Source organism: Streptomyces xiaopingdaonensis (assembly GCF_000262345.1).
Taxonomy (GTDB): domain Bacteria; phylum Actinomycetota; class Actinomycetes; order Streptomycetales; family Streptomycetaceae; genus Streptomyces; species Streptomyces xiaopingdaonensis.
The window spans coordinates 1-41,850 of sequence record NZ_AJTQ01000238.1; the positions used below are offsets into that span (position 1 = coordinate 1).

Consider the following 41,850-nt stretch of genomic DNA (forward strand, 5'->3'; position numbering starts at 1 on the left):
CGGTGCCTCAGCCCCCGTGCGCGCCGCGCCCGCTCGCGGACGAGGAGCCTCCTGCCGCACCGGACTCGGCGGGCCGGCCGCCCGCGTCGCCCCCGGCCTGCCGGCCGACGGGGGCGGGCTGGGGCGCCTGCTGCGGCGCGGCCTGGGCCTGGCGCTTGCGGGCTTCGGCTGCCGCGTCGTGCTTGAAGAACCACTCCATCTTCGGCTCGATGAGCCACTTGAAGCACTTCACCACGGGCGGTGTGCACAGCACCGTCATCATCACGGCGGCCATCACCGTGATCGCCACCCGGCTCAGCGGGTGGTCGACCCAGGCCATGTCGTACCAGTCGAACTGGCGCGAGAGCTGGATCGGGAAGATGTGCAGCAGGTACGCGTAGAGGGTGCCGGCGCCGAGCGCGGTGAACCAGGTGTGCCGCTGCGGCACCAGGGCGAGGAAGCAGACCGTGAGGACGAGGGCACAGCCGAAGAGTGCGAGATACATCACGGCGCCGACCCAGGAGGGGACGCCCATGTCTGCGGCTGCCTTGTTGTGGAGGAACCAGGTCTTCGACATCCGCGGCACGGCCCAGTAGGCGAAGACCAGGACGCAGGCCCAGATCGGCAGCGCCGCGAGCCGCAGCGACCGGCGCTTCACCAACTCGAAGTGCTCCGGCTTGAGCTGGAGGCCGAGCACGAAGAACGGCAGGTACTGGAAGACCCGCATCAGGTTGAGGTCGTTGCCGATCGACGGCGTGGCCGAGGCGGCGACGGCGATCGCCAGCGCGACCGGGAGCGGCCACCGCAGGTTGTTCCAGATCGGCGTCGTGATCCGCCAGACGAAGAGCGCCATCAGGAACCAGAGCGCGAACCCCGGCTCCTGGAGGTGGAATTCGCGGTCCGGGTTGGATCCGGCCCAGCGCTGGAAGTAGGTGTAGATGACCTGGATGGCGAGGTACGGCACCGCGACGCCCGTGATGAGGCGCTTGATGTGCCGTGCCGAGCCGTTGAAGCTCCGCGAGAGGTAGCCGGAGACGATGATGAACGCCGGCATGTGGAAGGCGTAGAGCACGAAGTAGAGGCCCTCGGCCGCACGGCTGTCGGCACGCAGCGGTTCCCAGATGTGCCCGATACCGACGAGCACGATCGTGAGGTACTTGGCGTTGTCGAGGAAGGGGTCCCGCTGCTTGGCAGCTGGCTTCTTCTTCGTCGCAGGCACCTCGGCCGACGCGGGGGGCGTCGTCGACGACGAGTCCTGCCGGACCGGGGGGAGCGGCGCCCGCTCATAACCAGCGTGCAACATCTGCCGCACCATAGCGCTCAAACCTGGGGCACGTAAATTCTCGTCCCCGGGCTCCTGCCCGCCTCTGCGCCGGGTATTCCCCCTCTTAACCGAGTCGTAAGCGATCATGACATTCCTCTGCGGAGGGCGCTCCCGAGCGCTCCACGGAGGGAAGGTACCGCCTCAAATCACGTGGAAGTGCAGGGTGTTGACGGGGTGCGCCCCGTCCGTCCCGGCGCGCGCGTCGGGCAACCGCTGTCCGTCGGTACGGATTTGGCGGCGCCGCGGGCCCGGCCGGATGAGAACTTCATTAAAGGCACCGGGTGTCGGCGAGATGCATTCGGTGCACGGACGGTGTGATGACCGCGTGTGGGACAGGTGAGAGAGGAGAGGGACAGGAGGGGCGTGCTTTCCGCGGTGCGGTCCGACCGGAACGATCAAGCCGAATCCCGTGCGTGTTCGAGGAGTTGCGTTGCGTGCGGACGCCGGTGCGCGGGCCGACTACGCGGCGTGCGCGGTCGGGGGTGGCGCGTGGTGCACACGAGCCGCTCGGTGTCCAGGGGGCCGTGCGTCGGCTTGAGTGGCTGTCACCCGGCTGCTGTACGCAGCGGGTTGGTGGCACGATGGGGGCCGCGGGGGTGTGGCGGCGCAGGCGGACCCCCGGGCCGGAGAAGTGTTTCGGACATGAGCCGACCATGAGGGTGTGAGCAATTGTGGCCATTTCACTGTCTGTAGTGGTGTTGTTGGCGGTAGTCCTGGTCGTGCTGATCCGGGGGAAATCGATCAAGCCGGGGCCGGCGATCGTGGCGATACTCTTCGGCTTCTTCCTCGCCTCGACGGGGATGGCCCCGTCGATCAACCGCTTCCTCAACTCCATTGCGGAGACCATCAATCAGATCTCCTTCTGATGGTCGGTCGCCGGTGCGCACGGACAACACGTGCTGCGCGCACCGGTGTCCGGGCCGAGCGCCGCCCTGACCCCCACGTACGACGAAGGCCCCGACCGCGGACGGTCGGGGCCTTGCGAGAGCGGGCGACGGGAATCGAACCCGCGTAGCTGGTTTGGAAGACCAGGGCTCTACCATTGAGCTACGCCCGCAGGTACGGCAGTTGTCGGTGACGCCCCTCGGGACTGCTCACCGACGTGGTGCGTGTGCCGTGTGCAACAGCCGGAAGACTACCGGATCTTCAGGGACCGGTGCGGGTGGCCCCCGCGGCGGCCCGGGAGGTCAACCGGTGCTGCCGACTGCTGCCACAGGACGTCGACGGCGCCGTGCGCCCGATGGTCCCGCCGGATACGACACGGACTGCATCGTACGGCATGTACTCTACGTGTCGCACCAACGGGGTGTGGCGCAGCTTGGTAGCGCGTCCGCTTTGGGAGCGGAAGGTCGTCGGTTCGAATCCGGCCACCCCGACCACGTACTATGGGCTACGCGCATGCCTGTGATGTGTCCGCGGCTCCCGGGCCCGCTCCCGGAACTGTGGGGGCGCCCCGCATACGGGCCCCGTGCACACGGAGCAGTCGAATCCCCCGTGCACACGGGGAGGAACGACGTCGCCCCGGGCACACGGGGCAACATCAAGATCAATCCCAGAAGTCAGCCCCAAGGAGACCGACCGTGAAGAGCGCCGTGGAGACCCTGAACCCGACCCGGGTTCGGCTCACTGTCGAGGTGCCCTTCGAGGAGCTCAAGGACAGCCTCGACGCGGCGTACAAGAAGATCAACCAGCAGGTCACGGTGCCTGGCTTCCGCAAGGGCAAGATCCCTGCGCGCCTCATCGACCAGCGGTTCGGTCGCGGCGCCGTCCTCGAAGAGGCGGTCAACGAGGCGCTCCCGAAGCTCTACCAGGACGCCGTCGAGGAGGGCGAGCTCAACGTACTGGGCCAGCCCGAGGTCGACATCACCGACCTGAAGGACAACGAGCAGCTCACCTTCACCGCCGAGGTGGACGTCCGCCCCGAGATCGAGATCCCGGACTACTCGGCCGTCGAGGTCGAGGTGGACGCCGTCGAGGTCTCCGACGAGGACGTCGACCAGGCTGTCGAGCAGCTCCGTGAGCGCTTCGCCTCCACCACCGTCGTGGAGCGGGCCGCCGGCGAGGGCGACGTCGTCAAGGTCGACCTCACGGCGAAGGTCGACGGCGAGACCCTGGAGGACGGCGTCGCCAACGGCGTCGACTACACCATCGGCTCCGGCGAGCTGCTCGACGGCATCGACGACGCCGTCACGGGCCTGAGCGCGGGCGAGACCGCCACCTTCACCTCCGAGCTCAAGGGCGGTTCGGCCGCCGGGCGCGAGGCGGAGATCGAGGTCCGGGTCGAGACCGTCTCCGAGCGCGAACTCCCCGAGCTCGACGACGAGTTCGCTCAGATGGCGAGCGAGTTCGACACGCTGGACGAGGTCCGCGAGGACAGCCGCAAGCGCCTGGAGCAGCAGAAGAAGTACGACCAGGCCACCGCGGCGCAGGAGAAGGTCCTCGACGCGCTGCTGGAGCTCGTCGAGGTGCCGATCCCGGAGAAGCTGCTCGCCGACGAGATCGAGTCGCGCAAGCACCAGCTCGTCAACCACCAGCTCGGACAGCTCGGTCTGGACCTCGAGGGCTACCTCAAGATGCAGGACAAGTCCGAGGAGGAGTTCGAGGAAGAGCTCAAGGAGCAGGCGGAGAAGGGCATCCGGACCCAGTTCGTCCTCGACCAGCTCGTCAGCACCGAGAAGCTCAACGTCAGCCAGGAGGAGCTCACCGAGCACCTCATGCGCCGCGCGCAGTCCTCCGGCATGAGTCCCGACCAGTTCGCGCAGGCGGTCGTCGAGGGCGGCCAGGTGCCGATGCTCGTCGGCGAGGTCGCCCGCGGCAAGGCGCTCGCGTCGGTCGTCGAGGGCGTCACGGTCAAGGACACCAACGGCGAGGTCGTCGACCTCAGCGACGACGAGGACGAGACCGCCGAGACGGTCGCCGCCGAGACGACCGAGGCGGAGACCCCGGTCGAGGCCGCCGAGGACGCCAAGTCCGAGGGCGAGCAGGCCGAGAAGAAGTCCGAGTGACCCGGGCGCCCTCGCGGAGGGCGCCGCGCAGGCAGACCGCCGGCGAGCGTACGTGCGCTCCCGGCGGTCTGCCGCATCGCGACCCTGCGTCGCCGGCGGCCCTGTCCGCCGTGCGCTGCGAGAGCGCAGGGCGAGCGGGTGCGGAGCGCTGCGGCCGCACCGCCCGCCGCCCCCTATGACCTGCGCTCACAGCGAACAGTTCGCGGACCGGGATGGCGCTGCCCGACCGGCGCGTTAGGGTCCCAAGTAGACGAAGACCCCAGTGACGGACCGCTGTCGGCGGCCGTCCGGACACGAGCAGGTGGACACGTGACGCTTCCGATGCCTTCCGCCGCCGCTGAGCCCAACTTCGGTGGTGGCCTCGGCGACCAGGTCTACAACCGACTGCTCAACGAGCGGATCATCTTCCTCGGTCAGCCGGTCGACGATGAGATCGCCAACCGGATCACCGCGCAGCTTCTGCTGCTCGCCGCCGACCCGGACAAGGACATCTTCCTTTACATCAACAGCCCCGGCGGCTCGATCCAGGCCGGCATGGCGATCTACGACACCATGCAGTACATCAAGAACGACGTGGTGACCATCGCGATGGGCCTCGCCGCCTCGATGGGCCAGTTCCTGCTGACGGCCGGCACCCCGGGCAAGCGCTTCGCGCTCCCGAACGCCGACATCCTGATCCACCAGCCGTCGGCCGGACTCGCGGGCTCGGCCACGGACATCAAGATCCACGCCGAGCAACTGCTGCGCACCAAGCGGAAGATGGCCGAGCTCTCCGCCCAGCACTCCGGCCAGACCATGGAGCAGTGGACGCGCGACGCCGACCGGGACCGCTGGTTCACGGCGCAGGAGGCCAAGGAGTACGGCCTCATCGATGAGGTCTACGGTTCGGCCGCCCAGCTGCCCGGTGGCGGCGGCACGGGCGCCTGAGCCCGTCGAACCGATCGGCCCCGTTCGAAGACCGCAGCCACCTCATCACCAGGAGAACGCCCCGATGACCAACACCTCCGGCCCGTCGCCCGCCGGCTTCCCGGGCTCCGGCCTCTACACCCGGCCCTCAGGCGAGTTCGAGGGCATCGCCCCCGAGTCCCGCTACATCGTCCCGCGCTTCGTCGAGCGCACCTCGCAGGGCGTGCGCGAGTACGACCCGTACGCGAAGCTCTTCGAGGAGCGCGTGATCTTCCTCGGCGTGCAGATCGACGACGCCTCGGCGAACGACGTCATGGCGCAACTCCTCTGCCTCGAGTCGATCGACCCCGACCGGGACATCTCGATCTACATCAACAGCCCCGGCGGCTCGTTCACCGCGCTCACCGCGATCTACGACACCATGCAGTTCGTGAAGCCGGACATCCAGACGGTGTGCATGGGCCAGGCGGCCTCGGCCGCCGCGGTGCTGCTCGCGGCCGGCGCCCCCGGCAAGCGGATGGCGCTGCCCAACGCCCGCATCCTGATCCACCAGCCGTACAGCGAGACCGGCCGCGGCCAGGTCTCCGACCTGGAGATCGCGGCGAAGGAGATCCAGCGGATGCGCGAGCAGTTGGAGGAGATGCTGGCACAGCACTCCACCAAGGACATCGAGACGATCAGGGACGACATCGAGCGGGACAAGATCCTCACCGCCGAGGAGGCCCTGGAGTACGGGCTGGTGGATCAGATCACCTCCAGTCGCAAGTCCTCGGTGGGCGTCTGAGACAGCAGTCGGGTCCGCCCCGCGGCGGCCCCGGTTCGGCCCAGGCGGCTTTCGATCCGGTCTCGATACCCTGCGTATCGCGCCGATTCGAGCGGTTTGAACCGGACCGAGGTCGCCAAGGGGGGCCCATGACGGCGGTGCGGCAAGGTACCGTCGAAGAGCATGTACCTCGGTCCGTCTGCGACGGATTACAGGCGAAGGGGAAGCTCCTCGTGGCACGCATCGGTGACGGCGGCGATCTGCTCAAGTGCTCGTTCTGCGGAAAGAGCCAGAAGCAGGTGAAGAAGCTCATCGCGGGACCAGGTGTGTACATCTGCGACGAGTGCATCGATCTCTGCAACGAGATCATCGAGGAGGAGCTCGCCGAGTCCTCCGAGTCGGGTTGGGACGAACTCCCCAAGCCCCGTGAGATCTCCGAGTTCCTCGAGGGCTACGTCGTCGGTCAGGAGGCGGCGAAGAAGGCGCTGTCGGTCGCCGTCTACAACCACTACAAGCGCGTGCAGGCCGGAGAGAACGGCGGCCCGCAGGGCAAGGACGACGGCATCGAACTCGCCAAGTCCAACATCCTGCTCCTCGGCCCCACCGGCTCGGGCAAGACCCTCCTCGCGCAGACGCTCGCGCGGATGCTCAACGTCCCGTTCGCCATCGCCGACGCGACCGCCCTCACCGAGGCCGGATACGTCGGCGAGGACGTCGAGAACATCCTGCTCAAGCTGATCCAGGCCGCCGACTACGACGTCAAGAAGGCCGAGACGGGGATCATCTACATCGACGAGATCGACAAGGTCGCGCGGAAGAGCGAGAACCCGTCGATCACGCGTGACGTCTCGGGCGAGGGCGTCCAGCAGGCCCTGCTGAAGATCCTGGAGGGGACCACCGCCTCGGTGCCGCCCCAGGGCGGGCGGAAGCACCCGCACCAGGAGTTCATCCAGATCGACACCACCAACGTCCTGTTCATCGTGGGCGGGGCGTTCGCCGGTCTGGAGAAGATCATCGAGTCGCGCGCGGGCGCGAAGGGCATCGGCTTCGGTGCCGACATCCGCTCGAAGCGCGAGCTCCAGGACACCAACCAGTTCGAGGAGGTCATGCCGGAGGACCTGGTGAAGTTCGGCATGATCCCGGAGTTCATCGGCCGCCTCCCGGTCCTCACCAGCGTCCACAACCTCGACCGCGAGGCGCTCCTCCAGATCCTTCTGGAGCCGCGGAACGCGCTCGTCAAGCAGTACCAGCGCCTCTTCGAACTCGACGGAGTGGAGCTGGACTTCGACAGGCCCGCACTGGAGGCCATCGCCGACCAGGCGATCCTCCGCGGCACCGGCGCCCGCGGCCTCCGGGCGATCCTGGAGGAGGTCCTCCAGTCGGTGATGTACGAGGTCCCCTCGCGCAAGGACGTCGAGCGCGTGGTGATCACCGAAGAGGTCGTCCACTCCAACGTCAACCCGACGCTCGTCCCCCGGGCGCGCGGCGGTGAGCAGCAGCGGCACGAGAAGAGCGCCTGAACGGCGCCGAGTTCGGCCCGCGAGGCCCGGTCCCGGTCGCGGGGCCGGGCCTTCGTCGTCCCCGGCGCGGCACACCGGACCCCTGCTTCGACGGCAGCCGGGCGCGGTCAACTCCAGCTGCGCGGACGTGAAGCCGGCCCCCCGTCAGCCGGTCCGCGCCGTCCACACGAGGGTGCTGCCGCCGCCCTCCGGCCGTCCCAGCTCCAGGGAGCCGCCCAGCTTCCGGGCCCGAGCCGCCAGGTTCTCCAACCCGCTGCGCCGGCCGTCCTCCGGTATCCCCACGCCGTCGTCGCTGACCGTGAGCACCACACGGCCGGCGGCTGCCTGGAGGGCCACCTCCACCCGGCCCGCCTTCGCGTGGCGTGCCGCGTTGCTCAACGCCTCGCCGAGCGCGGCGAGTACGTGCTGCGCCACGTCGGCCGGCACGTCGGTGTCGAGGAGGCCCTCCATGCTGAGCCGCGGCGGGAAGCCGAGCACGGCGGCGCTCTCCTCGACGGCGCGGACCACACGCGAGCGCAGGCCAGGGCCCGCCTCCTGCTCGGCGGCGCGGAGCCCGAAGATCGTGGACCGGATGATCTTGATGGTCTCGTCGAGGTCCCCGACGGCCCGCAGGACGCGTTCGGCGGCTGCGGGCTCCTCGATCGTGCGCGAGGCACCCTGGAGGGTCATGCCCGTGGCGAAGAGGCGCTGGATCGCGAGGTCGTGGAGGTCCCGCGCGATCCGGTCGCGGTCCTCGAGAAGCGCCAACTGCTCGGCGTCCCTGCGGCGTTCGGCGAGTTCCAGGGCGAGCGCCGCCTGCCCGGCGAAGCCGCCGAGCGGGCTCGTCTCCTCCCGCGTGAGCGCGGGCGCGCCCGAGCGGCGTGCGAGGAGCAGCACTCCCTTGACCGACCCGGGCGTCTCGCCCGACTCGATGCCGAGCGGCACGGCGACGGCGGGCCCGAACCCCTCGGCGGCGTACGGGGTCGCGTCACGCGCGAGGTCGACGCAGGTCGAAGGCTCGCCCGTGCGGTAGGCGTGCCCGGGGAGCGTCCCGTCGAGCGGGACGGCGCTCCCGTGCCGCTCGTCGGCGCCCGCGCCCGTGGCGAGTTCGACGACGAGTTCCTCGCGCTCCGGTACCCGGACGGAGACGTCGGCGAGGTCGGCGCCGAGGATCTCCCGTGCCCGGTCCGCGATGAGTTCGAGGACCTGGGCACGGGTGCTGCCGGAGAGCAGGCTGCGGGTGATCTCGGCGCTCGCCTGTGTCCACCGCTGCTGGCGCTGGGACGCCTCGTAGAGGCGGGCGTTGTCGACGGCGACGCCGGCGGCGACGGAGAGCGTCGTGAGGACCGCCTCGTCGTCCTCGTCGAAGTCGGCGCCCTCCTTTTTGTCGGTGAGGTAGAGGTTGCCGAAGACCTCGTCGCGCACCCTGATCGGGACGCCGAGGAAGGTGTGCATCGGCGGGTGGTCGGGCGGGAAGCCGTAGCTCGACGGGTGGTCGCCCAGCTCGGTGAGGCGCAACGGCTCGGGGTGGCGGATGAGTTCGCCGAGGATGCCGTGGCCCTCCGGGGGGTGGCCGATCCGCGCCGTCTGCTCGTCGTCGAGGCCGAAGGTGAGGAACTGGGAGAGCCTCTCGCCGTCCGGGCCTATCACGCCGAGGGCCGCGTACCGCGCGTCGACGAGGTGCGCGGCGGCCTCGGTGATCTCGCGCAGCACCTGCGCGAGATCGAGTTGGCGGCCGACGCTCAGCACCGCCTCCAACAGGCTGTGGACCCGGTCACGGGTGCCGCGCGCCGAGTCGATGCGCGTCTGGAGTTCGTCGAGGAGCTGGTCCATGCGTAGCTGCCGCAGGTGCGGCGCCTGCAATCGAGGCTCCTCCCCGCCGACCGTCGTCACCCGTCCTCCTCCGTCCGCCGGGGCGCTGCACCGGGCTCCGAGAGCCACCGGCATCACCGTAGCGGGCGCGTCGACCGGGGTACGGAGGGGCCCCGGCGGGGGAGGGCGCGGGTCAGCCGGCGAGGCGCCGTCCGGTGACGGCGGAGCCGACGTCGGCGCGTACGGCCTCGGCGCCCTCCCGGTCCGCGGCGTCGAGGGTGGTGAGGGCGGCGGGAGAGAGACCGTCCTGCCGTTGAGGGCGTGCTCGCGGGGCAGCGCGCGAGTACGCGGCGGGGCCGACCCGGGTCCGTGCGGGTGCCGTTACGTGCCTCGTCGCGCACGGCCTCGATCCGCCGGTGCTCGCCGACGAGCCCGTCGACGTGCTCGGGAAACGCGACGTGCAGCGCGGGGAAGAGGCCGCTGCGCCTGCCCGGCCACCATCCGGGCCGACGGCGTCGAAGCGGCACTCGCGCACTCCGGCACCGTCCCCCGGCCTCTGCGTCTGCGGGTCTCCGGTGCTCGTCACGGCCGTCGAGGGAGCCGTGGCCGAACCGCCTCCGCGCGCCCGGGTGTTCGCGGAACGGTTGCTGCCCGACTGAGGGGCTGCCGGCGGGTCCTGGGCAGCGGTGCCTTGGTCGGGTGCGTGGCTGGGACGGTGCGTCGGCCGTCGTGCCCGGGCAACTCGTGGGCCGGTGGGCGTGGTTGGTCAGCTGCGTCGAGATCCGGGGCCGTGAGGGTGCGTGCCGGTGACGGAGCTGTCCGTGCGGTGGCCATGGTGCGTTCCGTGCCCGGGCGCAGGCGCCGGGCCGTCCGCGGAAGGCGATTAGGCCGACGGGGGCGCCGGCGCCGGGAGGACGGATGCCCTGGTGGAGGGGTGCGTCTCCCGTTCCGTGGCACTGGTCGGGCGCGTGCTTGTGGGGCGGTGCGTCGGCTCGGGGGCAACGCGCGGGGTGCGAGGGGCGGTTGGCCGGAGGGCCGGGAAGGTGCGGGCTCTTCGCGGACGGAGCCGTTCTCACGAATGTCGGGTGTACGTCCACGGCTGCGGCGCCTTTCCGTCCCTGCGCCTGGCCGCGTGGCGCTGGACGCGTGCGTCGGATTGCGGGACCGGTCGGCCGACGGGTGAACCGGCAGAGGTGGCTCAGCCGTTGGGCCGCGAGGGCTCGGCCATGCGGCGCCACGCCTGTGGCGGGGGAGGCGGGCGCATCAGCCGAGGAAACGGGCCGGGAGGCCCAACGTCCGGGCTGCCGAAGCGGGTTACGGTCGTGCGCGTCGAGACGGGGGCCGGGCGCGTACGGACGCCGTCCGGGAGCGAGGAAGCGGAGGGAGACCGATGAGTGCGAGTGAGGTCCTGGTGCGGCCGTACCTGGTCTCGCGCAGGTGTGCGGCCCGTGCCGTCGCCCGGATCGCCCGTGCCGAACGGCCCGGCACGCCGTCCCCCGCCACCGCCGGGGCCGGCGCACCGGCGTCGGGCAGGCGTCCGCGGGGCCGCTGAACTCCGTCGGCCGATGCCCGTGGAACGGTGATGCGGCCCCGGTTGGGTACCGTCGCCTCCGGGCCGCCCCTCCGGGCCCAACGGCCCTTTCGCACGGCTTTCCGTGGCCTGTACTCGACACGGCCCGGGGACGGAGGCGCTCGCGTGGCGGTACGAGGAGGCGCAGGGTGATCGGTGTCGTCGGGCACACGGACCTCACCGCGCGGACGCTGCGGCGGCTCGCGCGGGAGCTGCCGGTGCTGCTCAGGGAATCGGCGGGGGAGTGCGCGGGGGCCGTCGTGCGGGCGGGTGCGGGGTTGCCGCTGCTCGCGGCGCGGGCGGCGCGGCGGGTGGGGCTGCCCGTCGTCGTCGCGCTGCCGTGGCTCGGCGGCCGTCCGGCGGGGCTCGCCGGCCAGGACGCCGTCGCCGCCGGCGAGTTGCTGATGCTCGCGGCCTTCGCCCGTCCCCTCTCCTACGACCCGCACGACCGCGCCGAGTGCATCGCGGCCGACGAGGGCCTCGTCCGCAACTGCGCCCGGCTCGTGGCCGTCTGGGACGGCTCCCACAGCGACGGGCGGGACGCCACGGCGCACCTCGTCGCCTACGCACGGGCGCACAGGGTGCGCGTCGACGTCCACTGGCCGCGGTACGCACGCCGCGCGGTTTCGCTTCCCGGGGTACGCGACTGAGACGGCGGTCCGGGTTCGCGGCTGAGACGGCTTTCCTTGCGCCGTGACTGAGGCGGTTCCTCCGGGCTCGTGGCTCAGGCGGCTTCCCCGGTTCGCGATTGCGGCGACTCTCCCGAACCCGGACCGGGACCGTCCCCCGAGTCCGCGACCGAGACGGCCCACGCCGCGAGCCCCCGTGCTCCACCCGTCCGCCGGCCCGGCGGCACGTCCCCGGCGCGTGCGGCGTCGGGAGGACGTCGGCTCGGGACCTTGGGCCCTGGCCGCACCACGGCGCCCGGCATTGACTGGAGGGAGGACGACCGCCGGGCAGGCGCCGTGGCGCCGCCACCGCCCTCGCACGGCCTCCGGGCCCGCCGTACCGAAGGTCCGCGTCCTGCGCACCTGCCACGCGAGCGGCCGCACGCAGCGGCGTCGATGGGGAGTGAGACCGATGACCGAGACCACCGGCCGGTGGAAAGCCCCGCAGTCCGGCCTCGTACGGAAGCCGTCCCCCAGCGAGCTGCCCCGGCCCGAGGCCCTCGCGCTGCTGGACAGCGTGCCGATCGGGCGCGTCCTCTTCAGCCACCAGGCCCTGCCCGCCGTCCGGTTGGTGAACCACGTCGTCGTCGACGAGGACGTGGTGATCCGCACCCACGCCGGCGCCGCGCTCCTCGGCTCGGCACAGGACGGCGCGGTCGTCGCCTACCAGGCCGACGAGGTCGACCTGGTGCGTCGCCGCGGCTGGAGCGTGACGGTCACGGGCGTCGCGAAGCTGGTGGGGGACCGCGCGGCGCAGCGGCGCTACCGCGAGATGCTGCACCCGTGGGTCGGCGGCCGGATGGACCAGGTCGTCCGCATCAGCATCGACTACCTCACCGGGCTCCGCTTCGGCTGACCTGCCACCCGGCCTCCTCGACCGGGCCCAACGGCCCTGTCGACCTCCGGAACGCGCGAGGAGAATGGCGGTACGCACTCGACGTACCAGGCAGGAGGCCAGCGATGTCGGCCCAGCACGAGCAGCCCCGGCAGCGGCCGGACGGGGAAGGGTCCGTCGGCGTCTTCCTCCTCGACGACCACGAGGTGGTGCGCCGCGGCGTCCGCGACCTGCTGGAGGCCGAGGACGGACTCACCGTCGTCGGTGAGGCGGCCACTGCCGACGAGGCCCTCGTCCGCGTCCCCGCGCTCCGCCCCGACGTCGCCGTCCTCGACGTGCGGCTGCCCGACGGCGACGGCGTCCAGGTCTGCCGTCAACTCCGTTCGCGCTGCCCCCAGTTGGCCTGTCTGATGCTCACCTCGTTCGACGAGGAGGAGGCGCTCCTCGACGCCATCATGGCCGGCGCATCCGGCTACGTGCTCAAGCAGATCAGCGGCACCGACCTCGTCACCGCCGTCCGCACGCTCGCCTCGGGGCAGTCGATGCTCGACCCGGGGGCGACGACGCGGCTGATGGAGCGGCTCAGGGGCGGCGGGACCGCCGAGGAGGAGACGCTGCCCGGACTCACCGAGCGCGAGCGGGAGATCCTCCAGCTCATCGGCGACGGTCTCACCAACCGGGAGATAGGCGCCCGCCTCTACCTGGCGGAGAAGACGGTCAAGAACCACATCTCGCGGCTCCTCGCCAAGCTCGGCGTGGAGCGCCGGGTGCAGGCCGCGGTGATCGCCACGCAGGCGCTCCCGGCCAAGGACGTCCCGCGGACCGAGCGCCGTCCGGGCGCCCGGGCCGGCGGCTGACCGGCGCCCGCTTCCTCGCGGCGGAGCGGCCCGCCGCGACCTCCCCACCCCGGAAGGCGGTTCGGTCGCGGCGGACCGCTCCTGCTGCGCGTCACTTCTCGACGCGCGACTCCTGCCACGCCTTGGCGGCGAGGTCGGCCATCTCGTCCTCGGAGAGCGCGTCGGCGGACATGCCCTTCTGCTCCGTGTACAAGACCGTTCCGATGGTGCTGGAGTCGGCCCAGGCGCACACGGACATCTGCATCCTGCCGCTCGCACCGGTGAACTTGGTGCACTTGAGGAGATCCCCGTCGAAACCGGAGGGGCTCTTCTCCTTCCACTCCGAGTCCTCGGGCTTGACGCCGAGCTTGGAGACGGACTTCGTCTGCTCCTCGATGAGGAAGTCGAGGGACGTCTCCGGGTCGGAGAGCGCGCCGAACGCGCCGGCGAGCTGCACCTTCTTCTGCCCCGAGGAGTACTGCGCCGAGACGTCGCCGTCCGCGTCGAGGTCGGGGATCTTCTTGGTCTTGCCGCTGCCGCTCTTCAACTCGCCCGTCTCGCCGCGCTTCACGTCGCCCTGGCGGTCGTACTCGCCGGCGAGCTTCTGCGGCGGCTCCAGCTTGTACGAGGCGCCGTCGCCGCCGACGACACCGGTGGCGAAGAGCCCGCCCACGACCGCGGCGACGACGACCACGGCGCCGACGACGATGCCGATCGTCTTCCCCTTGCCGCCCCCGCCCTGCGGCGGGACGGGCATCCCCGGCTGCTGCGGCGGGCCGTACGGCGGCTGTCCGGGCGGCTGTTGACCGTAGGGACCGGGCTGTCCCTGCTGACCGTAGGGACCGGGCTGGCCCGGCTGCCCGTAGGGACCCGGCTGCCCGGGCTGACCCTGCTCCCCGTAATGCCCCGGCTGCCCGGGCTGCCCCGGCTGCTGCGGGTATCCGTACCCCTGCTGGGGCGGCACTCCGCCCGGTTGCCCCGGCTGCTGCGGGTATCCGTATCCGGGCTGCTGCGGCTGGCCGCCGTACGGGCCGGGCTGGTTGGTGCTCATGATCGGGTGCTCCCCCTTGCAGGCGTGTACGTGAACAGGCGGGGCCATCCTGGCGGACCGGCTCCCGACCGCACCCCCGAGCACCGACTCCGTTCCCGGACGGAGACACTCCGCTGACAAAGCTGCTGCCTGCGGTCCGAGCCGCCCTCTCGCTCGAAAGCCGAGATCCCCCGGGGGCGTTCGGGCAGTACACCCGAAGTGAGCCGCGTACCGCAACACTTGGCGGAGCCGTCAGCACTCGTGCGCACACCGCCCGCGGGCGGCGGCCCGCCCCCCCCGGAACGCTGTCCCTTTGTCCTGGGCCAGGACAACTCACGCCACGCGCCCGCAGGTCGGCCGGTCAGCCCACCTCGACGCGGGTGTCCTTGCGCACCTTCGCGGCCGTCTCCGCCGCCTCGTCGAGCGGCGTCGCCTGGCCGGTGAGCGCGGCAGCCGGATCGATGGTGGTGACGAGCGCGACGGTGCTGTGGTCGGCCCACATGCAGAGCGGAACGCTTACGCTGTCCACCTTGGCGCCGGCGCCCTCGGGCGCGGTGACCTTGATGCTCTGGCACTGCATCACCGCGTCGTCACCGAGGCTTTCGGGCTGCTGCTTCTCCGGTTCGCCCTCCAGGTCGACCTTGGCGTCGCCCCCCGCACGGTCCGCCTGCTTCGCCGACTCCTGCGCCATCAGCCCGAAGGCGAGGTCGAGCACCCGCTGCGGGTCTTCGATCTCGCCCCAGACGCCGCCGAACTGGAGCTGCGTCGCGGTCTGTTCCGTGCCGGTCGCGTACTCGGCGCCGACCGACTCCGGGTCCTTGACGCCGAACTCCTCGAACTTGTCGGCGTCCTTCGGCTTCACGCCGCCGTCGCCCGAGGAGTTGGGGCTCCGCTGGTAGTCGTCCGCGACGGTCTGCGGTGTCGTGAGCTTGTACTGCTTGCCGTCGTCCGCGATTTCGTCCCCGTCGCCCGTGCCCCCGTTGACGACGAGGAACCCGGCGACCACCGCACCGACGACGGCGAGCGCGCCGACGACGATCGCGATCATCTTCCCCTTCTTCTTCCCGCCCTGCGGCGGGACGGGCATCCCCGGCTGCTGCGGCGGACCGTACGGCGGCTGGCCGGGCGGCTGCTGCCCGTACGGACCCGGCTGCCCCGGATACCCGTATCCCTGCTGGGGCGGCACCCCGGGCCGGCCCGGCGGCTGCGGAGGCTGCTGGCCGTAACCGGGCTGGACCGAACCGTCGCCCTGCGCATAGGGGTTGGGCCCCGGCTGCGGCTGGCCGTACGGTCCCGGCTGGTACGGCCCCTGGCCGCCGGGCTGTCCCGGCTGCTGCCCGTAGGGACCGGGCTGGTTGCTGCTCATACGGCGCTTCCCCTCCGCTTGGCTCGCCTCGAACGCGCTGGAGAACATCTTCTACGACGGCACTGACAAGTGCTTCCCCGGGAGGGAAACCGATTCGAGACTGCGACATCCCCGCCCGTACACTGGCGCCCGTGACCGAGAACACCCAGCAGGCCCCGGAGCACCGCGGCCCCCACTCAGCAGCCCCTGCAGACCTGCCGACGCAGTACGTGCCGGCCGAGGTAGAGGAGGAGCTGTACGAGCGCTGGGTAGAGCGGGGCTACTTCGAGGCCCACGCCAAGAGCGAGAAGCCTCCCTACACGATCGTCATCCCCCCGCCGAACGTCACGGGCTCCCTCCACCTGGGCCACGCCTTCCAGCACACGCTCATGGACGCCCTCACCCGCCGCAAGCGCATGCAGGGGTACGAGTCGCTCTGGCTCCCCGGCATGGACCACGCGGGTATCGCCACCCAGAACAAGGTCGAGCAGCAGCTCGCCGAGGAGGGCAAGTCCCGCCAGGACCTGGGGCGTGAGGAGTTCGTCGACCGCGTCTGGCAGTGGAAGGAGGAGTACGGCGGCAAGATCCTCGGCCAGATGCGCCGCCTCGGCGACGGCGTCGACTGGTCCCGCGAGCGCTTCACCATGGACGAGGGCCTCTCGCGCGCCGTGCAGACCGTCTTCAAGCGGATGTACGACGACGGCCTCATCTACCGCGCCGAGCGCATCATCAACTGGTGCCCGCGCTGCCTCACCGCCATCTCCGACATCGAGGTCGAGTACCAGGACGACGACGGCGAACTCGTCTCCGTCCGCTACGGCGAGGGCGAGGAGTCGGTCGTCGTCGCCACCACCCGTGCCGAGACGATGCTCGGCGACACCGCCATCGCCGTCCATCCCGAGGACGAGCGGTACGCGCACCTCGTCGGCCGCGAGATCAAGCTGCCGCTCACCGACCGCTCCATCCCCGTCGTCGCCGACGAGCACGTCGACCCGGAGTTCGGCACCGGCGCCGTCAAGGTCACCCCCGCGCACGACCCGAACGACTTCGAGATCGGCCGCCGCCACGACCTCCCCGCGCTCCAGATGATGGACGAGCGCGGCACCCTCACGGTCCACGGTCCCTTCGAGGGCCTCGACCGCTTCGAGGCGCGTTCCGCCATCGTCGCCGCCCTGCGCGAACAGGGTCGGATCGTCTCGGAGAAGCGGCCCTACGTCCACAGCGTCGGGCACTGCTCGCGGTGCAAGACCACGATCGAGCCGCGGCTCTCCATGCAGTGGTGGGTCAAGGTCGGCCCGCTGGCGCAGGCTTCGGGCGACGCGGTGCGCGACGGCCGGGTCGCCATCCACCCGCCCGAGCTGTCCTCGCGGTACTTCGACTGGGTCGACAACATGCACGACTGGTGCATCTCGCGCCAGCTCTGGTGGGGCCACCGCATCCCCGTCTGGTACGGCCCGGACGGCGAGACCCGCTGCCTCGGCCCCGACGAGGAGCCCCCGAGCGGCGAAGGCTGGCACCAGGACCCGGACGTCCTCGACACCTGGTTCTCCTCCGGCCTGTGGCCCTTCTCCACCCTCGGCTGGCCCGAGGAGACCCCGGACCTCGAGAAGTTCTACTCCACCGACGTCCTGCTCACCGGCTACGACATCATCTTCTTCTGGGTGGCGAGGATGATGATGTTCGGCCTCTATGCCAGGGACGGCGTCCCGCCGTTCCGCACCGTCGTCCTCACCGGCCTCGTCCGGGACGAGCACGGCAAGAAGATGTCGAAGTCCTTCGGCAACGTCGTCGACCCGCTCGACTGGATGGACGCCTACGGTTCCGACGCCCTCCGCTTCACCCTCGCCAGCGGCGCCAACCCCGGCACCGACGTCCCGATCGGCGAGGACTGGGTCAAGGCGTCCCGGAACTTCGCCAACAAGATCTGGAACGCCACCCGCTTCGCGCTTCTCAACGGCGCCACCGTGGAGGGGCCGCTCCCCGAGTCCGCCGAGATGTCGGCGGCCGACCGCTGGATTCTCTCCCGCCTCGGCGCCGTCGTCGCCGAAGTCGACGCGCACTACGACGGCTTCGAGTTCGCGCGCCTCTCGGACACCCTGCGCCACTTCGCCTGGGACGAGGTCTTCGACTGGTACGTCGAGCTCTCGAAGTCCACCTTCGCCGCGGGCGGACGTCCGGCCGAGGTCTCGCGCCGCGTCCTCGGCGAGGTCCTCGACACCACCCTGCGGCTGCTCCATCCCGTGGTCCCCTTCGTCACCGAGGCGCTCTGGACGACGCTCACCGGCGGCGAGTCCCTCGTCGTCGCGGAGTGGCCGAAGGACCCCGGCTTCCGGGACGCCGCGGCGGAGGCGGAGATCGCCGCGGTCCAGCGGGCGGTCACCGAGGTCCGCCGCTTCCGCGCCGACCAGGGGCTCCAGCCGGGCCAGCGGGTCCCGGCCCGGCTCGTACCGGACGCCGAGGGCTCCCCGCTCGCCGCGCACGAGGAGGCGATCCGCCAACTCCTGCGCCTCCAGCGGCCCGACGACGGCTTCCGCGAGACGGCGTCGCTCCCGGTCGAGGGCGCGGTCGTCGCCCTCGACCTCTCGGGCGCGATCGACGTCGAGGCCGAGCGCAAGCGGCTTGCCAAGGACCTCGCCGCGGCCGAGAAGGAGCTCCAGCAGACGACGGGCAAGCTCGGCAACGACGCCTTCCTCGCCAAGGCACCCGAGCCGGTCGTGGAGAAGATCCGCGTGCGCAAGGCGAAGGCCGAGGAGGACATCGCGCGCCTCAAGGAGCAGCTCGACCGCCTCCCTTCGGCCTGACCTGCGGGCGTCCGGGGCGGCCCCTTCCCACGGGCCGCCCGGACGTCCGCACGTCCGGCCCCCGCCCGCGGCACCGGTCCGCGGCGGCTTCCGTAGACTGGGCGCCGTGAGTGACGAGCGCCCCGACCCGGACCCGGACGAGCCGGACGAGCGGAACACCCGCCCCGACGAACTCCTGCCCCCGACCGACCCCGACGAGGCCGGCGAGTCAGGCGAGGAGACTGCGCCGCCCGAGCCGGGCTCCTTCGAGGAGATCGTCGGCGAGGCCGCCGACCGTGATCCCGACCTCGCCGTGATCGAGGCCGGCAGCCGCACCCTGCGGGCCCAGGCCGGCCAGCAGAGCGCGGAGGTTCCGGCCCGCCCCGAGGACCCCGAGGTGGACCGGCAGCTCCAGGAGGTGGAGGCCGAACTCGCCACCCGCTGGGGCGAGACCAAGCTCGACCCGTCGGTCACGCGCATCCAGGCACTGATGGACGTCCTCGGCGACCCCCAGCGCGCCTTCCCATCGATCCACGTGACGGGCACCAACGGCAAGACGAGCACGGCACGCATGATCGAGGCGCTCCTCCTCGCCTTCGACCTCCGCCCGGGCCGCTACAGCTCCCCGCACGTCCAGTCGATCACCGAGCGGATCAGCGTGGACGGCGCGCCGCTGAGCGCCGAGCGGTTCATCGAGACCTACCGCGACGTCCAGCCGTACGTCGACCTCGTGGACGCGCGCGGCGAGTACCGCCTCTCCTTCTTCGAGGTGCTGACGGCGATGGCGTACGCCGCCTTCGCCGACGCCCCCGTCGACGTCGGGGTCGTCGAGGTGGGCATGGGCGGCACCTGGGACGCCACCAACGTCATCGACGCGGACGTCGCCGTCGTCACGCCGATAGCGCTCGACCACACCGACCGCCTCGGCGGCACCACGGCCGAGATCGCGGGGGAGAAGTCCGGCATCGTCAAGCAGGACGCCACGGTGGTCCTCGCCCAGCAGCCGGTCGACGCGGCGAGCGTGGTCCTCAAGCGCGCCGTCGAGGTCGATGCGACGGTCGCCAGGGAGGGCATGGAGTTCGGCGTGGTTTCCCGTGAACTCGCCGTCGGCGGGCAGCTTTTGACGCTGCGCGGCCTCGGCGGCGAGTACGCGGACGTCTTCCTGCCGCTGCACGGCGCGCACATGGCGCACAACGCGTCGGTCGCGCTCGCCGCCGTGGAGGCGTTCTTCGGGATCGGCGCCGGCGGCGCGGGCCAGGAAGCACGCACGCTCGATGTCGAGGCCGTCAAGCAGGCGTTCGCCGGTGTGACCTCACCGGGGCGCCTCGAACTCGTCAGATCGAGCCCCTCGGTGGTGCTCGACGCGGCGCACAACCCCGCGGGCGCGCGTGCCACCGCGGAGGCGGTGAGCGAGGCGTTCGGGTTCAGCAAGCTCGTCGGCGTCGTGGCGCCCAGCGGGGACAAGGACGTGCGCGGCCTCCTCGAAGCCTTCGAGCCGATCTTCGCCGAGGTCGTCCTCACCCGGAACTCCACGCCGCGCTCGATGGACGTGGACGCGCTCGCCGCGCTCGCCGTCGAGGTCTTCGGCGAGGAGCGGGTGCAGGTGGAGCCGCAGTTGGACAGCGCCCTGGAGGAAGCGATCACCCTCGCCGAGTCCGAGGACGAGTACGCGGGCGCCGGGGTGCTCGTCACCGGCTCGGTGATCACGGTCGGTGAGGCGAGACTCCTGCTCGGTGGAAGGAGCCGCTGATGCGCACCCTGTGTGCCTCGACCCTGATCGGTGAGTTCTTCGTCATCGGCTTCGCCGGGCTCGTGGCGATGCAGCTCGGCGCTGCCTCGACGGGCACGGTCTGGCTCGTCTCCGGGGTCGCCATGGCGTTCTGCGTCGTGCTCTGCGGCATGCTCGGGCGGCCGGCTGCGGTCCCCGCGGGCTGGGTGCTCCAAGCCGTGCTCGTGGCCGGCGGCTTCGTCCTCCCGACGATGTTCTTCCTCGGTGCGTGCTTCGCGGGGCTCTGGTGGGCGTCCGTCCACTTCGGGCAGAAGATCGACGAGGCGAAGGCGCGGTTCGCGGCGGAACCTGACGCGGCGTAGCCGCCGGCCGGCAGGCGTCCGGCCGTGCGCCGGCGGCGACTTGGCGTGGTTCGGGCGAGGTACGGCGTGCGAGGGGCGCGGACGCGCCCCGGCGTACGGGGCGTGCGCCGCGTGGTGGCGGGAGCCAGGTGCTGCGTGAAGCCGCCGCGCCCGCGCCGTGTAGCCTCTCTCCAACCCCCCTTGCGTACCGCCTGCACGGGCCGCGGTCCGCTGTCCGGCCGCGCCCGGGTGCGGACGCCCCCTCGCCTTCCCCGGTAGCCGGCGTCTCGCGGAGCGGGCCAAGCGGGGCCCGTAGCCCCTCGCGCGGCGGGCCGGTGCCACTCGCCGGACGTCGGCGTCAGCCAAGGAAGCCAAGGAGTCCACTGTGAGCCAGCCGAGCCAGCGAACCCTCGTCCTGCTCAAGCCCGACACCGTCCGCCGCGGCCTCGTCGGTGAGGTCATCGGCCGTATCGAGGCGAAGGCCGGCTGGCGGATCGTCGAGATGGACCTGCGCACCATCGAACGCCCCGTGCTGGAGCAGCACTACGCGGAGCACGAGGGCCGTCCGTTCTACGAGCCGCTCGTGGAGTTCATGGCCTCCGGCCCTTCCGTCGCGATGATCGTCGAGGGGGAACGGGTGATCGAGGGCGTCCGTGCGCTCGCCGGACCGACCGACCCGATCGCCGCCGCCCCCGGCTCGATCCGCGGTGACCATGCCACCATCGTCAGGGAGAACCTCATCCACGCTTCGGACTCCGAGGAGTCGGCCGAGCGGGAGATCAAGCTCTTCTTTCCCGAGGTGAGTTGAGCCGTCGGCCTGCCGCTCCCGCGGCCTGCGGCACGCCAACTGGCCGAGCGCCCGCGGTGGAACCCGTCTCGCCGACACGACGTCCTCATTACGAGGGACGCTCGCGGTTCCACTCACAATGACGGAGGAACCGTCTCTACGCGTTCGGGAAACCGCGTCTACGATGGAATCCTTGCGCAGCGCGACGCCAAGCGGGCGCTTTCACTCCCTGCCGTCGTCCCACACACAACCCTCCACTTCCGGAAGGCCAGACGCATCCTATGGCGAACAACATGTCGTTCATCGGCCGTGATATGGCTGTCGACCTCGGGACCGCCAACACGCTGGTGTACGTCAGGGGTCGCGGGATCGTCCTCAACGAGCCGTCCGTCGTCGCCATCAACACCAACACCGGTGGCATCCTCGCGGTCGGAGCCGAGGCGAAGAAGATGATCGGCCGGACCCCCGGCAACATCGTGGCCGTCAGGCCGCTGAAGGACGGCGTCATCGCCGACTTCGAGATCACGGAGCGGATGCTCCGCTACTTCATCCTCAAGATCCACAAGCGCCGCTACCTGGCCAGGCCGCGCGTGGTGGTCTGCGTGCCCTCGGGTATCACGGGGGTCGAACGCCGCGCCGTCATCGAGGCGTCGACGCAGGCGGGCGCGCGCCAGGTGCACATCATCGAGGAGCCGATGGCGGCGGCGATCGGCTCGGGGCTGCCGGTCCACGAGGCCACGGGCAACATGGTCGTCGACATCGGCGGCGGCACCACGGAGGTCGCCGTGATCTCCCTCGGCGGGATCGTGACGGCGCAGTCGATCCGCGTCGCGGGCGACGAGTTGGACAACGCGATCATTCAGCACATCAAGAAGGAGTACAACCTCCTCCTTGGTGAGCGCACCGCCGAGAGCATCAAGATCACCATCGGCTCCGCGCACCACCTGGAGAAGGACGAGCACACCGAGATCCGCGGCCGCGACCTCGTCAGCGGCCTCCCCAAGACGGTCGTCATCTCGGCGGGTGAAGTGCGCAGAGCGATCGAGGAGCCGGTCAACGCCATCGTCGACGCGGTCAAGACCACCCTCGACAAGTGCCCGCCCGAGCTCTCGGGCGACGTCATGGACCGCGGCATCGTCCTCACCGGCGGCGGCGCCCTGCTCCGCGGCCTCGACGAGCGCCTCAGAAGCGAGACGGGCATGCCCATCCACATCGCGGAGGACCCGCTCGACTCGGTCGCGCTCGGCTCCGGCAAGTGCGTCGAGGAGTTCGAGGCGCTCCAGCAGGTGCTCGACGCCCAGCCGAGGCGCTGACCCGGCCACGGACCGGCCCGCAGCGCGGGGACGATCCGCCGCACGGACGAGGAACCAACCGCGCGGCGGATCGTTGCAGTTGGGGCGGGCGCCGCCGAACTGCCCGTCGGAGAAACGGTCTTCGACAGCCAAATGAACATAGCTGAGTACGACCCGAGCATGTCCTGAAACAGCACGACCAAAAGAAGACCCGGTCCGACTGAGAAAGGCACGGCCGCCGCACGTGAGGGATTCCCGAGAAAGCCGGCTGCTGCTCGTCCTGCTGGTCGCCATCGCGTTCGCGCTGATCACGGTGGACCTCAGAGGCGGCGAGCAGTCTCCGCTCGACGGCGCAAGGGGGGCGGCCGCGTCAGCGCTCGGCCCGGTGGAGAAGGGGGTGGCCTCCGCAGTCGACCCGGTCGGCAACGCCATCGGAGCGGTACGCGACTCCGGGGCCCGGCACGACCGGATCAGCCGGCTGGAGCAGGAGAACGCCGCGCTGCGCCAGAAGCTCGGTTCCGACGACCGCAACCGCTCCCGCGCCCGCGAACTCGACAGGCTCCTCAAGACGGCGGGCGCCGGCAGCTACGGCGTCAAGGGTGCCCAGGTCATCGCGATCGGCCCGGCCCAGGGCTTCTCCTGGACGGTCACGATCGACGCAGGCAGCAAGGACGGCCTCGCCAAGGACATGACGGTGCTCAACGGCGACGGGCTGGTCGGCCGCATCACCACGGTCGGCTCCTCCACCTCGACCGTGCTCCTCGCCAACGACCCCGACTTCACCGTCGGCACCCGCATGGAGAAGAGCAGCGAACTCGGCTTCGCGACCGGGGGCGGGGACCGCGCCCTCAGCGTCCAGCTCCTCAACGGCAAGGCGAAGGTGAAGAAGGGCGACCGACTCGTCACCTTCGGCTCCAACGCCGACAAGCCCTTCGTGCCCGGCGTCCCCGTCGGCGAGGTCACCAAGGTGGACCGGCACAGGGGCGACCTGACGCGGGCCGTCAGCGTCCGCCCGTACGTCGGCTTCAGCAAGCTCGACATCGTCGGCGTCGTCGTCAAGCCACCGCGCAGCGACCCGCGCGATGCCGTCCTGGAGGCGAAGAAGCCGGAGAAGCCGACGCCCACCGTCACCGTCACGGCGACCCCCGGCGCACCGGAGGAGGGCGAGGAGGACGCGGGCGAGGCGCCCGAGTCCGGCAGCCCGCCGGGCGACGCCGCACCGCCCGCCGAGGAGCCAGGCACGACGCCCCCACCGGAAGGCCAGTGACGATGTACGTGAACCGAGTCCTCCTGTCGGCCTTCCTCGTGGTGGTCGCCCTCATCGTCCAGGTCAGCGTCCTCGCCCGACTCCAACTCCCGGGCGCCGTACCCGACTTGCTCCTCCTCACCGTCCTCGGCCTCGCCATGGTCTACGGTCACACGGCCGGCGCCGCGATCGGCTTCTTCGCCGGCCTCCTCGCCGACCTGGCGCCCCCCGCCGACCACGCCGTCGGGCGGTACGCCCTCGTCCTCTGCCTCATCGGCTACGCCGCCGGGCTCACCCGCCCCGAGAAGGGCGGCCACCGCTCGGCGACGGTGCCCATGCTCGTCGTGGCGTGCACGGCGGCCGCCTCGACGCTCCTCTACGCGGGCGTCGGCGCGCTCGTCGGCGACACCGCGGCACGCTCGGCCGGGCTCGGCGCGCTGGTGCTCACCGCGACCGTCTACGACCTGCTCCTCGCGCCGTTCACCGTTCCGTGGATCATGTGGCTCGCCCGGCGCACCGAGAAGAAGGACCCCATGGCGGAGACGTCGGGCCTGAGCGACCGGCTCTTCGGTCTCTCCGGGGGTACGGGGCTCGGGCTCGGCGGAGGGACGGGCCTGCTCGGCAGAGGGCGGTCCGGCAGGTCGGGCGTGGGCGGCGGCAAGAGCGTCATCCGGCGGTCCTCGCGCGGCAAGGTCGGAAAGATCAAGGGGGTCAAGAAGCTGTGAGCGACGCCTCGGTCGGCCAGCAGGCCCGCAAGCGCCACGGCAGGGGGTAGGCAGTGTCCAACATTCCGGAGACGGGGCGCACTTCGCGCGTCACCGTCCGGCTCATCGCCATCCAGATCCTCGTGCTCTCGCTGCTGCTCACGCTCGGCGGGCGGCTGTGGTACCTCCAGGTGCGCAACGGCGACGAGTACGAGAAGGAGGCGGCGGGCAACCACGTCCAGCAGGTCGTCGACCCGGCCGTCCGCGGCTCCATCCTCGACTCGCGCGGGGTGCCGATCGCCGACAACGAGACGCGGCTCGTCGTCTCCGTCTCGCGCACCGAGCTGATGAAGATGGACGACGAGGGCAAGTCGGTACTCGACCGGCTCGCCAAGGTGCTCGGCACCAGCTCGAAGGAGCTCGCCCAGAAAGTACGCCTCTGCGACGCCGAGACCCCGCAACCCTGCTGGAACGGCTCCCCGTACCAGCCCATCCCCGTCTCCGACGAGGCGACGTCCCAGCAGGTCCTCCAGATCCGCGAGCGCGGCGAGGACTTCCCCGGCGTGACCGCCGAACCCACCGCCGTACGCCGCTACCCCGCCCCCAACGACGCCAACACGTCGCAGGTCCTCGGCTACCTCTCGCCCGTCACCGACGAGGAGATCGAGGAGGCGAAGGACAGCGACTCGCCCTTCCTCCCCGCCGACGAGATCGGACGCTCGGGCCTGGAGCGTGCCTACGACAGCAAGCTGCGCGGCAGCGCGGGCGTCACGCGCTACGAGGTCGACAACCTCGGCCGGGTGATGGGGCGTGCGGAGAGCGACGCGTCCACCCCCGGGGCCAACCTCGTCACCAGCATCGACTCGCGCGTACAGGCAGTCGCGGAGAAGGAGCTGGAGCGCGCGATGAAGGATGCGCGCACCGAGTTCGACAAGAACACGGGGCGCAACTACGAGGCCGACGCCGGCTCGGTCATCGTCATGGAGAACGACACGGGCCGCGTCGTCTCGATGGTCTCCAACCCCGAGTACGACCCCAACTCCTGGGTCGGCGGCATCTCGGGGAAGGAGTACAAGTCCCTGACGAGCAAGAAGTCCAACTATCCGCTGCTCAACCGGGGAATCCAGGCGCTCGCGGCACCCGGATCCATCTTCAAGGTCATCCCGACCACGGCGGCCGTCAACGCCGGCTACCCGTTCGACGGCAACTACGACTGCCCCGGCTCGTACAGCATCGGCGGCCAGACCTTCACCAACATGGAGTCGGAGAGCTACGGCACCATCGACCTCGGACGCGCGCTCGAGGTCTCCTGCGACACCGTCTTCTACGACCTCGCCTACAAGCAGTGGCGCAAGGACGGCGGCCACACGCCGAAGAAGAACGCGAAGGACTGGTTCTACAAGACGGCCCACCAGTTCGGCCTCGGTGACAAGACCGGTATCGACCTCCCCAACGAGGTCGAGGGCCGCGTCCCCGACCGCCAGTGGAAGAAGGACTACTACGAGGCCAACAAGGACGTCTGGTGCCAGCAGGGCGACGACCCGCAGAGCTACGCCGACAAGATCGCCAAGGAGAACTGCGTCTCCGGCATGAAGATGCGCGCCGGTGACAGCGTCAACTACTCGATCGGCCAGGGCGACACCCTCGTCACGCCGATCCAGATGGCGACCGCCTACGCCGCGCTCGGCAACGGCGGCACCCTCTACGACCCCACCCTCGGCAAGGCGATCGTCAGCGCCGACGGGAAGCACGTCAAGGAGATCAAGCCGAAGTCGCACGGCAAACTCCCCGCCAAGAAGGCCACGTTGAAGGACATCGACGGTGCCCTCCAGGGCGTCGCCACCCGCGGTACGGCCGCGACCAACTTCGGCTCCGGTTGGCCCCAGGAGAAGATCCCGATGCGCGCCAAGACCGGCACGGCCGAGGTCGCGGGGAAGCAGACCACCTCCTGGTTCGCCACCTACACCGACGAGTACACGGTCGTGATGACGATCTCCCAGGGCGGTACCGGCTCCGGCGCCTCGGGGCCCGCGGTCCGCCGGATCTACGACGCCCTCTACGGCGTCGGCCAGAAGGCGCTCCTCCCCAAGCCGGAGAAGGCCCTCCCCAAGATCTCCAAGGACGGCAGCATCCAGGCCCGGCGCGACAAGGAGGAGGACGAGCCGAAGAAGGACGCCGACGCCCCGCCGCCCGGCAGCGAGACGGACCAGTCCGGTGAGCAGCCCCAGCCTCCGCAGCAGCAGACGGGCCAGACCGAAGAGCAGCCCGCGAGGGAACCGGAAACCGGCGGAACGGGCGGTGACCAGCGATGAGCACCCGTTCCTACCCCCTCACGGGCTACGGCCCGAGGCCCCGGACGACGTGGGCGAAGCTCACCGCACGCGACTCCGCGCTCTGGCGCCTCGACTGGATCATGCTCCTCGCGGCGCTCGCCCTCTCCGTCGTCGGCACGCTGCTCGTGTACTCCGCGACCCGCAGCCACAGCGACCTCAACCAGGGCGACCCGTACTATTTCGTCGTCCGCCAGGTCATCGGCATCCTCGTCGGGCTCGCGCTCATGGTCGGCATCGTCTGGCTCGGCCACCGCAAGCTGCGCGGCGCGGTGCCGATCCTCTACGGCATCACCGTCTTCCTCGCGGTGCTCGTCCTCACGCCGCTCGGCGCGACCATCAACGGCTCCCGCGCCTGGCTCAACCTCGGCGGGGGATTCACCGTCCAGCCGGCGGAGTTCATCAAGATCACCATGATCCTCGGCATGGCGATGCTCCTCGCCGCCAAGGTCGACGCCGGCGACCACGCCCACCCCGACCACCGCACGGTGCTCCACGCGCTCGGCGTCGCGGCGCTGCCGATCCTGGTGATCATGATGATGCCGGACCTCGGCTCGGCGATGGTCCTCGTGGTGATCGTGCTCGGGGTGCTCCTCGCCTCGGGAGCCTCGAACCGGTGGATCATCGGGCTCGGCCTCGTCGGCGTCGTGGGCTCCGTGCTCGTCTGGGCGCTCGGACTCCTCGACGAGTACCAGATCAACCGCTTCGCCGCCTTCGCCAACCCCGCGCTCGACCCGTCCGGCGTCGGCTACAACACCAACCAGGCCCGGATCGCCATCGGCTCCGGGGGGCTCACGGGCAAGGGGCTCTTCGAAGGCTCGCAGACGACCGGGCAGTTCGTCCCCGAGCAGCAGACCGACTTCGTCTTCACCGTCGCGGGGGAGGAGTTGGGGTTCGTCGGCGCCGGGCTCATCATCGTGCTCCTCGGCATCGTCATCTGGCGCGCCTGCCGCATCGCGCACGAGTCGACGGAGCTGTACGGCACCGTCGTCGCCGCCGGGATCGTCGCCTGGTTCGCGTTCCAGTCCTTCGAGAACATCGGGATGACCCTCGGCATCATGCCGGTCGCCGGACTGCCGCTGCCGTTCGTCTCCTACGGCGGCACCGCGATGTTCGCCGTCTGGATCGGGATCGGTCTCCTCCAGTCGATCCGGACGCAGAGACCGGTCGCCGCCTGAACCGTCGGCCGCGGTTCCCGCGCGACCCATTGCGGGCGCCGGGGACCGCGGTTACTTTCCGGATATGCCGGATGTCATACGGGAGATCGAGCGGAAGTACGACGCAGCGGCCGACACCGGCCTCCCCGACCTGCACGCGCTCCCCGGCGTGCACACCGCCGCGCCCACCGGGCCCCGCACGCTCAGCGCCGTCTACTGGGACACGGCCGACCTGCGCCTCGCCGCCGAAGGCATCACCCTGCGCCGCCGCACCGGCGGCAGCGACGAGGGCTGGCACCTCAAACTCCCCGTCGCCACACCGCAGTCGACGCCCGGCACCACCGTGCGCGACGAGCACCACCACCCGCTGGGCGAAGAACCGGCGGCGCCGCCCGAGCCCCTCGCCGCCCTCGTCCGCTCCCGTACCCGCCATCGCCCGCTGCTCCCGCGACTCCGCCTGGTCCAGGAGCGGACCGCCGTCGCCCTCTTCGACGTCGACGGACGCCCCCTCGCCGAGGTCGGCCTCGACCGCGTCCACGCCGCGCGGCTGCCGGACGACGGCACGGGCACCCCGGCCGACTGGACCGAACTCGAAGCGGAACTCGGCGAGTTCGGAGACCTTGCGCTCCTCGACGCCGTCGACGACGCCCTCCGCGCGGCCGGCGCCCACCGCTCCGCGGCCCGCTCGAAGCTCCACCGCGCCCTCGCGGAGACCGGAACCCCCGCACCCGAGCCCGCGGACCCGCCCCGGCCCCGCACCGCAGGCGACGTCGCCCTCCGCTACGTCCGCCGCCAGGTCGAGGCGCTCGTCCGCCTCGACCCCCAGGTCCGCTGCGACGTCCACGACTCGGTCCACCGCATGCGCGTCGCCACCCGCCGGCTCCGTAGCTGCTTCCGCACCTGCGACCGCCTCCTCGACCGCGCCGCCACAGACCCGCTGCGCGACGAACTCAAGTGGCTCGCCGCCGAGTTGGGGGTCGACCGGGACCGCGAGGTGCTCACCGCCAGACTCGCGGACGGACTCTCGGCGCTCCCGCCCCAGCAGCTCCTCGGCCCCGTCGCCGAGCGCCTCGACACCTTCTCGGCGCACCGCCGCACCGGCTCCCGCGCCCGTCTCGGCGACGTCCTCGACAGCGACCGCTACCTCGGCCTGCTGGAGAGCCTGGCGGCCCTGCTCGACCAACCCCCGTTCCTGGAGCGGGCCGTGCGCGCCCCCGAAAGGCCGTTCCGCAGAGCGCTCGCCCGCGACTTCGACCGCGTCGCGGCACACGTCGGCGAGGCGCTCGCCGCCGACGAGGGCGACGAGCGGGACCGTGCGCTCCACGACGCACGCAAGGCGGCGAAGCGCCTCCGGTACGCGGCGGAGGCTGCCCGCCCCGTGCTCGGCGCCCCGGCGAAGGAGTACGCCGCCCTCGTCGCGGAGCTCCAGCAGCTGCTCGGGGACCACCAGGACAGCGTCCTCGCCCGCGAAGCCCTGCTCGAACTCGCCGCCGAGGCAGCCGCGTCGGGCGAGCCGTCGTTCACGTACGGCGTGCTCCACGAACGCGAGCGGGAGCTCGCCCGCGGGTACGAGGCGCGGGTGCCGGAGGCGTGGCGGGCCGTCGCGCCGGACGGGCGCTGCCCGCTCGTCTGAGGCGTCCGCAGGACCGGGACGTACGGCCCTTCCGCCCGGCGGCGGAAGGCCGTTGGCACCCGCGTTAGTCTTGAGGGCTGACCCTGCCCACTCGCTCGAAAGAACGCCTAGATGACTGTCGAGTCGGTCTTCCCGCAGCTCGAGGCCCTCCTGCCGCACGTACAGAAGCCGATCCAGTACGTCGGCGGCGAGCTCAACTCCACGGTCAAGCCGTGGGACGAGACCGAGGTCCGCTGGGCGCTGATGTATCCGGACGCCTACGAGGTCGGGCTCCCCAACCAGGGCGTCATGATCCTCTACGAGGTGCTCAACGAGCGCGAGGGCGTCCTCGCCGAGCGCACCTACAGCGTCTGGCCGGACCTGGAGAAGCTGATGCGGGAGCACTCCGTCCCGCAGTTCACGGTCGACGCGCACCGCCCCGTCGGCGCCTTCGACGTCCTCGGCGTCTCCTTCTCCACCGAGTTGGGGTACACCAACCTCCTCACCGCGCTCGAACTCTCCGGCATCCCGCTGGAGTCCAAGGACCGCACCGAGGACCACCCGATCGTGATGGCCGGCGGTCACGCCGCCTTCAACCCCGAGCCGATCGCCGACTACCTCGACGTGGCGGTCATCGGCGACGGCGAGCAGGCGGTCCTGGAGGTCAGCGAGATCATCCGCGCGTGGAAGCGCGAGGGCCGCCCCGGCGGCAGGGACGAGCTGCTGCTCCGCCTCGCCAAGACCGGCGGCGTCTACGTGCCCCGCTTCTACGACGTCGAGTACCTGCCGGACGGCCGGATCTCCCGCACCGTCCCCAACCGCTCCGGCGTTCCCTGGCGCGTCTCCAAGCACACCGTCATGGACCTCGACGAGTGGCCCTACCCGAAGCAGCCGCTCGTCCCGCTCGCCGAGACGGTCCACGAGCGGATGTCGGTGGAGATCTTCCGCGGCTGCACCCGCGGTTGCCGCTTCTGCCAGGCCGGCATGATCACCCGTCCGGTGCGGGAGCGGTCGATCACCGGCATCGGCGACATGGTCGACAAGGGGCTGAAGAACACCGGCTTCGAGGAGGTCGGGCTCCTCTCCCTCTCCTCCGCCGACCACAGCGAGATCGGCGACGTCGCCAAGGGCCTCGCCGACCGCTACGAGGAGGACAAGGTCGGCCTCTCCCTCCCCTCCACCCGCGTCGACGCGTTCAACATCGACCTCGCCAACGAGCTGACCCGGAACGGCAGGCGCTCGGGGCTCACCTTCGCGCCCGAGGGCGGGAGCGAGCGCATCCGCAAGGTGATCAACAAGATGGTCTCGGAGGAGGACCTGACCCGCACCGTCGCCACCGCCTACGGCAACGGCTGGCGCCAGGTGAAGCTCTACTTCATGTGCGGCCTGCCCACCGAGACCGATGAGGACGTGCTCCAGATCGGCGACATGGCCGTCAACGTCATCGCCAAGGGACGCGAGGTCGCCGGCTCCAACGACATCCGCTGCACGGTCTCCATCGGCGGTTTCGTGCCGAAGCCGCACACACCCTTCCAGTGGGCGCCCCAACTCAGCGCCGAGGCGACGGACGCGCGGCTCGGCAAGCTCCGCGACAAGATCCGCGGCGACAAGAAGTACGGCCGCTCGATCGGCTTCCGCTACCACGACGGCAAGCCCGGCATCGTCGAGGGCCTCCTCTCCCGCGGCGACCGCCGCGTCGGCGCCGTGATCCGCGAGGTCTACGAGCGCGGCGGCCGCTTCGACGGCTGGCGCGAGTACTTCTCCTACGACCTGTGGATGGAGTCGGCCGCCAAGGCGCTCCCCGCGTACGGCGTCGACGTCGACTGGTACACCACCCGCGAGCGCACCTACGAGGAGGTCCTCCCCTGGGACCACCTCGACTCCGGCCTCGACAAGGACTGGCTCTGGGAGGACTGGCAGGACGCCCTCGACGAGACGGAGGTCGAGGACTGCCGCTGGACACCCTGCTACGACTGCGGCGTGTGCCCGCAGATGGACACCGAGATCCAGATCGGCCCGACGGGGCAGAAGCTGCTGCCGCTCTCCGTCGTCAACAAGTAGCCGGTGTGCGGGGCCGCTCGTCGCGCGGCGGGTTGCGTGAGTGGGGCTGACGGGTCTGCGAGTCGGTCCGCGGTCGGCGGGTGCCTCGGACACGTCCCGGCCGAGCGCGTTTCCGCCCACCGGCCGGAGTGGTCGGATCCTCTTCGCACCGGCGGGCGGTGCTCTTCGCGGCGCCCGAGGTTTGGCGCAGGAAGACCAGCGGCTCGTTCGGCCTTCCTCGCGCCGTGGCGCCTCGGCCGTCCCTGGGCCTCCGTGTCGGCATGCACCTGGCGTGCGGACGTCTTCGGCGGGTGGCTCGTACGACGGCTCGTCGACCGGCTCGGCACGGCGCGCCGGTCACCACCCCGACGGGCGTCCGCGCCGCCCCTGAAGTCCCGCCGCCCGTCCGTGCGTTGCCGGCTGCCGATTCCGCGGCCCGGCCCGCCGTCGGCTGCCACGCTGGGCGCATGCCGGAGCTGATCCCGCCGGTGATGCGGGTGCACCGTTCCTTCCTCGCCGCGATGGCCGAGCTCCGCACCGAAGGGCGCGGCACCGCGGAGGCCGCCTCGATGACCGGGCGCGATCCGTACGGCTACGGCGGCCGTTGGTCGGACCCCGAGAAGCGGCGCCTGATCGAGAAGAGCGGCGCCGTCTGCGAGGACCGCAGGGGCAGCAAGCTGCGGTACTGGCTGACGACCACCGACGAACCGACGGCCCCTGCCGTCCGACCGCACACCGGCCCCGCGCCCGCGCCCCCGCGTCTGCCCTGACGTCGGCGTTCCGGCAGCCCCGGCGCGCGGCCCGACGGGCCCGCCGTCGGGACCCGTGGTGCCCGCTCGGGGGGGCAGCGCCGGTGAGTGCCCCGGGCATGCGACGTACCCTGGGTCGCAGGATCGCTCGTCGGACCGTCGCGCGCCGCGCGCCGACGGCGACGCAGATCCGCCTTCGTGACAACAGACATACAGGCGGCCGCCGACCGCGTGCCGCCGGGCAGCGAGGAGAGAACCACTGGGCAAGCGACAGCCCGAAGGCCCGCCGCCGGCACCCGCGGTGCAGCGCATCCGACTGCGCTACACCAAGCGCGGCCGCCTCCGATTCACCAGCCACCGCGATTTCCAGCGCGCCTTCGAGCGCGCCCTCCGCCGTGCCGAGGTGCCCATGGCCTACTCGGCCGGGTTCACGCCGCATCCGAAGGTGTCCTACGCCAACGCGGCACCGACCGGCACCGGCAGCGAGGCCGAGTACCTGGAGATCGCCCTTTCCGACCGACGCGACCCGGAGGCGCTCCGCACGGTGCTGGACGCCTCGATGCCCGAAGGACTCGATCTCGTCGACGCCGTCGAGGCCCGCACCACGGAGTTCACCGAACGTCTCCAGGCGTCGGCGTGGCAGCTCGCACTCGACGGCGTCACGCCCGCGGCTGCCGAACAGGCGGTGCGGGACTTCCTCGCCGCCGACTCCGTCGAGGTGCAGCGGCAGACCAAGAAGGGCCTCCGCACCTTCGACGCCAGGGCCGCCGTCACCTCCCTCGACGTGGGGCAGGCGTCCGAGCCTCCCGGCCTGGATGGGACGGCCGGCGCGCCCTGTGCGATACTGCGCCTGGTAGTACGGCATGTGACACCCGCCGTGCGACCCGACGACGTCCTGTCCGGTCTTCGCGCTGCGGCCGACCTGGCGCCGCCGGTCCCGGCAACGGTGACAAGGCTGGCGCAGGGGCTGCTCGATGAGGAGAGCGGCACGGTGACCGATCCGTTCGCGCCTGACCGCGACGCACCTTCCGGGGCCGAGGCTCTCGGGACACCCAGCGTCGCGTCGGCGCCCGGCGGCACCGCGTAGGAGCGCCGCCGACGCCAGCGCCGCCGCCGACGACGCCAGGGAAGCCACCCGGGTACGCAGGACGGCAGGCGAGCGCACTGACCACAAGACTTTCGCCGTAGCCGCCTCGCAGCGAAGCGGAACCGGCGAGCGACAACAGCTCCCGCGCGGCGCCCGCGCCGGGTCGCGGTCCGCCCCATCAGCGGACGGCCCCGGAGAGGACGAGGCGCGCAGGGAGCGTGACGGGAGAACCGCCCGCATGCTCGAACCAACTGAATCCACCGCAGGAGACCCTCTCGAAGGAGGCTCTGCGCCCGAACCGGCCGCCGAGACCACACCGAGCGACACCCTGCCCCCGCGCCGCAGGCGCCGTGCCGCCTCCCGGCCCGCCGGTCCGCCCGGCTCCGACGCCGCCGCCACGGAGCCGGCCGCCGTCGTCGAGCCGAAGCCGACGGCCGAGGCATCGCCCGCGGAACCCTCGCCCGCCGAAGCACCGGCCGCCGAGCAGGCGCCGCAGCCGGAGGAGAAGCCCGCGCGCTCACGCCGCAGGGCGACGCGCAGGGCCTCGGCACCGGCCGGCGCACCGCAGACCAACGAGGCAGAACCGTCGGCCGCCGCGCCGGAGCCCGACCAGCAGGGGCCCGCAGCCGCCGCGCAGGCCGAGCCCGCCGAGAAGCCCGCAGCGGCCGCGCAGGCCGAGCCCGACGCCGAGGCCGAGCAGGCCCCCGCGCGCCAGCGGCGCAGGGCGAGCCGGAAGGCTTCGGCACCGGCCGGCGCTCCCCGGGGCGAGCCTGAGCAGCAGCCCGAGCCGGCAGTGGACGACCAGCCGAAGAGCGCGCCGGCGAAGGCCAGGAAGCCGAAGCGCGAGCCGGCGAAGAGCGAGCAGCCGGAGACCGACCAGCCCGAGTCGGCCAAGAGCGACCAGGCCAAGAGCGACCAGTCGAAGAGCGACCAGTCGAAGCGCAAGCCGGCCAGGAGCAAGCAGGCGCAGTCCGAGCCGTCCGAGCCCGAGCAGCCGGCCGCCGAGGAGGAGCCCGCCCCGAAGCGCACCCGGCGGCGTACGGCGAAGAGCGCGGCGGAGCCGGCGGCCGAGGCTGCCGCGGAGCAGCCGGAGCAGCCGGAGGAGTCGGCGCGTACCGCGCGGAAGCCGAAGGCCGAGAAGCGTGCGAAGGCGTCCGCGGAGTCGGGCTCGGAGAAGAAGGAGGCCGAGGCGCCGAAGCGGGGCCGCGCGGGTACCCCGCCCGTCGCGATGTTCCAGGCGCCGGTCTTCACCGAGCCCGCGTTCCAGACGCCGCAGCGTGCGGCGGCTGCGGCTGCCGCGGCTGCCGAGCAGGGCGACGCGGAGGAAGAGGAACCGCAGGCCGGTACGCGGCGCCGTCGCCGGGTGGAGTCCCCCGGGGGTTCGGCGGACGCGGGGAACGCCGAGGTCGTGGCCGAGGAGGAGCCGGAGGAGACCGACGAGTCCGAGGATTCGGCGCAGGAGTCGTCGGAGCGTCCGGCGAGGCGTCGCCGCAGGGGCGGCCGTCGGCGTCGCAAGGGTGACGGCGGCGAGGGCGCGGCCGAGGACGAGTCGCCGCATGGCGAGGACGAGCAGGAGGCTCCCGAGGAAGCGGAGGCCGGTGAGTCCGACGAGGGCGACGAGCAGCCGCTCTCCAGCTCTTCGTCGAGCAGCTCCCGCCGGCGGCGCAGGCGCAGGCGCCGCACGGGCGAGCAGGAGCCCGCGGCCGAGCAGCAGCCGTCGACCGACGGCGACCCGGAGCGCACCGTCGTCAAGGTGCGTGAACCGCGGAAGAAGAACGGCAAGGAGGGTGAGCCGAGCGACGAGGTCCAGGCGATCAAGGGCTCGACCCGCCTGGAGGCGAAGAAGCAGCGCCGGCGTGAGGGCCGCGAGCAGGGCCGCAGGCGTGTGCCGATCATCACGGAGGCCGAGTTCCTCGCGCGTCGCGAGGCGGTGAAGCGGGAGATGATCGTCCGGCAGAGCGGGGAGCGGACGCAGATCGGCATCCTCGAGGACGACATCCTCGTCGAGCACTTCGTCAACAAGGAGCAGGCGACCTCCTACGTCGGCAACGTCTACCTGGGCAAGGTGCAGAACGTCCTGCCGTCGATGGAGGCGGCCTTCGTCGACATCGGCAAGGGCCGCAACGCGGTGCTCTACGCGGGCGAGGTCAACTTCGAGGCGCTCGGCATGGGCGGCGGTCCGCGGCGGATCGAAGCGGCGCTCAAGTCGGGCCAGTCGGTGCTGGTGCAGGTCACCAAGGACCCGATCGGGCACAAGGGCGCGCGCCTCACCAGCCAGGTCTCGCTGCCGGGCCGCTACCTCGTCTACGTCCCCGAAGGGTCGATGACGGGCATCAGCCGGAAGCTCCCCGACACCGAGCGGTCGCGGTTGAAGCAGATCCTCAAGAAGGTCGTCCCCGAGGACGCGGGCGTGATCGTGCGCACGGCGGCCGAGGGCGCGAGCGAGGACGAGCTGCGCCGGGACGTCGAGCGGCTCCAGGGGCAGTGGGAGGAGATCAAGAAGAAGTCCGGGAAGGGCACCGCGCCGACGCTGCTCTACGGAGAGCCGGACATGACGGTCCGCGTCGTCCGCGACATCTTCAACGAGGACTTCTCCAAGGTGATCGTCAGCGGCGAGGAGGCGTGGCAGACGGTCCACGGCTACGTCGAGCAGGTCGCGCCCGACCTCGTCGACCGGCTCCAGAAGTGGACGTCGGACGTCGACGTCTTCGCCACGTACCGGGTCGACGAGCAGCTGACGAAGGCGCTCGACCGGAAGGTGTGGCTGCCCAGCGGCGGCTCCCTCGTGATCGACAGGACCGAGGCGATGATCGTCGTCGACGTCAACACGGGGAAGTTCACCGGCCAGGGCGGCAACCTGGAGGAGACGGTCACCAGGAACAACCTGGAGGCGGCCGAGGAGATCGTGCGCCAGCTCAGGCTGCGCGACCTCGGCGGCATCATCGTCATCGACTTCATCGACATGGTGCTGGAGTCCAACCGGGACCTGGTCCTGCGGCGGCTCCTGGAGTGCCTGGGCAGGGACCGGACCAAGCACCAGGTCGCCGAGGTGACCTCGCTCGGGCTCGTGCAGATGACGCGGAAGCGGGTCGGGCAGGGCCTGTTGGAGTCGTTCTCCGAGACCTGCCCGCAGTGCAACGGCCGTGGCGTCCTCGTCCACATGGAGCTCGGGCAGCCGGCGGGCGGCAAGAAGGGCAAGAAGAAGAAGGGCGGCGGCCACCACCACGACCACGTCCACGAGGAGGCCGCCGGCCAGAAGCCCGAGTCGAAGCAGCAGCCCGAGGCCGAACCGCAGCAGCCCCAGGGCGGTCGGCAGGTCGAGGAGCCCGTCCCGTTCGTGCCGGACGAGGAGCTCTACGGCAGCGCCGCCGAGGCGGAGGCAGCGGCGTCCGGACGCCAGCGCACCCGTAGGCGCGGCGGACGCCGGGCCTCGGCCCCGCAGGGCGCGCCCGCGGGCGAGGGCGAGCAGGCCGAGCAGCAGCCGGAGCCGGAACAGCCGCAGGCGGAACCGGAGTCGGCGGCCGCCGAGCCGCGCGAGCAGAGCACGGCGAAGGCCCGCACCCGGCGCCGCGCGGTGCGCCGTGCGACGGCTCCCGCCGGTGCGCCGGAGCAGGCGAGCCGGGTGGAGGGCGCCGAGTCGGAGCCGTCCGAGGCCCCGGCCGTACCGGAACCGGAACCGGCGCTGCCGGTCGAGGCGACGCCGGTGCCGGAGCACGAGCCGCGTCCGCGGCGTCGGGCAGCGCGCAAGGCCAGTGCGCCCGTGGGGTCGCCGCACGCCGCGGACGAGGCCGCGGTCACGGTGATCCCGGCCGGGGAGTCGGAGTCGGCCGCCGAGCCGCAGCCCCCCGAGCCGGTGCAGCAGCCGGTCTCGGACGCGGCGCCCGCGCGCAGGCGCCGTCGGGTCGTCAGGGAGTTCTCCGCGCCCGAGGAGCAGCCGGCGTCCGAGTCGGCGGCTGAGCCGGAGGCGCCGGCGAAGAAGACGGCGCGGAAGACGGCGGCGAAGAAGGCCACGGCCAAGAAGGCGGCGGCGAAGAAGACCGCGAAGTCGGCCTCCGTCTCCCCGGAGAAGCCGGAAGCGGAGTCGGAGGCGGCGGCGAAGAAGTCGGCGCGGAAGGCGGCGGCCAAGAAGTCGGCGGCGAAGAAGACGACGGCCAAGAAGACCGCCGCGAAGAAGACGACCGCGAAGAAGACGGCGGCGGCCGACGAGCAGTCGCCCTCCTCGGTGACGGTCCAGGCCGGCGACGAGCCGACGGCCGCGGAGTGAGTCTGTGCCGGCGGTCGCCCTCCTCGCGGGGGCGACCGCCGGCCGTCCGTTTGACCAGCGAGGTCGAGGCGCCGTAGCCTTGCCCTTCGGCGTGTCAGAGATGCGCCGCACCCTTGAGCAACTCCCTTTCGGAGAGCCGCCGGCAACGGCCCGGCTCGTCCCGGAAGAGGCCGCTCACTCCTCGAGGTTTCCGGGACACCGTGCCCGGTGGGAGCGGCTGGCGTCAGGGGTTCCGAGCCGAGCGAGAGAGAGCTAAGCGTGTACGCGATCGTGCGCACCGGCGGCCGCCAGCAGAAGGTGTCCGTGGGCGACGTCATTGAGGTTGACCGTCTTTCCGAGAGCAAGGTCGGCGACACCGTCGAGCTCTCGACCCTGCTCGTCGTCGACGGCGAGGCCGTCACCAGCGACCCGTGGGTGCTGGCGGGCGTGAAGGTCCAGACCGAGGTTGTCGACCACCACAAGGGCGACAAGATCCGGATCCAGAAGTACAAGAACAAGACGGGCTACAAGAAGCGGATCGGCCACCGCCAGCTCCACACCGCTCTGAAGATCACCGGCATCCCCGCCCCGGCTGCGAAGTAAGGGACTGAGAACACATGGCACACAAGAAGGGCGCATCGTCCACTCGGAACGGTCGCGATTCCAATCCGCAGTTCCTGGGCGTCAAGCGCTTCGGCGGCCAGGTCGTCAACGCGGGTGAGATCCTCGTCCGCCAGCGCGGCACCCACTTCCACCCGGGCAAGGGCGTCGGCCGCGGCGGTGACGACACTCTCTTCGCGCTCGACGCCGGCGCGGTGGAGTTCGGCAAGGCGCGCGGCCGCAAGGTCGTGAACATCGTCCCGGCCGGCGAGTGACACCGGCTGCTTAGCCACGGGTCCGGCGCTCGGCGCCGGACCTCCTCCGAGGGCGGACCTCCGCTTCCCGCGGTAAGGGAAGCGGGGCCGCCCTCGGTGCGTATCGCGCAGGACGGGCACCGATCCCGTCCACCTGACCCCCGCTCTGGAGGCCCCTGATGACCACCTTCGTGGACCGCGTCGAGCTCCATGTCGCCGCGGGTAACGGAGGCCACGGCTGCGCCTCCGTCCACCGTGAGAAGTTCAAGCCGCTCGGCGGCCCGGACGGCGGCAACGGCGGACGCGGGGGCGACGTCGTCCTCGTCGTCGACCCCGACGTGACGACGCTCCTCGACTACCACCACAGCCCGCACCGCAAGGCCACCAACGGCAGGCCGGGCGAGGGCGGCAACCGCAGCGGAGCCGACGGCGGCGACCTGGTGCTGCCCGTACCCGACGGCACGGTCGTGCTCGACCGGAACGGCGGCGTCCTCGCGGACATGGTCGGCAAGGGCACCACCTTCGTCGCGGGGCAGGGCGGTCGCGGCGGGCTCGGCAACGCCGCGCTCGCGTCGGCCCGCCGCAAGGCGCCCGGCTTCGCGCTGCTCGGCGAGCCGGGCGAGACGCGGGACGTCGTCCTGGAGTTGAAGACGGTCGCCGACGTGGCGCTCGTCGGTTATCCGAGCGCGGGGAAGTCCTCGTTGATCTCGGTGCTCTCGGCGGCGAAGCCGAAGATCGCGGACTATCCGTTCACGACGCTCGTGCCCAACCTGGGTGTGGTGACGGCGGGACGCAGCGTCTTCACCGTCGCCGACGTGCCGGGACTCATCGAGGGCGCCAGCGAGGGCCGGGGCCTCGGCCTGGACTTCCTGCGGCACGTCGAGCGCTGCTCCGTCCTCGTCCACGTGCTCGACTGCGCGACGTTGGAATCGGATCGCGACCCGGTCTCCGACCTCGACGTGATCGAGGCCGAACTCGCCCGCTACGGCGGCCTGGAGGACCGTCCGCGCCTCGTCGTCCTCAACAAGGTCGACATCCCCGACGGCAGGGAGCTCGCCGAGATGGTCCGCCCGGACCTGGAGGAGCGCGGCTTCCGCGTCTTCGAGGTCTCCGCCGTCGCGCACCGGGGCCTCGACGCGCTCGCGTACGCGCTCGCCGGCATCGTCGACGAGGCGCGCGCCGCCGCTCCGGTGCAGGAGGCGACGCGCGTCGTCATTCGTCCGAAGGCCGTCGACGACACCGGCTTCACCGTCACTCGTGAGGGTGCTCTCTTCCGTGTCCGGGGGGAGAAGCCCGAACGCTGGGTCCACCAGACGGACTTCAACAACGACGAGGCCGTCGGCTACCTCGCCGACCGTCTCAACCGCCTCGGGGTCGAGGACGAGCTGCTCAAGGCCGGCGCCCGCGAAGGGGACGGCGTCGCGATCGGGGACGAGGAGAACGCCGTCGTCTTCGACTGGGAGCCGACGCTCTCGGCAGGCGCCGAGATGCTCGGGCGCCGCGGCGAGGACCACCGCATGGAGGAGCAGCGGCCGGCAGCGCAACGCCGCCTGGAACGGGAGGCGGAGCGGGACGAAACGCTCGGTGCATACCGGGAGTTCGACCCGTTCGAGCAGTGAACCCGGAGAGCGCGGGGCTCCTCGACGCGATGGAGCGCAACCTCGCCGACCACGCCCGCCACCTCCACCGCGACCTGCCGGGCGCGACGGTGGAGGACCGCGGCGACCTGCTCGTCGCGGACAGCGGGCTCGACGACGACACCTTCAACATCGTTGCCCTCGCCCGCTTCACACCGGCCACGGCGGGGCAGCGCGTCGACGAGACCGTCCGCCGTCTCCGGGCGAGCGGGCGCTCCTTCTCCTGGTGGGTCGGCCCCACGTCGACGCCGGCGGACCTGGCGCTCCGGCTCGCCGGCGCCGGCCTGCCCGTGGCGGAGGAGGAGACGGCGATGTGGCGCCTGCTCGACGAACTGCCCCCGCAGCCGCGCCCGTTCGGTCTCGACGTGCGCCCCGTCACCGACGAGAGGCGCTTCGCCGACTACGCGGCGGTGCTCTCCGCCAACTGGGACCCGCCGTCGCGGACCGTCCCGCAGGTACTCTCCGCGGCGGCCCCCGCCGCGCTCGCACGCGAAGCCCGCTACCTCGTCGGGTACGCGGGGGAGCGGCCCGTCGCCTCGGCCGAGGTCTTCCTTTCCGCCGGCGTCGCGGGCGTCTACAACATCTCCACCCTTGCAGGGGAGCGCAGGCGCGGGTTCGGCGGGGCGCTCACCGTCGCGGCGCTGTACGCGGCGCGCGAGGCCGGCGCCCGGGTCGCGGTGCTCCAGGCCTCGGAGGACGGCGAGCCCGTCTACCGCCGGCTCGGTTTCCACACGTGCGGACGGTTCACCGAGCACGCATTGCTGTGACAAATACCGGGCACAGGCTGTGGGCTTTGCGGTCTGCCGCCGCCGTGTCGCGTCCGGCTCGTCCGGGAACTCCCCGCCTGGACGAGAGCGACGGGGCTGCTCGCGACAGGCCGAATCCGATGGGCCCTGGGCCGACTCGTCGCCGCCCTCGGGAATTCCGAGGCCGTTTGGTCGCCCGTTCTGTCGCACACGGACGAGAACCGCAGGGACCGCCGAATTCCGTAGCTCCCAAAACCATTGGGGGATGCTCCTGCCCGGCTCAGCGGCGAGAAACCACCCCGCTCCGGAACGCTGCCGGAGGAGGCGAAGACGACGTTCCGGCACTCACCGTCGGGGAGCCGGTAGACGGCGCGCGCTCTCTGCCGCACCCGCCACCTCGCGAAATCATCGAAGACTTCCTGCACTTTGTCGCCGCCCAGGGAAATTCTGCGCACGACGACGACGGCGGGACGGGAGCGAGGAATCGCGAATTCTCCGAGGACGCACGGAAAACCAACGGCACAAAGGGCTGACGCACCGAATGCCGCACGCCCGCCCCAGACGCACGGAGAGCTGCGGTGAACCCGGCCGTCGCCTGCACGGACGCCACCGCACCCCGGAACGCGACGAGCGGCCGGGCAGAACCCCCAGGGGCTCCACCCGGCCGCTCGCCGGTGCGGATCGTCAGGCGGTCACCGGGTCCTCCGACTCGGCTGCCTCCGCCAGCTCCGCCTCACGGGGCGTAGGAAGCTCCGAAGTCCTGCGCGCCACACGGAGGTTGCGGGCCTCGGCGTCGGAAGCCAGGCGCTGCGCCGCTTCGTTGAAGCGGACCATCGACGGCGGGTCGCTCGGACCGAGAAGGTGCTTCTTCAACTCGGCGCGCGCCTCGACGAGCGTGTCCTGTTCCGGGTTGCGGATGCTCTCCAGCAGCGCGGGGACGCCGG

General features: G+C 71.6%; 30 protein-coding genes, 2 tRNA genes and 1 pseudogene. 27 read left to right on the forward strand and 6 right to left on the reverse strand.

What is annotated here, in order from left to right; all coding sequences use genetic code 11:
• Positions 1 to 7: 7 nt before the first annotated feature.
• Positions 8 to 1,294, reverse strand: a complete 1,287-nt coding sequence (locus tag UWG_RS0118810) for an acyltransferase family protein (RefSeq protein ID WP_016908758.1) — start codon at positions 1,292 to 1,294, stop codon at positions 8 to 10.
• Positions 1,295 to 1,974: 680 nt separating this feature from the next.
• Between UWG_RS0118810 and UWG_RS0118815 the strand changes: the two genes are divergently transcribed.
• Positions 1,975 to 2,169, forward strand: a complete 195-nt coding sequence (locus UWG_RS0118815; RefSeq protein ID WP_026328646.1) for a hypothetical protein — start codon at positions 1,975 to 1,977, stop codon at positions 2,167 to 2,169.
• Between the two features lie 120 nt (positions 2,170 to 2,289).
• On the opposite strand, the gene UWG_RS0118820 is transcribed toward UWG_RS0118815, so the two are convergent.
• Positions 2,290 to 2,360: transfer RNA gene (locus UWG_RS0118820), tRNA-Gly, on the reverse strand.
• A 245-nt stretch (positions 2,361 to 2,605) separates the two neighbouring features.
• On the opposite strand from UWG_RS0118820, the gene UWG_RS0118825 reads away from it, so the two are divergent.
• From UWG_RS0118825 to clpX, 5 genes are all read left to right on the forward strand, one after another.
• Positions 2,606 to 2,682 (forward strand) — tRNA-Pro (locus UWG_RS0118825).
• Positions 2,683 to 2,883: 201 nt separating this feature from the next.
• Positions 2,884 to 4,308: a trigger factor gene (gene tig / locus UWG_RS0118830; RefSeq protein WP_016908760.1), complete on the forward strand. Its 1,425-nt coding sequence runs from the start codon at positions 2,884 to 2,886 to the stop codon at positions 4,306 to 4,308.
• Positions 4,309 to 4,629: 321 nt separating this feature from the next.
• Positions 4,630 to 5,235, forward strand: coding sequence for an ATP-dependent Clp protease proteolytic subunit (locus tag UWG_RS0118835; protein WP_086022515.1), 606 nt, complete (start codon positions 4,630 to 4,632; stop codon positions 5,233 to 5,235).
• A 64-nt stretch (positions 5,236 to 5,299) separates the two neighbouring features.
• Positions 5,300 to 5,998, forward strand: coding sequence for an ATP-dependent Clp protease proteolytic subunit (locus UWG_RS0118840; RefSeq protein WP_016908762.1), 699 nt, complete (start codon positions 5,300 to 5,302; stop codon positions 5,996 to 5,998).
• 212 nt (positions 5,999 to 6,210) lie between these two features.
• A complete protein-coding gene (gene clpX / locus UWG_RS0118845; protein WP_016908763.1) occupies positions 6,211 to 7,497 on the forward strand; it encodes an ATP-dependent Clp protease ATP-binding subunit ClpX in 1,287 nt (428 codons plus the stop codon).
• A gap of 144 nt (positions 7,498 to 7,641) precedes the next feature.
• Here the strand turns inward: clpX and UWG_RS0118850 are convergent, their stop codons facing one another.
• Positions 7,642 to 9,309, reverse strand: coding sequence for a sensor histidine kinase (locus UWG_RS0118850; protein ID WP_050988613.1), 1,668 nt, complete (start codon positions 9,307 to 9,309; stop codon positions 7,642 to 7,644).
• A gap of 1,698 nt (positions 9,310 to 11,007) precedes the next feature.
• Here UWG_RS0118850 and UWG_RS0118860 point away from each other — a divergent pair.
• The 3 genes from UWG_RS0118860 to UWG_RS0118870 all read left to right on the forward strand — a co-directional run bounded on the left by UWG_RS0118860 (position 11,008) and on the right by UWG_RS0118870 (position 13,218).
• Positions 11,008 to 11,508, forward strand: a complete 501-nt coding sequence (locus tag UWG_RS0118860) for a hypothetical protein (RefSeq protein WP_016908766.1) — start codon at positions 11,008 to 11,010, stop codon at positions 11,506 to 11,508.
• Positions 11,509 to 11,938: 430 nt separating this feature from the next.
• On the forward strand, positions 11,939 to 12,382 hold the full coding sequence (locus tag UWG_RS0118865) for a pyridoxamine 5'-phosphate oxidase family protein (RefSeq protein WP_016908767.1): 444 nt from the start codon (positions 11,939 to 11,941) through the stop codon (positions 12,380 to 12,382).
• Positions 12,383 to 12,486: 104 nt separating this feature from the next.
• Positions 12,487 to 13,218, forward strand: coding sequence for a response regulator (locus UWG_RS0118870; protein WP_016908768.1), 732 nt, complete (start codon positions 12,487 to 12,489; stop codon positions 13,216 to 13,218).
• A 91-nt stretch (positions 13,219 to 13,309) separates the two neighbouring features.
• Here UWG_RS0118870 and UWG_RS0118875 read toward each other — a convergent pair whose 3' ends face one another.
• Both UWG_RS0118875 and UWG_RS33110 read right to left on the reverse strand, forming a co-directional pair.
• Entirely contained in the window at positions 13,310 to 14,248 is a 939-nt protein-coding gene (locus tag UWG_RS0118875; RefSeq protein WP_237720157.1) for a hypothetical protein, read from the reverse strand.
• A gap of 340 nt (positions 14,249 to 14,588) precedes the next feature.
• A complete protein-coding gene (locus tag UWG_RS33110) occupies positions 14,589 to 15,593 on the reverse strand; it encodes a hypothetical protein (RefSeq protein WP_029391575.1) in 1,005 nt (334 codons plus the stop codon).
• Between the two features lie 131 nt (positions 15,594 to 15,724).
• Between UWG_RS33110 and UWG_RS0118885 the strand changes: the two genes are divergently transcribed.
• The 18 genes from UWG_RS0118885 to UWG_RS0118970 all read left to right on the forward strand — a co-directional run bounded on the left by UWG_RS0118885 (position 15,725) and on the right by UWG_RS0118970 (position 40,927).
• Positions 15,725 to 18,373 carry a valine--tRNA ligase gene (locus tag UWG_RS0118885; RefSeq protein WP_016908771.1) on the forward strand — a complete coding sequence of 883 codons (2,649 nt, stop codon included), beginning with the start codon at positions 15,725 to 15,727 and terminating at the stop codon, positions 18,371 to 18,373.
• 106 nt (positions 18,374 to 18,479) lie between these two features.
• On the forward strand, positions 18,480 to 20,102 hold the full coding sequence (folC, locus tag UWG_RS0118890) for a bifunctional tetrahydrofolate synthase/dihydrofolate synthase (protein WP_016908772.1): 1,623 nt from the start codon (positions 18,480 to 18,482) through the stop codon (positions 20,100 to 20,102).
• The gene (locus UWG_RS0118895) at positions 20,102 to 20,443 is read left to right on the forward strand and encodes a DUF4233 domain-containing protein (RefSeq protein ID WP_016908773.1); all 342 of its coding nucleotides are present in this window, start codon (positions 20,102 to 20,104) and stop codon (positions 20,441 to 20,443) included. Before folC ends, UWG_RS0118895 begins: the two co-directional genes overlap by 1 nt.
• Positions 20,444 to 20,807: 364 nt before the next feature.
• The gene (gene ndk / locus UWG_RS0118900) at positions 20,808 to 21,230 is read left to right on the forward strand and encodes a nucleoside-diphosphate kinase (RefSeq protein WP_016908774.1); all 423 of its coding nucleotides are present in this window, start codon (positions 20,808 to 20,810) and stop codon (positions 21,228 to 21,230) included.
• Between the two features lie 272 nt (positions 21,231 to 21,502).
• Positions 21,503 to 22,522: a rod shape-determining protein gene (locus UWG_RS0118905; protein WP_026328643.1), complete on the forward strand. Its 1,020-nt coding sequence runs from the start codon at positions 21,503 to 21,505 to the stop codon at positions 22,520 to 22,522.
• Between the two features lie 223 nt (positions 22,523 to 22,745).
• A complete protein-coding gene (gene mreC / locus UWG_RS0118910) occupies positions 22,746 to 23,768 on the forward strand; it encodes a rod shape-determining protein MreC (protein WP_016908776.1) in 1,023 nt (340 codons plus the stop codon).
• 2 nt (positions 23,769 to 23,770) lie between these two features.
• Positions 23,771 to 24,472, forward strand: a complete 702-nt coding sequence (mreD, locus tag UWG_RS0118915) for a rod shape-determining protein MreD (RefSeq protein WP_029391576.1) — start codon at positions 23,771 to 23,773, stop codon at positions 24,470 to 24,472.
• 53 nt (positions 24,473 to 24,525) lie between these two features.
• Positions 24,526 to 26,763: a penicillin-binding protein 2 gene (gene mrdA / locus UWG_RS0118920; RefSeq protein WP_016908778.1), complete on the forward strand. Its 2,238-nt coding sequence runs from the start codon at positions 24,526 to 24,528 to the stop codon at positions 26,761 to 26,763.
• Positions 26,760 to 27,959 (forward strand): rod shape-determining protein RodA, encoded by a 1,200-nt coding sequence (rodA, locus tag UWG_RS0118925; protein ID WP_016908779.1) that lies wholly within the window; start codon positions 26,760 to 26,762, stop codon positions 27,957 to 27,959. Before mrdA ends, rodA begins: the two co-directional genes overlap by 4 nt.
• 64 nt (positions 27,960 to 28,023) lie before the next feature.
• Positions 28,024 to 29,571, forward strand: a complete 1,548-nt coding sequence (locus UWG_RS0118930; RefSeq protein WP_016908780.1) for a CYTH and CHAD domain-containing protein — start codon at positions 28,024 to 28,026, stop codon at positions 29,569 to 29,571.
• Positions 29,572 to 29,682: 111 nt separating this feature from the next.
• Complete coding sequence (locus UWG_RS0118935; protein WP_016908781.1) at positions 29,683 to 31,611, forward strand: TIGR03960 family B12-binding radical SAM protein; 1,929 nt, start codon at positions 29,683 to 29,685, stop codon at positions 31,609 to 31,611.
• Positions 31,612 to 32,057: 446 nt separating this feature from the next.
• Entirely contained in the window at positions 32,058 to 32,360 is a 303-nt protein-coding gene (locus UWG_RS0118940) for a hypothetical protein (RefSeq protein ID WP_016908782.1), read from the forward strand.
• A 280-nt stretch (positions 32,361 to 32,640) separates the two neighbouring features.
• Positions 32,641 to 33,426, forward strand: a complete 786-nt coding sequence (locus UWG_RS0118945) for a TIGR03936 family radical SAM-associated protein (protein ID WP_016908783.1) — start codon at positions 32,641 to 32,643, stop codon at positions 33,424 to 33,426.
• Positions 33,427 to 33,664: 238 nt separating this feature from the next.
• The gene (locus tag UWG_RS0118950; RefSeq protein ID WP_016908784.1) at positions 33,665 to 37,690 is read left to right on the forward strand and encodes an Rne/Rng family ribonuclease; all 4,026 of its coding nucleotides are present in this window, start codon (positions 33,665 to 33,667) and stop codon (positions 37,688 to 37,690) included.
• A 258-nt stretch (positions 37,691 to 37,948) separates the two neighbouring features.
• The gene (gene rplU, locus UWG_RS0118955; RefSeq protein WP_016908785.1) at positions 37,949 to 38,272 is read left to right on the forward strand and encodes a 50S ribosomal protein L21; all 324 of its coding nucleotides are present in this window, start codon (positions 37,949 to 37,951) and stop codon (positions 38,270 to 38,272) included.
• Positions 38,273 to 38,286: 14 nt separating this feature from the next.
• Positions 38,287 to 38,544, forward strand: coding sequence for a 50S ribosomal protein L27 (rpmA, locus tag UWG_RS0118960; RefSeq protein WP_016908786.1), 258 nt, complete (start codon positions 38,287 to 38,289; stop codon positions 38,542 to 38,544).
• 158 nt (positions 38,545 to 38,702) lie between these two features.
• Positions 38,703 to 40,142, forward strand: coding sequence for a GTPase ObgE (obgE, locus tag UWG_RS0118965; RefSeq protein WP_016908787.1), 1,440 nt, complete (start codon positions 38,703 to 38,705; stop codon positions 40,140 to 40,142).
• 29 nt (positions 40,143 to 40,171) lie between these two features.
• Positions 40,172 to 40,927, forward strand: a complete 756-nt coding sequence (locus UWG_RS0118970; RefSeq protein ID WP_029391577.1) for a GNAT family N-acetyltransferase — start codon at positions 40,172 to 40,174, stop codon at positions 40,925 to 40,927.
• A gap of 663 nt (positions 40,928 to 41,590) precedes the next feature.
• Here the strand turns inward: UWG_RS0118970 and UWG_RS30465 are convergent.
• Positions 41,591 to 41,850, reverse strand: a pseudogene (locus UWG_RS30465) (hypothetical protein); the annotation flags it as partial.

Bases quoted from the DNA above. Each gene is read 5' to 3' on its own strand.
- UWG_RS0118905 (WP_026328643.1), top strand. From the start codon at position 21,503: ATGTCGTTCATCGGCCGTGATATGGCTGTCGACCTCGGGACCGCCAAC.
- UWG_RS0118840 (WP_016908762.1), top strand. From the start codon at position 5,300: ATGACCAACACCTCCGGCCCGTCGCCCGCCGGCTTCCCGGGCTCCGGC.
- UWG_RS33110 (WP_029391575.1), bottom strand. From the start codon at position 15,593: ATGAGCAGCAACCAGCCCGGTCCCTACGGGCAGCAGCCGGGACAGCCC.
- UWG_RS0118940 (WP_016908782.1), top strand. From the start codon at position 32,058: ATGCCGGAGCTGATCCCGCCGGTGATGCGGGTGCACCGTTCCTTCCTC.
- obgE (WP_016908787.1), top strand. From the start codon at position 38,703: ATGACCACCTTCGTGGACCGCGTCGAGCTCCATGTCGCCGCGGGTAAC.
- UWG_RS0118850 (WP_050988613.1), bottom strand. From the start codon at position 9,309: ATGGACCAGCTCCTCGACGAACTCCAGACGCGCATCGACTCGGCGCGC.
- UWG_RS0118870 (WP_016908768.1), top strand. From the start codon at position 12,487: ATGTCGGCCCAGCACGAGCAGCCCCGGCAGCGGCCGGACGGGGAAGGG.
- UWG_RS0118865 (WP_016908767.1), top strand. From the start codon at position 11,939: ATGACCGAGACCACCGGCCGGTGGAAAGCCCCGCAGTCCGGCCTCGTA.
- UWG_RS0118930 (WP_016908780.1), top strand. From the start codon at position 28,024: ATGCCGGATGTCATACGGGAGATCGAGCGGAAGTACGACGCAGCGGCC.
- UWG_RS0118875 (WP_237720157.1), bottom strand. From the start codon at position 14,248: ATGAGCACCAACCAGCCCGGCCCGTACGGCGGCCAGCCGCAGCAGCCC.
- rpmA (WP_016908786.1), top strand. From the start codon at position 38,287: ATGGCACACAAGAAGGGCGCATCGTCCACTCGGAACGGTCGCGATTCC.
- mreD (WP_029391576.1), top strand. From the start codon at position 23,771: ATGTACGTGAACCGAGTCCTCCTGTCGGCCTTCCTCGTGGTGGTCGCC.
- rodA (WP_016908779.1), top strand. From the start codon at position 26,760: ATGAGCACCCGTTCCTACCCCCTCACGGGCTACGGCCCGAGGCCCCGG.
- UWG_RS0118835 (WP_086022515.1), top strand. From the start codon at position 4,630: ATGCCTTCCGCCGCCGCTGAGCCCAACTTCGGTGGTGGCCTCGGCGAC.
- UWG_RS0118810 (WP_016908758.1), bottom strand. From the start codon at position 1,294: ATGGTGCGGCAGATGTTGCACGCTGGTTATGAGCGGGCGCCGCTCCCC.
- UWG_RS0118935 (WP_016908781.1), top strand. From the start codon at position 29,683: ATGACTGTCGAGTCGGTCTTCCCGCAGCTCGAGGCCCTCCTGCCGCAC.
- UWG_RS0118970 (WP_029391577.1), top strand. From the start codon at position 40,172: ATGGAGCGCAACCTCGCCGACCACGCCCGCCACCTCCACCGCGACCTG.
- UWG_RS0118950 (WP_016908784.1), top strand. From the start codon at position 33,665: ATGCTCGAACCAACTGAATCCACCGCAGGAGACCCTCTCGAAGGAGGC.
- UWG_RS0118895 (WP_016908773.1), top strand. From the start codon at position 20,102: ATGCGCACCCTGTGTGCCTCGACCCTGATCGGTGAGTTCTTCGTCATC.